Genomic DNA, 57671 nt, shown 5'->3' with positions numbered 1-57671 from the left:
TGGTGTTGGTAAAACAGTTAACATGATGGAACTGATTAACAACATCGCTAAAGCTCACTCTGGTCTATCTGTTTTCGCTGGTGTTGGTGAGCGTACTCGTGAGGGTAACGACTTTTACTACGAGATGGAAGATTCAGGCGTATTAGACAAAGTAGCCATGGTTTATGGTCAGATGAACGAGCCTCCAGGAAACCGTTTACGCGTAGCGTTAACTGGCCTGAGTATCGCTGAAAAGTTCCGTGACGAAGGTCGTGACGTATTGTTGTTCGTGGACAACATTTACCGTTATACCCTAGCCGGTACTGAAGTATCTGCACTATTAGGTCGTATGCCTTCTGCGGTAGGTTATCAGCCAACACTAGCTGAAGAGATGGGTGTTCTTCAAGAACGTATCACTTCAACTAAGTCTGGTTCGATTACTTCTGTACAAGCAGTATACGTACCAGCGGATGACTTAACTGATCCATCACCAGCTACAACTTTCGCTCACTTAGATGCGACTGTTGTATTGTCTCGTCAAATTGCTTCTTTGGGTATTTACCCAGCGGTTGACCCATTGGATTCGACTTCTCGTCAGTTAGATCCACAGGTTGTTGGTCAAGAGCATTATGATGTTGCAAACGGTGTGCAAACTGTATTACAGCGTTATAAAGAGCTGAAAGACATTATTGCTATTTTGGGTATGGATGAATTGTCAGATGATGACAAAACCATGGTATTCAGAGCACGTAAGATTGAGCGTTTCTTGTCTCAGCCTTTCTTCGTAGCAGAAGTCTTTACTGGTTCTCCAGGTAAGTACGTTTCTCTAAAAGACACTATTCGTGGCTTTAAGGGTATCTTGGATGGTGAGTTCGATCACATCCCTGAGCAAGCGTTCTACATGGTTGGCTCAATCGATGAAGCTGTCGAAAAAGCTAACAAAAAGAAATAACTAGGCCGTAAAGCTTAGTTCTTTAAGGAGAACTTGATGGCAGCCAAAACAGTCCAACTTGATATTGTTAGTGCAGAAAATAGCATCTACCACGGCCAAGTTAGCTTTTTAGAAGTTACTGGTGCTGAAGGTGAGTTAGGTATTATGCCTAACCATGTTGCGTTACTAACAAAAATCAAGCCTGGTATGGCGCGCTTTATCAAGCAAGATGGCAGTGAAGAAGTGTTGTATCTATCAGGTGGTTTACTTGAAGTGCAACCTACTGCAATTTCAGTGCTTGCTGATGTAGCATTACGTGCCGATGATATTGATGAAAAAGCTGCTTTAGCAGCCAAAGAACATGCTGAGCAAGCAATTGCTAACGCGGGATCTGACTTCAATTATGAAGCTGCAGTAATCGAGTTAGCCAAGTCTATGGCTCAATTACGTGTTGTTGAATGCATCAAAAAAAATATCACCAGATAATCTGATTATTTGACGCTTAAAAGGCGACTCTTTATGAGTCGCCTTTTTTATTGGTTAAATCCCTCGCTGTGTTTTCCCTTTCGTTCGTATTCCGTTAAAATGTCAGCAAATCTCTATCGGTTCATTAAAGGAATGCTCAATGTCGTTAAATGTTGTGATCTTAGCTGCAGGTAAAGGAACTCGGATGCGCTCAGATCTGCCTAAAGTACTGCATCCCATAGCCCATAAAAGTATGGTTCAGCATGTTATCGACACAGCCAATTCACTTGGTTCGCAAGTTATTCAATTAGTCTATGGCTATGGGGCTGATAAATTACAAGCTGCTTTAGGTGAGCAAGCATTAAATTGGGTATTACAAGCGGAACAACTTGGTACAGGCCATGCGGTTGCCCAAGCAACGCCGAATATTAATGAAGATGATACGGTATTAATTCTTTATGGTGATGTACCGCTTATCCAGCAATCAACCTTAGAGTCATTACTCGCAGTACGCCCAACTAACGGCTTAGCTATTTTGACTGTCAATTTACCAAACCCTACTGGTTACGGCCGTATCATGCGTGAGCATGGTAACGTAGTCGGAATTATTGAACAAAAAGATGCCAATGCTGAACAGTTAAAAATAAATGAAGTGAATACCGGTATTATGGCGGTACCAGGTAAGCAGTTAAAAGCATGGTTAAATCGTTTATCTAACAACAATGCTCAAGGCGAATATTATTTAACTGACATTATCGCGATGGCTAATGCCGATGGTGTTGAAATTACCACCTCACAACCGCAATCAGCTATCGAAGTCGAAGGCGCGAATAACCGCGTACAACTTGCGCAGTTGGAGCGCGCTTACCAAGCCCGAGCAGCTGAAAAAATAATGCTTGAAGGTGCTAATTTGCGTGATCCAGCCCGTATTGATATTCGTGGTAACGTAACGGTTGGTATGGATGTAATGATTGACGTTAACGTTATTTTTCAAGGTAAAGTCACTTTAGGTAATAACGTAACAATAGGTGCAGGTGCTATTTTGATTGATTGCGACATTGCTGATAATGCAGAAATTAAACCTTATACAATTGTAGAAGGCGCTAAGCTTGGACAATCTGCAAGTGCAGGACCATTTGCCCGTTTACGCCCAGGAGCTGAACTTAAAGAAGATGCCCATATTGGCAACTTTGTTGAAATTAAAAAGAGTGTATTAGGTAAAGGATCTAAAGCGGGCCACTTAGCTTATTTAGGCGACGCACATATTGGCGCTGGTGTTAATATTGGAGCCGGTACTATTACCTGTAACTACGATGGTGCCAATAAGTTTATTACCACTATTGAAGATGGTGTATTTGTTGGTAGTGATACCCAACTAGTGGCACCAGTGACAATTGGTAAACATGCTACATTAGGTGCGGGTTCAACCATAACCAAAGATGTTGCTGAAAATGAACTGGTGATAACGCGTGTTAAACAACGCCACATTACAGGTTGGCAACGGCCGATTAAAATCAAAAAGTAGATTTTTATTCTGACTATTCTAAAGCGGCCATTGGTCGCTTTTTTATTGTTTTAAAGATTATAAATATTAAACTTACCAAATAAAATTTCCAATAAGAGATAAATTAAGCTTAGATTCATTTTAGCGTGTTAATTCAATTCATTGTTTTTTATATGATTTTGATCTATATCAAAGTTAGTTGTAAATATTAAAAAAGAGGTTTAAATAGAAACACTTCTCATTTATATTTCTCTCGTTTATTGGAGTAGAGGTTTCATTGAGGAGTGGTAAATGGTATTTAAATATTCAGTTATAGGTTTAGCTGTTGGTTCAGCATTAATGACGATGCCGGTAATGGCTGAAGTATCTAATGATACAAACATAGAACGTATTAATGTTACGGGTCGAACTTTTAACGATTATAAAGTCGGTACAGCATCTGGTGCTATGCGCGGTGATATCGACCTAATGGATACCCCTCAGTCAGTCAATGTTATTCCTGATTTTGTTACCGATGAACAATTGGCAACTAATCTTGCTGAAGTATTAGTGAATGATTCAAGTGTAACGGCAGGGACTACACGCTGGAACCGCCAGGTTTTCAGTATCCGTGGCTTTGAATTAGATTCTGGTAATGGTTATTTAATTAATGGCCACCAGCAATGGTCTCACTACATACAACCTATTGAAACCCTGCAACAAGTTGAAGTGCTGAAAGGTCCTTCTAGTATGTTATATGGCCAATCTGGTCCTGGTGGTTTGGTCAATATGATCACCAAAAAACCAACTTATGATTCTATGCTTAATGTAGGTGTCGACACTGATGGTTACGGTTCGACCCGTGCACAGATTGATGCTGGAGGTAGCTTAAATGATGCCCAAAGTATTCGTTATCGTAGTGTGTTAGTAAAGCAAGACACAACATATTGGCGTGAATATTCAACCACAGAAGAAAACCAAGAGCGTGATCGTTGGTTAGGTTATCTTAATATGGAATTTGATTTAACCGATGATGTATTGCTGTCTGTTAAATACGATCACACTCAAGATAAAGCCGGTATTGATGCGGGTGGTTGGTTAGACTCTCAAGGTAATGTTATAGGCAATAATAAAACTATTTGGGATGCTCCTTGGGCTTTTACCGATAATACGGTTTCAAATTTAGGTGCAGATCTTACTTGGCATATTAGTGACGACTGGAAAATTAAAGCCGGTTATAACGATCAGCAATTCAATCGTCAACGTTTCGACTCTGCGCCACAATATACCACTGCTCCTTTTAGCAACGGTTACAGCATTAAACCATTTGATCGCTATGATGACTGGCAACATAAAACCGCTTATATCGATTTTACTGGCGAGTTTGATTTTGCAGGAGTTCAACACCAGTTATTGATAGGTGCAAACTATCTAGATTATTTCTATCAACAACAGATCCAGCGTGGAACAAGCCAAACCGTTATTCCTGGGCAGTCAGTTATTAAGCCTGATCTTGATTATCATCTAAGTAGCAAAGGTGATCCGAGCGAATACAAATATTATGGTTTCTATTTACAAGATTTAATGACCGTAAACCAACATTGGAAGTTGCTTGCTGGTGTACGTTATGACGAGCAAAAGAAAGACGGCTTAGGTCAGAACAGTTATGCGGTATCGCCTAAGTTTGGGGCTATTTACTCGCCAATAGAAAATGGCAGTATTTACGTTAACTATTCAAAAAGTTTTACTCCACAAGGTGCTGTTAATAATCAATTTGACGTTAACGATGAACTGGATTTAAAACCTGAATATGGTATTCAGTACGAAGTGGGTACCAAATGGGAACTGTTTGACGATAGCTTATTACTCACTGCGGCTGTATTTGATATCACTGTTGAGAATATTACAATATCTGAAGTATTACCGACTCCAATAGATTCCTATACTGATATCACTACCCAAGGTGGTGAGCAGAAACATCGTGGATTTGAAGTGGGCGCTCAAGGTCAGTTAAGTGACAATTGGTTTATGACATCTTCAATGATGTACCTTGATGCTGAATATCACACGGGTGATGAACGTGAAGGTAAAACACCCGTTGATGCGCCGGAATGGTCGGCTAATATCTGGACTCGCTATGAAATGACCGAAGACTTTGCGATAAACTTTGGTGCTATCTATGTTGGTGAGCGTTTTGCCAACACCGATAACAGTATTAGTAAAGACGGTTATATCCGTTTCGATATCGGCGCAGCCTATACTATGGATGTTATGGGGAAAGACGTCAGTGTACGCGCCAATGTCAGAAATCTATTCGATACCGACTATATTGAAGGTGGTCAGTATAATATGGTCACCATTGGCCAAGACCGGAATTTCAGTGTTGCCGCCGAGGTTAAATTTTAATATTAACGAAGGTTTTATATTTTAAAAGCTAACGTGTATTGATTAATCAATTAAAGGCTTCTGCATACGTCAGAGGCTTTTTTGTACTTTTATTTCAATTTTAGAGTGATAATATCTAGATAAAGTTTCATTTGATGCTAAAATATCTTTCGCTTCGAAACTTATGTGAAAGATAGTTAATTTAAATGACCAAACGTAACACCCAACAACGTCGCCATTCGATCATTAAATTGGTTAATGAGCAAGACGAAGTCAGTGTCGATGAGCTGGCGAATCTATTTGCCACTTCAGAAGTCACTATTCGTAAAGATTTAGCCATGCTTGAAACCCATGGTCTATTGTTACGACGTTACGGTGGTGCAGTGTCTGTACCACAAGAAATGACTCAAATTACTAATGATAAACTGTCTTTAAATAAGCAAGCTATTGCCGCTAAAGCCGCTGAGCTGATCCGCGACCATAATCGAATCATCATCGACAGTGGTAGCACGACATCCGGAATTATTCAGCAACTCAATGACAAACGTGGCTTAGTGGTGATGACCAACTCACTACAGTTGGCCAATGCCATTCACGAGCTTGAAAATGAGCCGACATTATTGATGACCGGTGGCACTTGGGACCCTCATTCAGAGTCTTTTCAGGGGCAAGTAGCTGAGCAAGTATTACGTTCATATAATTTCGATCAGCTGTTTATCGGTGCTGACGGCATTGATCTAAACCGAGGTACCACCACGTTTAATGAGCTCACAGGCTTAAGTAAAGTGATGGCAGAAATGTCTCGTGAAGTCGTGGTATTACTCGAGTCGACTAAAATTGGTCGACGGATCCCAAATCTAGAGCTTCCTTGGGGGATTATTGATGTATTAGTTACCGATGACAATATAACTCAAGATGCGGTAGACACCATTTCAGCGCATGGCGTTAGAGTTATCCTCGCGCCGTACGCAAACTAAACTAAATTGAAACAATAAAGGAAAATATCATGTGTGGAATCGTAGGTGCTGTGGCGCAAAGGGATGTTGCAGAAATCTTAGTGGAAGGTTTACGCCGTCTTGAATACCGTGGTTATGATTCAGCCGGTGTTGCTGTTATCCATCAAGGTGAGTTAAGTCGTACTCGCCGTCTTGGTAAAGTACAAGAATTGTCGTCAGCGCTTACAACAACGCCACTCGCTGGTGGAACAGGTATTGCCCATACTCGTTGGGCTACTCACGGTGAGCCAAGCGAACGCAATGCGCATCCCCATTTGTCTGAAGGTGATATTGCTGTTGTACATAATGGCATTATTGAAAACCACAATAAACTGCGTGATATGCTCCAAGGTCAAGGTTATATATTTGCATCAGATACAGACACTGAGGTTATTTGTCATCTTGTACATCATGAATTAAAAACCGCAGCAAGTTTATTGTTGGCGGTTCAAGCCACGGTAAAACAACTTGAAGGTGCTTATGGCACTGTGGTTATCGACCGTCGAGACTGCGATCGTATGGTTGTTGCCCGTAGTGGTAGTCCGTTAGTGATTGGTTATGGCTTGGGTGAAAACTTTGTTGCTTCAGACCAGCTCGCACTATTACCTGTAACGCGTTCATTTGCGTTTTTAGAAGAAGGTGATGTTGCCGAAATTACCCGTCGCGAAGTCAATATTTTTGACGTAAACGGCAATGCTGTTCAGCGTGAAGTAAAAGAGTCTGAAGTAACTCATGATGCTGGTGACAAAGGTGAGTACCGTCACTACATGCTAAAAGAAATTTACGAACAACCAACGGCTATTGCTCATACATTAGAAGGTAGGATTGCTGGTGGTAAAGTGCTTGATTCTGCTTTTGGTGAAAAAGCGGCCGAGCTGTTAAAAGACATTAAACACGTACAAATAATAGCCTGTGGAACCAGTTATCATGCAGGTATGGCAGCGCGTTATTGGTTAGAAGATTGGGCTGGCGTTTCTTGTAACGTTGAAATAGCATCAGAATTCCGTTACCGCAAATCACATTTATTTCCTAACAGCTTATTGGTGACTATTTCACAATCTGGTGAAACAGCAGATACTTTAGCTGCCATGCGTCTTGCAAAAGAGATGGGTTACAAAGCTACTCTAACCATCTGTAACTCTGCGGGGTCATCATTAGTCCGTGAGTCAGACATGGCTTACATGATGAAAGCAGGTGTAGAAATTGGTGTAGCATCAACGAAAGCCTTTACCGTACAACTTGCAGGTTTATTAATGCTAACAACGGCTATTGGTCGTCATAATGGCATGTCTAGCGACATGGAAGCGGCCATCACTCAAAGTCTGCTATCAATGCCTGCAAAAGTTGAACAAGCTCTTGGTCTAGACGATGCTATTGCAGAACTAGCAGAAGACTTTGCCGATAAACAGCATGCATTGTTTTTAGGTCGTGGCGATCAATATCCTATTGCGATGGAAGGTGCATTAAAGTTAAAAGAAATTTCGTATATTCATGCAGAAGCATACGCCTCTGGCGAGCTAAAGCATGGCCCATTGGCTTTGATTGATGCTGATATGCCTGTCATCGTTGTAGCTCCTAATAACGAATTACTCGAAAAACTTAAATCAAACGTAGAAGAAGTTCGTGCCCGTGGTGGGTTAATGTATGTGTTTGCCGATGTTGACGCTGAGTTTGAGTCAGACGACACCATGAAGGTTATTCAAGTACCACATTGCGATGAGTTTATGGCACCATTAATCTACACAATTCCATTACAGCTATTGTCATATCATGTGGCATTAATTAAAGGTACAGACGTAGATCAACCTCGTAACTTAGCTAAATCTGTTACTGTTGAATAAGTTAATTAAAGTATAGAAATGTGATTAACTGAAACGTTAGCAACTAATTTTACGTTGAAAAAGCGACCAACTCATTGAGTGGTCGCTTTTTTTTGCATCAATTTGAGTCACACCTGTTAACGGATGTTATCCATTTTATAACGCAATACTTAGCCTGTTATTTTAAGGTTATTGGTTTGTTGTCCTATTTATAGGTCACTTACAGCTCATATTACACTCTACTAGATGTCCCCATACTGAACTAATATAGATTTTATACTCTAATTGCGAAATTAATTTTGTATCCATTTGAAATTATTTGTTTTTTAGAGATGTTTATATAACTTTATGAGGTATAACTATGTTTTTATTTGAGTCCTTAGAGCCGCACACCATCGCAGCATGGTTCGCGGTACTTGCAGGATTAATCATCCTGAACGAAATATCCAGACGCAGTATGTGGGCAGGTATTGCCTGTTTTATCATACTTCCTTTAGTGCTCACTTTTACCGTATGGCAAGACACTACATCAGCAGAAGGTTCAACCGTTGGTACATGGTTCCACTGGGCTAAAGTCTACTCATGTTTAGCCGGTTGTCTTGGTTTTATGGCTCTTCGTTATATCAAAGGAGCTGTGAACAATAAATATATGCTCTTCTTTCCCGCGTTTATTCTTGGCATCAACATTCTTGAGGCCGTACTACGTGATTTTCAGGTATCCAGTTTCGGTTTACCGAGTCTTCACGATGGCATGATGATCCAAGGTGGATTATGGAACCTCTTTAACGGTGTAGCTGGGATTTTAAACATTGTCACGATATGTGGTTGGGTTGGTATCTTTGTTAGCAGTAAAAAGTCTAAAGATATGCTTTGGCCCGATATGCTTTGGTTTTGGATCATTGCCTACGATTTATGGAATTTTGCCTACGTATACAACTGTGTACCAGACCATTCTTTCTATGCGGGAGCCGCACTACTTATTTCATGTACCATTCCAGCCTTTTTTATTCAAAAGGGAGCTTGGTTACAACATAGAGCGCACACTCTTGCCTTCTGGATGATGTTTGTTATGACATTCCCATCATTTGTCGACTCGTCTCAATTTGCCGTTAAATCGTCTGGAAGTGTAGAAGCATTGTGGATTGTTTCTATGTTGAGCTTTATCGCTAACGTTGCGGTATTTGTTTACCAATTCCGTCGTATCAGAAGTAGAAAACTGAGTGCCATTCGTGACGAAATTTACACAGATTTACCTGCCTACAATGAAGTCGCTGTATTAAAAAAAGGGTATGTCGCTCCAGCAAACGTTGGAATAAACAACCCTACAACAGCTTCATAAACAAAATCCTAATATCACCACTTTTTTAATCTCCACTGGTTGAGGCATCACCAAGCCTCAACTAGTACATGGCTGTAAAAATTTTAAGAAACATTTTACTAATAACGGAGTAAATACTGATGAATAAGTATCTTTTAGCGCTAACGATTACCGCAACATTAACGTCAAATTATGCATTATCGGCAGAGGAAGAAGAGATAGACATGTCTAGCCCGACTGAAGCTTACACGGCTCTTGGTGTTGGCTATGGTAATAAAGGTATTAATTTAAAAGCGATGTATATGCTTTCAGAGGCGGGATCCGATCGTAAAACAGGCCTTATATTAGAAGCAAACGATATTACAGATCAAGAAGGGGGTGACCCTCAGTTTTCGGGAATACAATCCGGTGCCGTCACCATGAATAATGAGACAACTAATACAAACTATCGCCTTCGCTATGGTTCATTAAATACCAAAAATGGCTTGGGATATATGATTGACGCTGTTGTGAAAGATCATCCATTTTTTGGTCAAACTAGCATAATTCAAGCCGGTGCGTTAGCGACTATTCCTGTTGGAGACAATGGTTATATATGGCCCGTCATATTGGTTGGCGGTGTCATCGTTGAAAACAACTTTAGTGATACAACCGCTGCAGCCGTTGGTATTCCTCAGGCGGTAACAAATATGTCGAGTAGTGGTATTGATATTGCTTCTATAGTGTATTCAACTAAGGTTTATGCTCGCTACAAATTCAATGACACTTGGTGGTTATTGGGTGCTTGGAGTTATACCGATGAAATAAGTGGTAAGAGCTGGGATGAGAGTATTGCTAACGGTGGTTTACAAATTAGCCCACAACAAATTGAACTCACTTTAGGTTATCAGATCACTAATACTCAAAACTTACGCCTTAATTATCACTCATATTCAGAAAGTGGCAGCTCTGACAAGTTATGGGTTGAATACAACTACGCATTCTAATAAGACAACACCTTTTAGTTTTTAAATCATTTTTAGTTTTTAAATAAACTGGATGGAAAATAATAATGAAAAAACAATTAATTTTAGCGTCTGCATTTTTAACGCTCATATCATCCACTGGTTGGGCTAAAACAATAGCCGATGTCAATGTACCAGAGACGATTACAACCAACGAACAAGTTATGCTGCTTAATGGTGCAGGTGTTCGTTCTAAATTTTTTATGGATTTATACGTAGGGTCTTTATTTACATTAAAACAAACCCATGAAGCAAAACCCATTGTAGATGGTGATATGCCTGGCGCAATCCGTCTAAACATAACGTCTGGAATGATAACTTCAGAAAAGCTCACTAATGCACTAAACGACGGTTTTAATCTGGCTACCGATGGTGATACCTCTGCTATTAATGCAAGTATTCAAAACTTTGTTTCATTCACGTTTGCTGAAGAGATTAAAAAAGGCGACCAATTTACACTGGTGAGCATTCCCAAAGAAGGTGTTTATAGCTACAAAAATGGTAAGCAACTTTCTTTTACGCAAGACGAAGCGTTTCGTAAAGCTCTGATGTTGATTTGGCTGGGTAACAAACCTACTGACAAACAACTTAAAAAAGATATGCTAAAAGGCTAACTAAAATTAAAGCAGTAGTATGAGTTGGCGATGGGGCTAACAGGCAAAACGTATCTTTTATAACTAATAATATCGATACGGAGTCGTTAATCTATGTCATTTCTATCGCCAACAATACTGTATTCATTTTAGAGATGCCATCTTAATTAACCTTTGGGATAAATAAGGATATTTATCCCTCATCACTTATTTAGGGCTGATTGAACTTTTGCTGTAAATCTTGCAGCAGTATGTGGGAAATGTTGAACTAAGCTGAGTTTATGGCATTAATTATTTTACAGGTGTAAGCGATAATGCTGCAATATGCCAAATGCGCAGCCCCAAATGGGCTGCTAAATATTTTTAAGTGTTTGTTGTATTAAACTAAAATTTTAAGACGGGTAGCTTATAACCCCTTTTTCAACAACCATCTCTCTAAGTAGTTGCACCATTTTTTTACATTTTCGCGATAGGTATGGCTGAGCAGCGTAGACCAAGGTGATTTTTAAATCGGGTAAACGGTGGTGACATAGTAATTGCTGAAATTCCCCTTCTTCAATGCCGTTTTTTAACATCACTGTTGGCAAAATAATAATCCCCTTGCCATCTCTTGCTAAATTTCGCAAAAGATGGAGATCTTCGCTATACACATAGTAGTCGATGTGTCCTGGCAACCACATTTTGCAATATCGATTTCCTAGTAATTTATGGTTGTCCAGATCTTCAATTGTGTCGGGTTTGCCCATTTTTTGAAGGTAGGCAGCGCTCGCGACCATACAGCAAGGGAGTTCAAGAAAATATTGTTGAACATAGTCATCATTAAGTGGTGGGCAATATGCAGGTAATACCTGAATATCTGTGTTGGTGCGGATCAGATCAATCGCTTGTTTTTGGTGCTCAATTTCTATGTGAACACCGGGATATATATTGGTGTACATTTCAATCACATTGGTAAAAAACTCTGTTACCCCTAAAACAGGAGGGATTGCCATTCGCAGCTTACCTTTCGGCTCTCTATTTTGTTCTTCTAGATGCGACATTGCCGTTTCAACGGCATTAAGACGTGAAGCAACTTGCTCATATAACCATTTCCCATGCTCCGTTAGCTCAATATTATGGGTTGTGCGTATAAGTAACTGATACCCTAATCTTTTTTCTAGTTCTTGAAGTCGTCGGCTTACCTTGCTTCTTTGTAAGTTACATTTTGTTGCGGCAGCGCTAATTCCTTTGTATTGCACGGTATAAGCAAATAATTGAAGGTCATCTAAACTAGGCATAGCTTGTTGTCCAATCTATAAATCACTTACTGCTTATACTACCTCCTTTGAGGTATTATTTGGTTAAAACGCCTTAGGGCATATACTCTAATTGTGAGCCCGATCTTCTACTATTGAGTTTAATTCATGTTTAATGGTCATTACGTATGCCCGCGCTAAGAAATACTGGGCCGAAGGGCGAATTTATCTCCATTTAGATCTACTAATACAGGTGTGTATAGGACTAGATTTTTTCTGCTATTTGTTTTTCGTGCTGCTCTAAATAAGCTATCCATTGTTTAGATTCGGTATTGGGTTGCATATTATACGCTTCAAGCGCAGCTCTTTTTGCATTGGTAATATCGGCAAGATGATAATAAGCCTCAACACGAGCTAAAATATATCGTTGTTCTGGCGATGATATGTTTGACAGCACGGTTAATGCTTTCTGGTAATGCTGTTGTTGTAATAATAGCTGCACATATTCTTTTTTATATTGGCTATCTTGTTCACTTGTTACTTTCCAGGCATTTAATGCCAAATTCCATTGCCTTGCCTGCGTCCAGTAGCGAGCTTCTTCGGCCCAGTCCTGTGGCTGCTTATTGAGGATTGATTCATGATAGATTTGTGCTGCGAGTTCAGGTACTTTTTGGTTTGCATACAACCTTGCCATGGTTCTATATTCTGGTTGGGTTAAATTAAAGCCTGCACGCTGATATTGTTTCATATTCGCTAATGCATTCGCATATTGTTTATGCTGAAGAAACAGCCCTGTTTGTTGCTGCCACCATGTTGCCTTGGTTGGTTCTAATTGTTTTAACGATGACACTGTCGTTAATGCAGATGTCCAATCTGAAAGTGATAACTCCGCACCTAAGCGTAAGGTCAACTGAGCAGCAGCTAAGCTAGGTTGATACACTTGATATTGCTTAAGTGAATAGAGTACCCGTTGCCAGTGTTTAGCCTGATAATTGGCTTGTGCGACGCGAAACCACAGTTCTGTCAGTAACAATGTGCTATCAACATTAGTTGTACTATTTTCAACAATATGACTGATTAAATGTTGATAGTGTGAAAGGGCTGGGTCGTATTGACCCGTTACCAATAAAATATCGGCAAGCATGCGGCGTGTTTTTTGTTGTATATCGGTAGGTAATACGTTTGCCGAGACTGCGTTGGTTAAAGAAGTTTGTGCTAACTCTGATTGTTCTGTTTGCCAATATAGGATCCCTAACATCCGTTCAATGTATGCTCGATCATATTTTCGATGCGGAGTTAATGTATTTAATAATGCTATTGCAGCAGGCGCATCTCCCTCTTGTTCTAACCAAAAAGCTTTGTTCATTGATTTATCAATATTTGAGCTTAATTCTGTAGCCGTTATCGAATAGCTAAATATTAAGCATGACGCATAACAAAGTGTTCGTATTAGATTCATCATTTTTGTAATTTAAACTCCAGTCTAACGCTTTGCCCTAACTGCGATACGGGTTCACCATTGATCATTTTTGGCTGATATTTCCAACGTTTCAGCGCTTGTATCGCTTCTCTATCAAATATCTGGTTTGGGTTTGCATCCAAAACCTCAATATTTTGAGGGTTACCTTTTTCATCAATAACAAACGTCAGAGTGACATACCCTTCGATCTTACGTTTTAATGCGCGTGTTGGATAACGTGGCTCGACACGGTGCAGCGGCATAATTTGTTGACTTTGTCCGATGGAGGTTGGCGACGATAATGTTGAGTTCAAATCCGTTTGCTGTGAGGAGATAGGAATATTGAGACTAAGCCCTGTGACCGCAACATCCATACTTATCTCAGGTGCATTGGGCATATCTGTGGATATACTTTTTGATTGTTCAGCACTTGCTTGCGATTGAGGGGTGGGGGCCATAAGTTGTTTTTGTGGTGGTTCTGGTAACTTACGTTGCCGACGCTGGGCTTCATCATCTGCTTCTATCTGTATAACATCAAAACGCAATGCAGACTGTGGCTCAGGCATATTGTCATTACTTGGCTCAACTAACCAAGCAATAAAGCCAAAAATAACCACCGTAAATATCAACGCGGAAGGAATGATAAGCAATATACGACGCATTATTTAGACTCTGTGGCTAATGCAATATTGTTAATTCCAGCCCCTTTCGCGCCATCCATGACACCAACAACCGTGCCATTGTATGCAAATTTATCGGCTTGAATAACTAATGTGGCATCAGGTTGCTCTATCATTAAATGCTCTAGAGTTGCCTGTACGCGTTCAACATCAACTAGGCGTTTATCGATATACACTTCGTTGTTGTTAGTGATCGCGATAAAGATCCCCGCATCTTTTTGGCTGGTGGCATTTGATGCTGTAGGGCGGTTAACTTCTACTCCAGATTCGCGTACAAATGAACTGGTCACGATAAAAAATATCAACATGATAAATACAATATCCAACATGGATGTCATATCTATTTGTGCTTCTTCTTGATTGCGCTTTCGTTGCCCTAATCTCATCATCTTTTTTTTCTGTATTTGTGTTTATATTTATTCGTGAATGGTCTATTTGATATTGAAGATGTATTTCGTTTACGAATAACTAAGTTCTCATCAAACGTTCAAGGTGAACCAACCGTTTTTCACTAATACTGTTAAGCCGTGAATATACAAACATGCCGGTAAGTGCTGCAACCATCCCGGCCATTGTCGGTAACGTCGCCATCGATATGCCCGATGCCATCAACCTAGGTTCTGCGCTTCCTTGCAGTGAAATCACATCAAATACGGAGATCATGCCAGTTACTGTTCCAAGCAGGCCTAACATAGGAAACAGCATCACAATTAGCTTAATCAAAGGTAAATTGCTGTTAAGTTTTTGTTCTGCTTCATCTAACCAGCGAGTGCGCTGTGCTCGTGCATACCAAGACACTTTGTCTGTACGTTGCTGCCAATACATCGCCCAGCCATGTTGCTCCCGAGGAAAAATCACCGCAAAATACCAGATACGCTCTAATGCTAAAACCCAGAACAGCGCAACTAATCCCGCAAGCCACCAAAGAATTGGGCCACCGCGATACATAAAGGCATTAATTGCCGCAATCGGACCAAAATCAGAGAATGTTAAGGCTAAATTGGCAAGGACTTCCATTACATTGCCTCATTCGTTACATTCTGTTTTTGCGACTGCTCAGCGCGCTCTGCAACCAAACCAACACCTTGCTTTTCAATAATGTTTCTTATCGATTCAACTTGTGTATTCAATACGTTGCTGACAAGTAGTAATGGCATTGCCGCAATCAGCCCTAGGACTGTAGTGACCAACGCCATAGAAATCCCGCCAGCCATCACTCGTGGATCAGCATTACCAAATTGGGTAATGGTTTGGAATGTCTCAATCATACCGGTTACGGTACCAAGTAAACCTAGCATGGGGGCTAATGCGGCAAACAACTTAATCAGTGATAAACCACGCTCTAAACTTTGTTGCTCATCCATTACAGCCTCAAGAATCCTTAGTTCGAGCGCCTCTGTATTAGGGGTGTTATCTGCTTTATAAATGGAAAGAATTCGTCCCAGAGGGTTTTTATCACAAGGCTGTTCAACCTGTTTTAACTGTCGGCTCACTTGGCGTTTCATATTAAAAAGTCGAAGCCCTTGAACGAGGCCAATCAATAAACCAATAATCAATAAACCAAGAATAACGCGGCCAACAATACCGCCACTTTCAAGTCGTTGTGACAGTGTTGGTGCTTGCGCTAATTGATTAAGTAAATCACCACGGGTGACATCGAGATCCAATAGCGCATTATCGAGAATTATGTCGTTATTTGGCCTTAGTTCTGGTTGAACACCGTAAGCCATAGCGCTTGAGCGTGTGCCATCCCATGACAAGTATCCCGTCTCATCAGCTAAGCTTATTGCACCTATTCGAAGTACTTTTTTAATCAGGGTTTCACCGCTTCTTTTTGTCACCGGAACGGTTATAAATTGTTGTTGGCCGCTTGCTGTTATCTGTTGTTTAAACGCTTGCCATAAACCATAAAGTTGATGTTTTGAAGGCAAGGTTTTGGCAGCAACAATGGTATCTACAACCTTAATGTCATCCTTTGCGCTAATGGCTGATACCGAGACATTTTGTTCAAGCAATAACGCTTTTGCTGACAGTCTTACAACACCAAATAACTCTCCCAAACTACCCGTTGCAAGATGAAGCGCTTTCTCTTTATTCGCTAAACGTTCTTCATTAAACTGAAAGGTTTCGGCTAACACCTCTGTTTCATGTTTTAGTCCTGCAACACGTTTCCTTAACATGGTTAAGTCTGATGTTAAACGAGCTTCCGTTTGTTCAAATTGATTTAAACGGTCCTGGTTATGCTGTTGTTCTTGCTGTTGTGCACTACGGGTAATTGACAGTAATTGTGCCGGTGATGCGACTTCTTCTTGTTGAGCTATAGCTGCATTGATATTAAAAAAAAGCCCAAATATCAGCGCTAATGGGGTAACAAAAGTAGATTGAATTGTCATAATAGATCTGCGCATTATTCAGCTGCCTCTGTAACAGAGAGCGACACGGGTAAAGTGAGTAAACGGGGAGCGGTTTGTTTGTTAGCCACATCGAAGGCTTTATCTATATATAATCCCACATTTATATCTAGTGGTTGCCAATGTCTATTGGTATTACTCCAAGACCAGTAATGTTGGCGATCAACACTACGTGCAACCAATGCAGTACGACCTAAGTACAATTGTTCAGTTTGCCGTTTTTGTTCGTCAAGTGTCATGACGGCATTGTAACTGCCGAGTTTGTAGCCGTATTCAAGCTCAATTTGGTAAGTCTCTAGGATCCGACGAAACTTTTCTGCATCGCTAATATCTGCTCTTGGCATCATTGCGGTAAGCTTGTTGATGCGTTCATGTCTGGCATTAATACGAATAGGTTTATCTGTCGCGATGTGTTGCTCTAACCATTCCAACATGGAATACATTAGCGGCACTACGCCTTTTTTGGTTTCAACGATTTCTTCAAGTTGAACATCAAAACTTTCGAGTTCTTCGGATTGGCTTTGGATCATTGAATTTAGGTGAGCTTTATACACTTCAAGTTCTTTAAGCTCAGCTTGTAATGAGGTGATTTCAGTTTCTAATTGCACAGCGTTAAGATGACTTGTCGCAACGGCTTGCTGAGTGTCAGCAGCGTGTTGGGTAATGGTCTTTTCGAGGCGATTTGACTGTTCTAATGCTACCGGGTTAGCCATTGCCGTTGAAGAGATTATTAATGCTACTACTGCTATGGCAATTTTAAATATCGACCCGTAGCTGTCAGTTGTTTTTGTACCACTGTAATGGTGTGAAGTCATCCTTATCATCTCTATTTTGTCTTTCAAAGTGTAAACAAATGTCAAATGTATAACGTATACAAAAAGCCAAAGTATGATAATCTAGAAAATAAACTATAGCAATAGTAATCATTATCATTGCTGTTTGCTGGAGGGGAGATCGCAAATGAGTGATAAAGCAAAGAAATTATTACCCTAAAACTCATTGAGCTATTTTTATCCATCAAACCTGTTATCGAGTAATACGAGTACTAATATTATTTATAATTTTAGAATATTATTTTGTATCAATACGTTATGAGTTAATCGACATGAATTTGCATCAAATAGATCTAAACCTGTTAATTACGCTAAAACATTTATTAGAAGAGAAGCATGTTTCAAATACTGCTCTGCAACTCAGCATTAGCCAGCCCACGGTGAGTCGATCGTTAAACCGACTGCGTAAACTGTTTAATGATCTTCTTTTGGTTAAAACAGCGAATGGTTATGAATTAACACCGAAGGCACAATCTATTAAGTTAGAACTCAATACGGTATTAACAGGTTTAGAAGGCCTTTTAAAAGGCAAAGACTTTGACCCAGCAACCAGTAATAAAATGGTTCGTTTATTTGGTCTGTCACCACAGATGGAGTTTATTGCGCCACAGTTACTCAAATATGTGCGGGAGCATGCACCAAACCTTGTTGTAGAAATTGATACTATTCCACAACCCCACTTTTCGGCGTTACATGCGGGTGACTGTCATTTTGCATTAACGTGTCATATTCCTCATGTTATCGATCAGAATCTTTACTGCATGCCCCTGTTACGGCGAGATTTTTGTTTAGTGATGAGTAGTCGTCATCCTTTGGCCCAGAAACCACTTAAAGTAGACAACTTACGCCATTGTCAGTTTGGTCAGATATCACTACAAGGAGATAAACAGTTATCCATAGGCTCTGGGTTTCAAGTAGAAGATGACAGTACTTTCCGCGTATCTACACCGGTACGACTGACTAATTTTTCGTGTGCTGCTGGCATAGCTGAAGCAACCGATATTATTTTCCATTTGCCAACGCGTTATGCTGAATCAATTTGCAAGCAAAGAGATCTTGTTATGCGTGAAGTGCCAGACTCATTAACTACCCAACATAAGGAACTTAAGCTCTATTGGCATAAACGTTTTCATAATGATCCTATGTGCATCTGGATACGCACAGTGCTTAAAAATATCGCAAAAAATACCCCCCAGTAATCTATGTGTTATTCATTAATTAAATAATAAAAATTCAACATTCGAATACTAAATAAAGATTAATTTATTTCACATTGTGATTTAATGCGAATCATTATCAATAACGATTGCATTTCTTTTATGTAACAAGGAAGCCGTATGCTAACTAAACCTTTTTTCACTCCTAACCCTTTAGCTGTGCTGATCTGCGCTGCTTGCACCTTACCTATGGTTGCGACCGCAGCAGAGCAGGTTGCTAGCCAAACTGAGCTCGTACAGGTGTGGGGAACGGCAATTAATTCTTCTTCATTACTGACAGAGGATATTGAGCTTAAGCAGGCTGACCATTTAAGCGATTTGTTGCGTGATCAACCTGGAGTGGATATTGGCGGTACTCACTCTATGAATCAGGGCATCAACATTCGTGGTGTTAGTGAGTTAGATTTGAATATCACTATTGATGGTGCCAGCCAGAGTAATAACGTGTTTCACCATGTCGGCAACCTGCTGATTAACCCGGACATTTTACAAGCTGTAGATCTCCAAGTGGGAAATAATTCAGTGTTAAACAGTGGTCTAGGTGGTGGGGCAGCCTTTGAGACTAAAGATGCTAAAGATCTGCTTAAACAAAACCAAAAAGTGGGCGCTCGTGTATTTAGTGGCTTTGCGTCTAACGATTACTATAACTATTCCGGCACAGTATATTCTCAATTAAATGATGAAGTTGATGCTTTAGCTTACTATAGCGCCATTGATCGTGATAACTCGAAAGATGGCGATGGCTTGAAGAAAGTTGGAGAAGAAGGCAAGACCGAAAACTACCTGATGAAATTTGGTTGGGATGCTACCAAAGCTAATCGCTTTGAGCTTAGCTATGATTTTTACAAAGATGCGGGTGACTACACCATGAAATCTAATCTGGGCCCAGCATTTGACCACTCAAAATACATCACTCCAATTGAATACACGCGTGAAACGGCTGCATTAAATCATGAGTTTTCTCTGGATAATACGTATGTACGCACTTCATTGTATCGCAATGAGATGAATTATCAGACTACCAGTAACGATACCGGTGATGTAAGCGAAGGCAACACGGTTGTTTATGGCTTGAAAACGGTTGCAGAAACGTCAGTTGAATTAGCGAACATGTACCATACGGCCCGTTATGGTGTTGAAGGCAAAATGGAAGAATCTGAAAAGATCAGAAATGGCGAGACAGTTAAAAATTCACAAGGGGCTGACAGTACGGAAACAATTGATTCTTATGCTATTTATGCTGAAGATGAAATTGAATTATTGAGTGGTTTATTTGTCACTCCAGGGATGCGTTACAACCATCACAAAGTTGATATGCAAGCGTCAAACGATACATTTACTGACACCATCTTTGCGTTTCAGGCTAAGTATGAGTTTTCTGAGCAGTGGACCATTCGCGCCAGTGCGACAGAGCTATTTAAAGGTCCGGCATTAACCGGTTCTTACCTAGCTTCAGAGTCGGAAGTTAACTCAGATTTGAAACCCGAAACAGGTGTGAACTATGAGGCTGCAATAGCTTATCAAGCACAACAGGTGATGGGCTTGGACTTGCTTGGTTTCTCGTTTACTGGGTTTGAAACCCATATCGATAATTACATCGATGATGTTATGACGGGTAAAGCTGGTATGAAAGATGATCTTTCTTACCGTAATTATGGTGATATTGAAATCGTTGGTTTCGAGTCTGTATTAAATATGCGCCGTGGTGGTGTGAATGCTCGTTTGAGTTATGCTCATTCAGATTCAGAATTTACACGGGTTGATAGCGACAGTAGCTTTGTTGTTGGTCAAGCGGTCGATGATGAAGTTGGTGATAGCCTCGCATTCAACGTCGGTTACGAAATGCCTAACTTAGGCCTAAATGTAAGCTGGACCAGCCAAATTATATTTGATCTGGACAAAGATGTTGAAGAAGATAAAGCCAAAGATGGTTATAACGTTCATCATGTTAGCTTAAATTGGAACCCGAAAAGTATTGAAGATTTGAGCATTACAGCGTCAGTGGAAAACTTGTTTGATGAGCATTACGCTTCTCATGCATCGCATGATCTTGGTGTTACTGACTATGAGCCAGGTCGAAACTATAAACTCACTGCATCATATAAATTCTAAACTTGGCGAATACTAGCTCTTCTTCGGTAGAGCTAGTATTTACCTTCTACTCGGCTTAAGCGATGAGATTAGTATTAGAATGGGTATAAGGAAGGCAAACTAACAACATTTGACGTATTTCCTATTCAATTTTATCAGCTAGTTTTGTTAGCAAGATATCAAATATGACTTCACTCTCATTTTCTATATCAATAATGTGCCTAAACTTAAAAATTTGATTTATACCAATTCTATTACTTTGCTAGCAGGCGCAGAATGACCTGACATTATTGGAACGGGATAGTTGGTATTAAAGCATCGGTTTACGGACCTTATTTTATATTGGCCAGATGACGTTAACATAATCAGATTTTTAAATTGATTGTGATCAAATTATTCACATTAGAGAACGGTTAAATACCTTTGACGTTGAATTTTTTTCGCTCGGCGATTGGATTTTTGTGTAAAAAGCATTATAGTTTGTATTCAAACTATTTGAATTCGAGCTAATTATGCATGATCATCGCGCCATGTTTGGCATTCGCTTTTCAACCTTATCGCGGCAATGGCGACGCTATCTAGATCAACATCTTTCACGGTATGGCATCAATGATGTGACTTGGGTTCCATTGATTCACTTGGATGATTTAGGTGATGGTGTAAATCAAAAACAGTTAGCTAAATCTGTTGGTATTGAGGGCCCAGCACAGGTGCGTTTACTTGATACCTTAGAGAAACGTGGGCACATTGTGCGCAAAATTTGCGACACCGACAGGCGCAGTAAATTAGTTTACTTAACTGCAGCAGGCTCTGAGCAGGTGAAAGAAGTTCGTTCACACCTGATTAAAATTGAAACAGATATTTTGTCTCGAATAAGTGATGATCAATTGGCCAATTTCCATCAAGTTTTAGACATATTAGAAGCGAACATAGCGGAATAAATAGGCAATATATGACTAGGGTGAGTATTTTTTTGTCATGGTTACAACGGATCCAGCACTGGGGAGAGTTCGATAAAGATCTATTCACATATGCATTTAGAACCGCAATCGCGTCTGGGTTTGCGTTAGTCTGTGGTTGGTTGCTAGGGCTTGAGCATCCACAATGGGCTGCGATGAGTGTTTGGGCTGCATCGCAACCAGGAAAAGGCATGTTATTGGAAAAATGCCTTTTTCGGTTAGTAGGTACTCTAATTGGTACTATTGTAGGTGTGATTATTATCTACACCTCCCAAGGTGATATTCTCTATATTGCACTCGGTCTTACTATTTGGATTACGCTTTGCACTGGAGCGGGTAATCTTATCAATGGCTTATTTTCTTATCTTACATTGCTGAGTGGTTATACCGCATCATTAGTTGCCTTACTTGATATTACCCAAGGTTCGAATATTTATGCATTGGGTCTAGATCGCATGTTAACCGTTTCACTTGGTGTGGTAACGGCGATGGCTGTTGGTTTAATGTTTATTAAAGCCTCCAATGAAGAGGTCATGAGCGTTCGTATTAAACAGCTTACACATGCTGTTTTTACATTGCTCACCCAAGCCGTTCATTCATCCATTCCGTCAGATAACATTGCGTCATTAGTGAAAGAAGCCGCGATGATTGATGGCTTATTAGAACCTCATAGTGCAGGCTCTTTACGTTCTCGTCGTTCGGTTCGTTCAATACGAGCAATTATTTACTCCAACGTTTCATTATTGACTCGCCTAAATTCTAGTGCCGTTATGACACAGCTGACCTTGATAGAATCCTCTTTACAACAGCTAACCTATGTCATTGAAAACGATTTGGGCATTGCTGCAGAGTTAAAGTGTATCGACAGTATCTGTAACACATTGGGTAACGATGATTTAGGTTTAATCTTTAATGATCTTCAAACTGCATTAATAGAGCGACTTCGTTATAAAAAGCAGGGCAAAATAGAACGCACCAAACTGCATCATATGTTGGTTTTGCATCGCGATTGGGTGGCGGCTAAACAAGCAATGCTACGCACTTTTATTGTTCTGGGAACCATAGGATTACTTTGGAATTGGAACCCGTCGCCTATTGGAGCGTTTGTCATGCTTGGCACTTCTGTCATGGTGACATTGTTTTCTACTTTTGAAGCTCCAGCGAGCATGATGGGGCGAATGTTTCTCTGGCAAATAGTGGGGTTAAGTGCCAGCTTATTATTAAAAGGTTATTTTTGGGTGGGAGCAAGCAACGAAGCCGAATGTGTTTTCTGGATGGCACTTTTGATTCTACCAGTTATTATTCCTTTATCATCGCCTCGGTTTTTTCTTGGTTCAATGGATTATGTGATGATGTTTCTGCTTTTGTCGAATATACAGTATCCAGCCAATTTTCAATTATCTGTCGATTTACCGATAGGGCTTGCTGCCGTTGGAGGTACTTTGGTGGCTTATATTGCTTTTTTACTGATTTTTCCAACTAATGGCGCTAAGCGAAGCTCAAGAATTGAAGCTGCTATTTTGCATGATTTACAGCGAATTTATACCGTTGATTGGAATGATCAAAAAATGGCATTTATTCACTCTCGAGCCCAACATCGATTGCTCAAATTAATCCAAACTAAATCTCAACTTTCAACAGATCAGCTAATGGTTGCTGTAAATATTGTGTCAATGATCCAACTTATTGGTCGCACCAGAAAAATGTTAGCAATGGACTCTTTTGCTGCGGCACAAAAAGAAACCGCAATAGCACTATTAGCGCAACTGGTGGAGCCTATGTTATCTGGTAAATACTGTGACACGCGTTTTGAAAAACTGTTTAATCACAAGTCACACCTTTCTGATGATCTTATTTATTTGCTGGCTGGAGTAAACACATAAAATGTTTTGATGTGCGACTGCATGGTATATTTTTACCTTAAGAAATAAGATATCTCTTCTATTCATGGCGGTCGAGTGCAGGATATAGAGTAACGTAGGAGTCGTTGACGAGAGCAACTATCCCACAATTTTATTACTTCCTAGAAGGCGCAAAACGCCCGCTAAATGACCAGATAATTATTGGTATTATAGCCCTGACATTATATGGCTTTATCATTTTATTGATGTTTGAATAATGAGGCCATTAAGCCTCTCATTGATTACCGCTATTTTTGTATACCAGACTTACACTTCTATATAACCGTATCGTAGCTGCATAAAGCTGCCTGTAATATGATCTAGGTTTACAAATAGAGTTGTAATAAAACCGTTAATTAATTATTCTTAATTTTCATTACGTTAATTTGCTGTTTTAAATGTTATATCAAAAATGACTGAGCATTTTAAAGCGTCTATTTTGAACGAAAATAAGAGATGATATTTTGACAAACTTTCAATTTCGCAGTTTGAAATTTGGATTGCTTACCTTTGTGGCAGTTTCATTATTTGGATGCAGTAGTACTAAAACCCCTGTTGTTAAATATACACCGAACAACTCATTGTCTTTTTTACCTGCACATGCAGATAAACAAGCCCCTTTATTGGCAACACAGTTAGCTTACCTTGATCGTGGTTTAACCCTAGATAGGCAAGGCCGATTAATGCCAGCTAATGCAGCTGACTGTGGAGTAGATATCTATTTGGACATCCGTGGTATTACGACAATAGAACAACTTACAGTATTATATTCTCCACTATATTCTGGGTTGTCATTTAATGTTTTGATGAATAATGGCCAACTCTATATTGACGCTTCAAAACCGTATTCAGGAGTTCTCGCAAAACAACTTTTAACATGGACTGAGTTTAGTTTTGCGTTAAATAAAGCAGACGCTTACGTTATCGATTTATCTGCCAACCAACAATTGGATGATGTGTTACAGGCAAAAATATTTCTAGAAAAAAACTTAAAAGCGCGAGCGATTATCTTTAAAGTATTACCCCACCATGTGAACAAAATACCGGTTAATATTACCGATAATCAACAAGCTATAGCCGTGGTAACTGCTGAGGCTGGTTTAAATCAGCCTTATGCAAAAGTGTTGGAAAATGTTGTCGATAATATCTCTGTTATTCATTATTCTGCCGAAAGTTATTCAAATGATTATAGTGAAAAAGCGACAGGAGTAGAGGTTAATGACAATTTGTTATTAAGCTGTCGTCGATTTGCCCATTTCATTAGCGATCCCATTTCCAGTAAAGGCAAGTTTAATCAAAGTGACTCGACAGAGGATCTAATCGGTTTATTGCCACAAGATGCTGATTTTGTTGATTTATCACAACAGCGCCAGCAATTAAAACAAGGCCGCTATATCACTCTAAATGGTGATAGAAAGCTATTGTCTCAGGCAAAAAAATCAACCAAAAGCACTTTTAGCCGCTGTGATGGAATTGATGTTAATCATGAAGATTATCAACTGTGCCGTAAATCTGAGTATAAAGAAATGGAACACAAATCACGAACAGTGGTGATTGGTGGAAAGGGATAATTGGTAATGAAGTCGTTATTTTTTAATATAAAACTGTTATTTATTTTTCTATTTTTTATTGTATACATTGGCTTAGAGGTTAATTTAAACATTGTTTTAGTTGAGCTATATTCTCATTCTTTATCGGATGTTTTTGGTCACTATAAAGGCTTAGCCAACGACATAGAGTTATTTGGTAGGGTCATTACAGGTTTTGGTTTAGCGCTGACATTAGTGACGTTTATTCCTAAACCTTGGTTTGAGTTGCAACCACAATCTACGGCTAAAGAATACGTTTTAAAACCGGTGACATTATGGTTAGTACGGCCGTTAATATTAGTCCTTATTTGGGTTTTATTGATCCCATCGTTACGGATGGTGGTTGATACGGTCGTGTATCAATCATCGAACGGCGATAAATTGAGTGCTATTCGAGCAGTTGTTTTTAAAGAAGCGTTAAACCTCGATATGATTGAGTTTGAAGGCTCTAAAGAACTCAGTGATATTGCTAAAAATGCTGAGCAAAGACGCTTATTAGTGGCTCTTATCCCTTCTCTGGCTTATTTTTCTCCAACCGTTAAATTATTCATTCAGGATAAAACAGAAGACCTTGTCGTTAACTTCATGGAAAAAGAGCAAGAACTGGCTTTTGTTACCAGCGCAAGACCACTGCTCAAAAAGTTAAAACAAGTGCATCAATCTGAGTGGGCTTTGTATCAAAAGTCGAAAAAAGAAGCTGAAAAGGCTTCCACAACAGTTAATACATTTGCCAAGTTAAAAAGGGTTACAGAACAAAAGCAAGCGTCCGTTGTTGATGATATTCACGGCCATTGGTTATTTTTTCAAAAGCAAATGACTGATGCCGAAAAATACGTAGAGCCTTTAGCTGATTTATATTTCGAAGATTTTAAAAAACAGCGAGATAAGTATCTATCGTCTAAATGTAATGCAAGTTGCCGATCTCAAGTGAACAAACAATGGACACAAACCATTCTCGGTACAGGCTTTGAAGGCAGTGATGAAAAAGTTAAGTTAGCCTTTGCTGATGATATGAAGTGGTTTGCTAGGTTTATGATTGGTGGAAAGAAAAACATTTTCCGTTTGAAACTTCGTGAAGGTCGCGAAAAATACTTTATGGATGCTTATGGTGTCAATAAAGACGTTGAATACAATGATTTTATTCATAATCCCCAATTACTTCGTATTGCAATTAACAATCTTAAATCTGAAAACATTATTGTTGCGAATGATTGGGTTGTTGAAGATGTACTGTCACTCAAACAGGCAATTGAAACTAAATATAAAAATCTAGAGTCAACGGTTTGGAGTCAGTATAAAAAACAATCTGTTTATAAAATAAACAATCGAAACTTAGATAAAATTTCTTTTGCTAAACAAAGTATCGTGACCCGCTATCAAAAAAATGCTTTAGGACGCTTTTATTATCCGTCTTTTAAGGTTTTTCATTCTGAACAGCAAGTATATGATGCTTGGCAAAAAGGCTTGGATAATTTGAGTTTCATAAAAATGCTTACTGGTGCAGCAGCAGAAACCGCTTTTGCTCCTGGGGGGACATTTTATAAATTAGGTATCGAAGCGGTTAAGTTTTCGGTTATTCCCCCTATTTCTATCGTACTTAGTTTTTTAGCCATTTTTGCGTTAATGGTTAAATTTACTTACTACCTATGGCAAAAAGAAGCAAAAATCCATGCTGCTTTATTTGGTTCACTGGTGTTATTCGTGGTACTGGGTAGTGTCACCAATACCATTATTAAACCTCATTCTTACACCCAAATGATGACTTCTTTTGCTGATAATACCGATGAGATCAAGCAAGGAGAAAAGATATTCACGAGTCTATTTGGCGCGGTGATGGATGTTGAAAGCTTGATATATGGAAACCGAGCAACATTGACTGGGTTTTCTTCTATTGAAGGCTTTACCTATGCCGTCGAGGAAGAAACGGAAACGGGTATTAATACGACTTATGTCGGCTATTCTGAAAATAGTCCGGTTCGCTTATATGATGATTGGTTTAATCACACCTTTGAATTTATTCCTGAGGTTATCGGTGTTGGCAAATTAACTAAGCCATATGATTTCAACTTAACGGTATACAAACGAGACCAAAAAGTGGGTATGTATATGGGGTTACATCAAGACAATGGCATTATAACGAAAGTGACGATCCCAAATATATTAGCGAACAATGATATTGGTTTTTTACTTAATCAGAAAATGTTTTATAAGCCTAATTATCAAAACTTATTGTTGGATTTTGTTCAAAACGTAGAGGATCCAGAGTATTGGTTTACCTTTGCAACGGGAGAGTTTGGTAAGCAGACATTTTTAAATGTAATTGAAAACAATACATTAGAGTTATTAAGTGATAAAAAATCTAATTACGCTAACCTCATTAAACAAAGCGTGCAAAAAGGCTATAAAAACTTGTTGCTGGTGCAGCAATCCAAGGGGCGTAAGTACGATTGTTACGAGTTACCTGAGCTTGATATTGCCAATTTAGTGAATAGCCTTACGGGCGAACAATTACCTAATGCAAACAAGTTTGAATGTAAGGGAGAATTCTTATGATGAGCCATATTGGTGGTTGGATTAAAGAGCTAATTGAAAAGTGGCTCATTTTACTCTTGGTTCTTATATGTCTGGTCATCATATCTGACATGTTACAGCAAGATTTTCACAGTGGTTTTAGTGAGTTAGGTGAGTCAATTCAGCGTGTAAAATTAAAAATTTCATTAGCATTAGGGTAATAGTAATGGCAAACGAACAAGCAAAAATACCAGAGCAGCATGCAACAAAGTGGCTGCAATTTAATTTAAAAGTTGATTTGTCCACTTTATTATTAGCGGGAATTGCCATTTATTTTATGTTTAATGCTCATGCAAAAAACATGGAAAATATTACAAAAGTGGAAGTTGTAATTACAAAATATGAGGCCCAAATCGATAAAATGATCACCGAAGACAAGAAGAGTTTGCAACATTATAAACGTAACTTGAAGGATGCGATGTCTTCACTTAGCAAAGATGAGCGTAAGTTACTTGAGCATGTTTTTACATTGTCAGAAAAAAAGACTCAGTCATAAGTACTATGTGATGAGTAAAAAAGCCCGCAGACTTAACTTTTAGCGGGCTTTTTAATAGCAGATTTAAACCCTTGCTCGGGTTATACCAATCTCATTAAATATCTGGTCAGTTCAGCGTCTCTCAGGTTTTTCAATTCAAGGCACATTGATGTAGAAATGGTTGTTGCCTTTTAAATCAATGTAACACAGAAGTGGCATACCTGAGAGACAACATTCTGGCGGGTTTCAAAGTCCTTTATGCTTCGTTAGATGCTTTCAAAATACGACTGCATGGTCTATTTTTTTCCATAAAAAATAAGACATTTCCACCCTCCATGGCGGTCAGATGCTGGAGGTAGGGTAACGCAGGAGCAGTTACCGAGAACGACTATGTCTTCAAAAGGCTGCCTCGAATACCTCACTGATAATTTTCGCTAAAAGAGCAAATTCTAATGCGGATTGGTATTATCTATTTCAATTATTAGCCCAATCAAAAGTTATTTATTGTTGGGTTACCATACTCTAGCGACGAGACCTTTAAGGTAATAACCTTCTGGAAATGCACTGCTAATTGGATGATCGCTGGCCTGATGCATTCGCTCTATAAATTGAACCTCGCGTTTGGCATCAAGAGCTGCATCGGCAACAACTTTTTGAAATAAATCCGATTTCATCAAACCAGAGCATGAAAATGTCAGTAATACTCCACCAGGATTAAGCAGTTGCATGGCAATCATATTGATATCTTTATAACCGCGACAAGCACCATCGAGTTGGGCTTTGTTATCAGCAAACTTTGGTGGATCGAGCACAATGACGTCAAAGGTTTTTCCTTCATCACGATATTGGCGTAATAACTTAAATACGTCTGCTTCATTGTAGTTAACGTGGTCATCGTTAAAGTGATTAATGGCCATATTATCGCGGGCAGTTTGTAATGCTAAGGATGACACATCGACGTTTTCAATACTCGCCGCACCCGCTTTAGCGGCATATAAACCAAACGTGCCTGTATAACAGAAACAGTTAAGTACCGATTTTCCTTTGACAAAACGAGCGGCCATGGCGCGGTTTTCACGCTGATCCAGATAAAATCCAGTTTTGTGGCCTTTGACGACATCGACGGCGATTTTAATGCCGTTTTCTTCGATGATAACGGGCATTGGTGGTAATTCACCGTGTAATAGCCCCATTACTGGTGCTAAGCCTTCTTTCTTTCTGGAGTCGACATCTGAACGCTCATAGATCGCGCAATTAGGATACTGAATAACTAATTGCTCTACGATGATGTCACGCCATTTCTCTGCTCCGGTACTTAGCAGCTGGCATACAAGCACATTGGCATAACGGTCTATGGTTATGCCTGGTAAGCCATCCGATTCTGCAGCGATTAAGCGATAACCGGTAAGGCCTTGTTCGCGAATAAGTTCATCACGTCCTGCTTGGGCTCTTTTAATTCGTCGAGCGAAAAAATCGGCATCGATGGTTTCTTCTTTGTCAAAGGTCCATATTCTTACTTGAATTTGAGACTCCGGCGACCAGGCTCCACGACCTAACCAGCGGCCATCGTGTGCGACCACATCTACGGTGTCTCCGGCTTGTGGTTTTCCGCCATTAACATTGTGAATTCCGTTGGAAAATATCCAAGGGTGGCGTCGCTCTAATGAACGTTCGCGGCTAGGTTTAAGTTTGATTCTGATAGCCATGGTAATGCCTAATATAAAGTGTAATAAAATGATGACGCACCCAATAGCAATTGCGTATCAGCCTAATCGCTGTTCGCTAGGGTTATAATTTGTGATAACCAAGGTGCGACGAGTGGGGATCATAGCCTGTTTTGAGTTTAAAAACCTGACAAATAGTAAAATGGTTAGCTTTGTGTGGCATGGCTAACGTTGATCCTGTGCATGCCATAATGTATTAATGTGGTTGTGTTGCACTATGGTGAGTGACAGTGATATCAAAAAAGCCAAGGCTGTGATAGTAGTGGTGATATTTGTAGATTGACCAGTTAACTGCATTATATGATTTTTACTCAAGAGCGCTTTGTTGGGCAACTTGCTCATCACGTGAAAAAACAAGAATATAACCTTTAAACGGCAGTGATAGATAATCAGTATGGATGGGTTTGATATGATGACCAATAAAGCCGAATTCTGCTAACTTTACACTGAGTTTATTTTTTCGCCCACGACCAGGGTCGACAATAATGACATCACACTTTTTACTTGCATGATTTTTTATAAAATAAGCTAATAACTGTACATGCTCATCTTCGTACAGTAAGTCGCTGCCGATAATGACATCAAAAAGTCCCAGTTTACTGGTATCATTAGCCCAGTCTACTTGTTCAAAAGCTATGCTTTTGCCATTATTTAAACGTGTATTTCTATTTAGAAATAACTCTACCTCTGGGTGATAATCGGTTGCGGTAATATCGGCATTTTTTTCGTTGAGTAATAAACTTGAAAGTGCCATTCCACACCCTATTTCTAGAATTCTTTTTCCTTCGGTTTTGTAATCCAACATATAGTTCGCCAGCACTAAACTTGATGGCCAAACGATGCCAAAAATCGGCCAGCTAGCTGATGATATGCCAAGTTTTTCGGCTATACCTTTCGGGTCATAGAATTCTTGATTATTACGTAAGGTGCACAGGTGAACATCAATTTCACCAAATTCAACAGTTTGGTAGCATAAGCGAAGATTTGTCATTGGGCCGTCTCAACAATTGAGCGCTCGGCCAGGTATCGAGGACAAATAAATGACAAAACGAAGAAGTTTTAGTTAGGTTATAGAACTTCGTTAGAAAGGCAATGTATTTAATTGAAGGGAGGATTGAATTAGTTAGCTAAATTAATAAATAGTATTTATTTATCAATATTTTGGAGTGTTATTTGACGCTATTTAAGAACGTTATATTTCCTAATATCTATCATTAAAATTGATTTTGCTTATGTATTAATGTTTTAAGTAATTGGATATGGCTGGGGTTAATTGTGCGAGCCTTGCATTGGTAACGAATGATATTGGATTAGTTAAGTATTTGGTATTGATGCCTTAGTGTTATTGCTGGTATCTCTGAGCGGTTTTTGGATTTAATTAAAACAAAAACCGTCGAGAATAATCACTTAATGGACATGTTTAGTATTCAAATTGGTCGACGGTTTCGGTTAGCTTATCTGCTAAGTTGCTAAGCTTGTTACCCGCTTCACCTATTTGGTGATTTCCTACCGATACCGTTTCACCTAACAGTGTAAAGTCTTGTACTTTAAGCTTAACGGTATGAGCTTGCTGTTGTGAGGCTTGTGCTAGCATGGCCGATTCTTGACTGACCGTGGCAAGCGATAAAATAAGTTGACGACTCTGCTCTAGGGTTAAGACCAGTTGTTGTGCTAATAAAACAGATTCTTGTGCTTTTTGTTGATTCGATGCCATGTTGTCTACCGCAGATTGAATTGAATCAACAATACTGGCAAGCATTGAATTGATTTCTACCGTTGATTGATGTGTTCGAACTGCTAATGTTCTTACTTCATCGGCGACTACCGCAAAACCTCGACCTGTTTCACCTGCTCTGGCGGCTTCAATGGCTGCATTCAATGACAATAAATTGGTTTGTGAGGCTATGTCTGCGATGGTTTTTACCACCGTAGCCACTTGTTTGCCTGAATTTTGTAGTGTAAGTAACATACTTGCCGTGGTTTCAATATCTTGAGCTAGAACGCTAATACTGTCTGCTGTTTGTTTAACTTCTATTTGACCTTCAGCCATGCTTTGCGCGCCTTGTTGAGCTGAATCAGAGGCACTTTGAGAGTGCTCTACACTTTGCTCCATTTGCTGCTCAAGCTGCGACATAACATCCACTAAACTGACAATCGTGTGTTGAAGCTCATCGACAGAGGCTGATGATTTGCCTGTTGTATGGCTAAGCTGGGCCACAGTTTGGCTAATGCTGGCAATCGCTGCATGAACATCATTCATTCCTAAACGGAACACGTTAATTAAGCCATTAACGCTGGTGGCGACATTGCCTATCTCTACAATACATTCATCTGAGAGCTTGGCTGTTAAATTACGCTTTTGCGCAATGCGCGTGAGATCGTTAGACAGTTGTTGGATAGGACTCGCAATTTGTTTTTGCGCAGCTAAGTAAGCTCCTATTGCAACTAATACCATTAACCCCACCAATACGTAGATCAGTAAAGTGTTGTTACCTAGCTCTTTTTGAATGTTCATGGCGTTGAGGTTGGCTTGGCCTGAGATGTCTTGTGCTAGGGTATCTAAACGATTTTTTAACTCATTAGCACTGTTGTTTAAACTGCTTAGCTGATCGCGAGCATTATCCCAATCAACCGACGATTGACTCATGGTGGTTTCGAGCCCAGACAGCGTGGCATAAAGTGCATCAATTTGTGGCATTAGCTGTGTAGAGGTAACCGAACTCAGCTGTTGGTATTGTTGATTAAGGCTTTTTGTTAGGATGTTTTTTTGTTTACTAAACTCATCGACGTTAATGGTGGTGCCATAGAGTGAGTATCCTATTAATACTAATTCTTTAGCATTATTTTGCACTTTAGAGATACTCGTTAATGCGGGTAAGGTGCCATCTACAAATCCGGCTACTTCATGTTTAACGGTTTGGTTACTACTACTGAGCAACCCCGCCGCCACTAAGGTCATGATAACCGTTGCTGCGTAGCCTAATAGAATACGGGCTTTGATGGTGTTAAAAGCATTAAGCATAAAAGGATACCTTTGTTTTTTGTCAGAATAATACCAATTCCATTTAGGTTTCTGCACTTTCTATGCTGCTCATATCATCATGTTGACGTCCTACTGCACGGTCTATTTTGTTCCCTAAAATTAGACAATTCCGCCATCCATGACGGTCGGTGCAGGAGGTAAATCAATGCAGGATAAATTGTTGAGAACAACTACGCCTACAATTTTATGGCTTGCCTAGAAGGTACGAAATCTCCGCTGAATGACCAGTTTCTTTATCGAATTGATATAGACCTGACAAACATCGTTTTCTGTTCAATTTTATTATATTAGCTTACTTGAACTTAAATTGTCTTATTCACTTTCCAATTAATTGCCGAAAATAAAAACGAGCATCTTTTGGATGCCCGTTTTGTTATATACAATGCTATGAATTAAGTCAGCTCGATATCATTGCTTGACGCCAGTTGGATTGAATTGCCAAACACAAATCGGTTTGCTAGTAATGCAAATGACACACAGGCAGCTAATGTCACCGGCATTAAGTGGATATAGTGCCAGCTAGAATAGAATGGAGAAAACTCAAACGTGAGTGAAGCGTAGAGTAATACCCCAAAAATAACCGCACCAATACCTGCTCTTGCATCAATATTCTTAAACACCAAGCCCACTATAAATATCGACAGAATAGGCATGCTCAGTAAACCATTAAGTTGTTGCAGTAAGTTAATGATACTTTCGGCTTGTTGATATATTGGGACGAGTACTAGGGTGAGAATACTGAGTAATAATGTAACCCAACCACTTAAGCGCACTACGTTAGGATCTTTTTTAATATAAGCCTCGTGAATGTCACACACATATAATGCTGTAGCAGAGTTAAGTAAACTGTTATAAGTAGACAGCACTGCCGCTGCCATTGCTGCAGCAAATACACCTGTTAACCAGGTGGGCATTAAGTCCCCTACAATACGACCGTAGGCAGCATCACCAATATCACCATACAATTTGTACGACACAATACCAGGAATAACCACAATCGCTGGCACAATTAAAATGCGAATACCCGCGGCGGCAAATACCCCTTTTTGCGCTTCTTTAAGGGTTGGTGCTGCCATGGCGCGTTGGGTAATGGTTTGGTTTGTTCCCCAGTAAAACATCTGGATGAAGATCATTCCAGTAAGCAGAGTATGCCAAGGTAGCGGGGAGTCGTTATTTCCAATAAAGGTTAAGCGCTCAGCTGGAATATCTGAAAAGTCATAGTTAATGGCATTTAAGGCTAAAAACACGACAAAAATCGCCATGCTTAGCAGTAACACTCCTGAGTATGTATCTGATACCGCAACAGCACGCAGCCCACCGAAGAAGGCATATACAGCACCTAATGCAGCAAAAGCCGCTGCTATATAGATTAATGGAATATCGACATTAAACATGGTTTGCATAAATAATGAGCCAGAGTATATTACTGCCGGCATATAAATAAAGGCGTTACCTAAAAAGAATATGGTCCCGATAACTGCGCGTATGTGTTTGTTATTGTATCGTTTTTCTAATAGTTCAGTTGTCGTTGTGCAGTTATACTTGTAATAAACGGGTAAAAACAATTTAGCCAAAATAATCAGACCAATAACGGCAGAAAACTCCCACCAAGCTAACAGAGCCATTTGGTTGCCGTTCATCCCCACAAGCTGATCGGTACTTAAGTTTGTTAACGTGATAGAACCCGCAACAAATATCCAGCTTAGGCCACCACCAGCTAAGAAGTATTCTTTGTTTTGTGTGCTTTGCTGGCGGTTGGTTCCGCGACATTTTAAATAGGTGAGTAAGCCAATAATCGCCGTGACAAAAGCAAATACTGACAATTGAATCATGTTTTCAGACATTGTTTCTTCCTTTCCCAATTGTGCTTTGGGTATTGTTATATTGCCGTTGTATTTTTACTGACTTCTAATTTTATGCTTTTTATTGGCGTTAACGTTTGCACTTGGTTGTGCTTTTTTATTAAAGCGTTAAGTTGAAATAGAGACATAAGCATTGCTTGTAATGGCGCTAAGTAACCTTGTTGATGCAGTTCAAATAATGCCTCTTTGCTGAGCGATTGCAGTTTGTCTTCATCAATGGTGTATAACCCAGATAAGCTAGATGTGCTGTCATTTTGATGCTGAATAAGAATATTGATTGGCTTCATCAATCCGAGCTGGACAATATACTGATTAAATTCTTGGGTGCGAATATCGTTCTTAATATCGGCTTCCAATAAGGTTTTTACTTTAGATAAATGCAATGAAGCCTTGGCGTTGGATTCAAAAATTGCCTGACCAGTGGTTGTTGAAAACACCGGATGTGCTTGGTCAATACCGATTGTGTATTGCTGCGTATTTTCCGGAGACTTCATTAAGAAAAAAGGAAAGGTCTGCATATTGGCCGGAGTATATAGTGCGGTCCATTTTCCTTGCTCAATAAACAGGTTTTGACCTTGTTCAAAGCTGGTAAATCCTGTTAATACCCAATGACCATTCTGACTGTTACGCACATAAAAAATAGGCATACAACACGCGGCTTGACTGGCTTCAGTTATCCGCAAATTCATGATGTTTTGTTGCTGAGCAAACTGAATAGCGCTGTCATCTGCAATTCGTAGGTTTTGGTGCTGTTGTGGGGTTAATTCTGTCAGTGTTTTCATATTATTATTCTACTATTGAGAGTGAGTTAACCATTGTTCAATAAAGTCACGATGAGGCGGCAGGGTATTGATCATCTGCTGTGTGAGCTGAACATTGCGGGTTAAAATTTGTGATGCTTGAGTATGCTGTTGATACAAATGTGCATGTTGAGAGTAGTCAGGACTAAACTCCATGCCATAAAGCACATATTGATAACTGGCCGCCGGAAATAACTCATTAGGACCATTAAAATCTTTGCTGGTGGGACCTCTAAACGCCCACATGCTTAAGTCATCTTGTAAGCTTTGGGGAATACTGTTGGGGTTGCAATGTGCCTGCCAATAAGGTTCTGGACGTTTGGTTAGCATGTAATGTAGCTTTAAAAAATCTACGATTCGCCCCCAGCGATAATCCATTTGTTGGTTAAAGCGTTTGGCCGTTAATGCCATCATGGTGTCGTTAACAGGAAGGTTATCGGCAATATAACGGGCAGATATTTCAATCAGCATAATAGCAGTGGCTTCGAGTGGTTCAACAAAACCAGCTGACATACCTACAGCAACACAATTATTTTGCCAAAAACGCTCACGATGGCCACTTTGATAGCGGATATGCCTAGCATTTAACCCATCAGCTTGTGGGCCAATATAGCGGCGCAAGTTTGCTTCGGCTTGTTCGTCACTCATAAATTGGCTTGAATATACATGGCCAACACCACGACGATGGGTTAAGCCGATATCCCAAATCCAACCCGAGTCTTGGGCCGTTGCAATGGTATGCGAGGCAATAGGGCTGTCTGGTGTGTCGTAAGGAACTTGCATGGCAATTGCTCGGTCATTAAACAGCACATGATCGAGCTTTTTAAACGGTACGTTGAGGGTTTTTCCAAGTAATAATGAGGCAAATCCTGTGCAGTCGATAAATAAATCCCCTTCAAGAGGATCTTGACCGGCAAGGGTGACATGGCTGATATTACCTTGACTGTCGACACTGGCGTTTTCGACAGTACCAATGATGTGGGTAACATTTAGCTTATCTTTGCAATGCTGCTTGAGTAAGTCTGCAAATGCGCCGGCATCTAAGTGGTAAGCGTAATTACAAGTGCCTTGGTATTCGCCTTCTGCCATGCTGCGTGGGGCAAGGCCTGATTCGCAAATTGCATGTTGGAAATTAGTTTGTTGTGCGTAATCTTTAATATCATCAATGTAAGGAGCCAAATCGAGGCGACCGTAGCCTAACGGTACGGTAAAAGGATGATAATAAAAGTCGCCTCTGCCATGTACCCAGTTTACAAACTTGCCACCTTGTTTAAATGTGGCATGACAGGTTTTAAAAACCTCGTTTTCGTTTAACCCTATCTGTTGTAGGGTGTTTTTCATGGTCGGCCAAGTGCCTTCACCTACTCCCACTGTTGGTATGTCTGAAGATTCTACGAGACTAATTTCAAGCGTGTGACCAGCTTGAATGTTATGGTGTGATGCTATAATCGCTGCGGTTAACCACCCCGCTGTTCCTCCGCCCACAATGATTATTTTTTTTACTGCTTTTGCCATTGGGTTAACATCCTGTTTGCAATTGAGTGTTTAAACACTATCACAAGGTTGGGCTTTATCGTTATAAACAAAAAGACAGGTGCCAAGCACCTGCCTTTTTACTGTTTATAGATTAAAACTTACCTCTTAATCCAACTGCGTAGCGAGAGCCGTTGTCTTCAACCGAGTAAATCTGGTTGGCGAAACGACCTGTTTGCACGAGTTCTTCTTCTGTGACGTTAATGCCTTCAACAAAAATAGATACGTTTTCGTTAATGTCATAGCTTGCACTAATATCCCATTGGCCGAAAGTTTCGGTATTAACAGGTTCACCGTTGTAACCGTTATCTAACTGACGCAGAAAGCCTTCGCGGTTGTTAAATGCAACACGTGCTTGCCAGTTGTCTTGCTCGTAGAACACAATTAAGTTTTGCGAATCGCCTAAGCCTTCAAGCGCAAAACTTTGGCTTGAGTTAGCATCAACTTTAACATTGCTATCAACAACGGTGGCATTAGCTGTTACACCAAAACCATTGTCGAATACGTGAGTTAATGCTATTTCGTAACCTGTAATGCGTGCAGATTCTCCGTTACGCGGACGCGATACGGTATACACTTCAGATTGACCATTTAGCTCTTCTGTACTTTCAACTACATCACCACTACATAAATCCGAGTTAGTTAGGCTACAGTTGAAATCAGGGCCGGTACGGTCAGTCATTTGATAAGTTTCATCGCCGGTTAACGTTACGATAAAGTCATCAACTTCTTTGCTGAAAAATGCAAAGCTGAATAGACTCGCGTCGTCGTAATACCATTCATATGACACATCCCAGTTTTCTGAACGGAATGGCTCTAGTGATGGGTTACCACCGCTTGCGGCTAAGTTTTGACGACGTGGCTCACCGAAGTTTGTCGCAGGTGAAAGTTGTGACATCGTTGGACGAGTGAGTGAGTCATACATGGCAAAACGCAACACCATGTCATCTTGAAGGTCTAATTTGATGTTTAAACTGGGTAATAAATTAGAGTAAGACGTGCCTTGGGTTATGCTTGCTGCGGGGCCATACACATTCGCAAATAAGGTTGCATCACTCGTTGGTACTACGTCAGAGATGTAACTTTGAATGGCACTTACTTCTACATCAGTGTTTGAGTAGCGTGCACCAAAGTCGACGGTTAATGGCATATCACCTACGTCATACACAAAGGTAAAGTTCATGTATATGCTACTAATATCTTCGTTAATGGTATAACGGTTATTTTGTAGCGTTGTGGTAATGGGGTAGCCTTCATCAGAGAGGTAATCGATCATAGCATCACCATCATAGGTGTAGAATGTATCAATTAAGCCTGAGAAGTAATTGTTTGCAGTGTAAGGTCTGAAATTAATTTCATCGACAGGTGCAACAGTGCCATAACCACAGAATTGACATTGGTTACCATAAATTTGAAAGCTTGATTTCTCACGTTCTTGACGATAAACACCAAACTTGGCTTTAGTGAACACTAAAGAGTCTGGTGTGTATTCAAAATCAGCTTTAAATTCGGTGATTTCATCTTCATCACTGAATTGATTACCTTTTTCGTTGTAATGCATACGAGCGAGGCTTGCATCAGGTAGGCTACCGTTTTCAAAACCACCATGTACAACGGTAGGTACTCCACCCGTTCCGTCAAATGCATAGCTGTTGATCATCCCTACAACGTTAAAACGGTCACGACCAGCGCGATCGTTTTCAGCCGTTGAATTGGATATGTCAAAATTAGCTTTTAAATGTTCGGTAACGTCCCACTTTACATTTAAGCCTACACCGCTGTTTGTTACATCGCGCGAGTTACGAGTGTGCGACACAAAGTCTGTTGCTGGGTTACCGCTGCCTTGGTGTAAGCCAATATCTTGGGTGAACGTTAATAGCGTGCCAGTTTCAGGATCAATGGTTGCACTGCCTACACGATCGGATTCAAACCAAGAGGCTAAATCTGTGACTTGTGAGTCAACTTCAAACTTAGAGATGAAACCGTCTAACGTAATGCTAACATCATCAGATGGAGCATATTGAAAGACTAAGCTAGCGTTGGTACGAGTACGTTCTTGTTCATCTACAATTTGGTCCCAGTTTTGCGGGATATAAGCATTAGTAAAGAGTACGCCATCACGTGCGTTTGAAATGGTTTGGCCGCCGCGCCAACCAGCCGTGTTAATTTGGTTAATTTGAACACTACGTTCTTGGTGGCTAACCGCCAGTAATACACCCATAGTGTCGTCATTAAAGGTGTTACTGATTAATCCTGAAATGGCAGGTGAAACGTCTTCTGAAAGACTTTCATACATACCTTTAACTGAACCAACAACTTGCAGTCCACTGTAATCAAATGGACGTGCGGTTGTTAGATCGATTGTGCCGCCGATGCCACCTTCTTGCATACTCGCATTGGTTGTTTTGTATACATTAGCACCAGTAATTTGCTCTGCAGCCAAAATATCAAAATTGAATTCGCGACCAGCACTGTCGGTTGCCATTTGGCGTCCATTAACCAGTACGGTGTTAAATTGTGGACCAAAGCCACGTACAGTAACCGCTTGGCCTTCGCCACCACTTCGGTCAATCGAAACACCTGTTATACGTTGTAATGACTCTGCTACGTTTAAGTCTGGAAATTTACCCAGATCTTCTGCCGAAATACCATCTGAAACCACAGAAGCGGATTTCTTGTCGGCCATTGAGTTTTTTAGACTGCTGCGGATCCCTTTAACTGCGATGACCTCAATTGCTTGATCATTAGCTTGAGTGCCAGCTTCTGCTGCCGTTACACCGTGAACACTGCCAATTGCCCCAGCAATAGCAAGTGCTAACGTTGTCCTTTTACCAAAAGTCGCGATTCCTTTTGTAGACATTTTCCTTCCCCCAGTTGATGTTGTTGCTTTTTTATAAAGCCTTACTTTTTAAATAAAGCTTATTTATCTTATAAATATAGTAATTGAGGTTAAATATCAACCTTTTCTTAACAATGTGACATCAATTTACTTAGCTGCTTTTCTATTTTTAATCGCAGAAATTAGGTTTTAAACGTTTAATATTGGGTGTGCAGTGACGTGAGGTTGTTGTTAGTGATTGTTATTTATTGTTTATTATGTTTTTTGTCCTCTTTGTATTGTTAATGGCTAAACTCCCAAAAGTGTTACTGAGTTGTTGTTTTATATTTTTCTGGGCATGGGGAACACAAACAGCTCAAGTTGAGCCGTTTGTTTTCAGAATGGTAATTTTTTTGTAGTAAAAGCCTAAGATTTGGGCTTTTTCATACTCCATGACATGCCCGTTGCGTAGCGATGGGCGAAGCCTTTCCATGCAGGTGTCGGGTTACCTTGAGCATCTTGTTCATTTGACTGGGCATTAAGTTGCAGATATGAACATTTATCTTGTTGATTTTTAACATGACAATCCATCATGGCTAAAGCAAAGTGTTTGTTGATGGTGTTGAGTTGAGTATTACTCCATGCCGGTTCAAAGTAATGGCCGAGATCGATTTCATTTTGGTAAGCGACTCGTGGGGCTGGGTGAGGTGCAATGTTGTGGCGAGCATTATGGTAGGTCAGCATATAAGTGTTATCGCCACCCGTTTGTTGATATAAAGAAGTAATGGCTTGATAACCCGAAACATCATCTAGGTCGCCGGCTACATACAATGTTGGTGTGGTGATTTTGGTTAATGATACAGGGTCAAATAATTGGTAATTACTCCCCCATGGTGCCATTGCTATCATGGCTTTCCATTTAGGGTCTACTTTGGCTGGTGCCACTTGTCCGCCCGCACAAGTATTTAATAATGTTATTGCACCATTGATGACATTGGGTTCTTTGCTACCGGTGAAAGTAGATGCGGTCTGTTGGTTAAACTGAAAACAGCCTCCTATAGTGTTTACTGCGCCATAGCCTCCCATTGAGTAACCTATTAATCCTGCACGTGTTCTGTCGATAATGCTGCTGGCAAAATTATCTGAACCGGTAAAATAATCAAGGGTGAATTGTTGATCGCGAGAGCGGTTTAATAAGGTACTAAAAAAGCCGCTAAAAGGCGCGTTAACCATATCTACTTCGGCATTGGTTGAGTCGGTATGATCTACAGCAACGACAACATAACCGTGAGATGCTAAGTGCTCCGCTAAGTAAAACATAATGGTGCGATAGCCTGTGTAACCGTGTGATAACACCACCAGTGGAAAGGACTGGTCTGTTAAGCTGCTTACCTTTGCGTCACGGGTGGCATTACCTTTTAAGGTAAAAGGTAATCCTAAACGGGTAACATTGTTGTATACCGCATTAGGGTGAGTATTGGAGATTTTGTTGATGGTTGGATACCAAACTTCGACGGTGAGCTTTCTATCTTCCAGTGTTTGGGTGCTAGGATTAAATTGCTTTTTATTAACAATATTGATTGTTTTAACCCCTACTTGGTGCTGACCGATTTGTGCCAGTTCAGGCATGGCTTCTTTGGGGAGTATGGTTGGGTAAAGTTGTTCTGGTTGGATTGTTGCATCAATAGTGGGAGATTTTGCGCTGGCCGTTGTTGTGGCGCCTATCCAAAATATTACTGCACAGGTGAGTGTTTTTTTTAACATATAAATGCTGTCCTTATCGGTTGTTCATGTGCTTAAACATGTAGGGATAGTGATGCCATCTTATTATTTATGAGCGCCAACTGACGCTCAGTGAGTGGCTCTGGCTAACGATACTTGGCTAGGCATGTTGTATTGTTAGCCCGTTACCGGCGGTGCATACATAAATGTCGGCTTGCAAATTAAATTGTGCAAAATAGTTCTGTTCAACAGCTTGTTTAATGGCTGAAACATCCTCGTTGCGACATAAGCATACAATCGCACCGCCAAATCCGCCACCGGTCATCCGTACAGCACCTCTATCACCTAGTGCTTGCTGACAAATCTGCACTAATCCGTCGGTTGCTGGTACCGTGACTTCAAAGTCATGCTTTAGCGATTGATGCGATGCCATCATTAATATTCGTAGTTGTTCTATGTCGTTATTCGCTAATGCTTGAGTAGCTGCGATAACGCGAGCGTTTTCAGTGATGACATGGTGGGCACGAGCAAATTCGTTAGCACTCATTTGCGCTTTGGTTTTCATTAACAAATCTAAATTGGCATCACGTAAAGTGGTGAGGCCCATTTTACTGGCGGCTTGCTCACAATCTATACGGCGTTGGTTGTATTCGCTGTCTACCAGCTTTCTTGGGTAGTTTGAGTTAACAATGACAATCGATAAATCGCTAGGGATCGTAACCGATTTAGTTTGTAAGTTTTGGCAATCAATCAATAGTGCTTGATCTTGTTGGCCTTTGGCTGAGATTAACTGATCCATAATGCCACACTGACAATCCATAAAGTCGTTTTCGGCTTCTTGGCCGAATAGGGCTATTTGTTCTTTGGTTAAATTAAGACCACAAATATGATTAAACATACCCGCAATTGCGACTTCTAATGCCGCTGATGATGACAATCCGCTGCCTTGAGGTACATTGCTTTCTATTAGTAAATCAACCCCTTTTAGCTGGTGGCCTGCGCGATTAAGGACAAACGCTACCGCACGAATATAATTACCCCATTGAGATTCACCAGTGTAGATTGACTGGTTTACGTTAAAACTTTCTTGTTCGTTAGGGTACATGGTCGACAGAACATTGACTGTACTGTCATCACGTAAGCGATAAAACACTTGGGTACGGAATGTTAATGCACAAGGTAATACATAACCTTGGTTGTAATCGGTAAATTCGCCGATCAAGTTTACTCGCCCAGGGGCACTAGCAACACCTTGATAATTTGCCCCAAATTGCTGTTTAAACAATGCCTGTAGTGCGTCGTTAGTCATGTTGTTTTCCTTCGGTATAATGTACGTCGCTGGCATTTTGTAAAATTTTTGCAGCAGTTTCTGGGCTCAAATCGCGTTGGCTTTCTGCTAACATTTCATAACCGACCATATGCTTTTTCACGGTAGCTGAGCGTAACAGCGGCGGATAGAAGTGAGCATGCATTCGCCAATGACTGTCATCGTCTAAATTGCTGGGGGCGCAATGCCACCCCATAGAGTATGGAAAGCTGCAATTAAATATGTTGTCGTAACGGGTGGTGAGCACCTTAATGGCATCAGCCAATGAAGTTGACTGTACATCGGTGAGTTGGCCGAAATGACGCACGTCATCCTTGCTCACCAATAAGGTTTCAAATGGCCATGCTGCCCAGAAGGGCACGACGACTAACCAATGATTATTTTGATATACCACACGTTCGCCATTTGCCATTTCGTGCTTAACATAGTCGGCTAATAAATTACTGCCTTTAGTTTGCTGATACTGGCGTTGGTTGGTTTCTTCCTGTTGAATTTCTGTTGATAAATGATGATGGGCCCAAACTTGACCATGGGGGTGAGGTTGCGAACAACCCATCACTGCACCTTTGTTTTCAAAAATATGTACGCAAGTATAGTGAGTGGACAATTCAACATAGTGTTGTTTCCAAGTCTCTATCACGTCTTTTATTTCATCAACAGGTAATTCTGGCAAGGTCTTATTGTGTTTAGGTGAGAAACAGATAACTCGGCATTCTCCTGTCGCTTGCTCGAGTTCAAACAGCGGGTTACTCTCAAGTAATAATGCTTGGTTTGTTGTTTGTGGTGTGAGTGCGCCAAAGTCATTTGTGAACACAAAGGTTTTGTCATAAATTGGATTTTGAGTGTCATTTGCTCGTTGATTACCAGGGCATAATGGGCAAGTCTCATCGTGTTCAGGTAGGTTTGAAGGAGTACTTTTTTCCGTCGCACCTAACCATGGTCGGTTATTTCTGTGAGGCGAGACGAGTACCCAATTACCCGTTAACGGGTTTTTTCGTCTGTGGGTAAATTCAAACTGGCTCATGGTAATCCTTTTATCTATGTTTATTGAGTTGCTTTACCGTTAAGTTGTAGCAACGTTACACGATGATAAATTATACAAAGTTAATTTATATGATAAATAGTACTATTAAGCATTTTATTTAACAAGATGTAATCAATTTCGACAAGATCTTTCTAATTCTGCTTGTCAATCTAACGTGAGTCACTCTATGATGTGGCTAATATATAGTATTTATCGTACTTATTGTGTGGATGGGTAAATCAATGGAAGCCGATGTAGAAGTAGTTGATGTTGTCGTGATTGGTGGCGGCATTAATGGGGTCGGAATTGCGGCCGATGCAGTAGGGCGTGGGCTTAGCGTTTTGCTGTGTGAACAAAATGATTTAGCCTCTGCTACATCATCAAATAGCAGTAAGTTAATTCATGGTGGATTACGGTATTTAGAACATTATGAGTTTCGCTTAGTTAAAGAAGCGCTAGCTGAGCGTGAAGTGTTACTGAAAAAGGCGCCACATTTAATTACCCCATTAACGTTTAGATTGCCGCACCAAGCTCATTTACGTCCAGCTTGGATGATCCGTGTTGGGTTATTTTTATATGACAACTTAGCATCAAGAGTCACGTTAAGCGGCTCTAAGAAAATAAATTTTTCTATAGACAGCCCATTAAAGCCAGTGATTACAACAGGTTTTGAGTATTCAGATGCTTGGGTTGATGACGCGCGTTTAGTGGTATTAAATGCGTTGGCCGCAAAAGAACTTGGGGCGCAAATTTGCACTCAAACTCGCTGTATTAATGCAGAGCGTCGAGGTGATTTATGGCAACTCACCTTGCAAAATCAAGCCGACCAGTCTATTCGTGATATTTTAGCTAAAACCGTCGTTAATGCCTCAGGTCCTTGGGTGTCTAGATTATTTACTGATGTGATAAAGCAGTCATCACCGCAAAAAATCCGCTTAGTTAAGGGGAGTCATATTGTGGTACCGAAAATCCATGATCAACCTCAAGCTTATATTTTACAAAATGAAGATCAGCGAATTGTGTTTGTGATTCCATTTGAGGATGATTATTCATTGATTGGCACAACAGATGTCGACTTTGTGGGTGACCCAAAAGATGTGAAGATTGATCTGCAAGAAATGGATTACTTGATCAACATCACTAACCATTATTTTAAAACTACTATTAGTGAACAAGATATTGTGCATACGTTTTCGGGGGTTAGACCATTAATGGATGACGAGTCAGAATCGGCTCAGTCTGTTACCCGTGATTACACCTTTATTGTTGATGCACCTAAAGGCAAAGCTGCATTATTATCGGTATTTGGCGGCAAGATCACGACTTATCGCAAGCTGGCCGAAGCTGCTGTAAATCGATTAAAACCGTTTCACCCTAATATGGGTAAGCCCTGGACGGCGGATAAGGTCCTGCCAGGTGGTGAGTTTAGCAATTTGGCTGAGTTAAGCCGTATTTATCAGCAGCAATACCCTTGGTTAGATCAAAAAATGCTTAGCCGACTATTGCGCACTTACGGTGCCAGAACTCAATACATATTAAATGACGCGACGTCCACCGATGCATTAGGTCGTAATTTTGGCCATAGCCTTTATCAATCTGAAGTCGATTATGTGATGGAAAATGAATGGGCTTGCAATAGCAATGATGTATTGTGGCGTCGTACTAAGTTGGGCTTACGTTTTTCATCTGCGCAGCAACAAAGTTTAACCGGCTACATGATGCTCAAATTAGGGCTTATCGATACACAGCAAAAAGCGGTGTAAACGTTAATACTTAAGCCTTTTTGGGGGTTGAGATATTTGACATGGGGTTTCGACTAAGCCTGTTACTTGATGTAACTGATAAATAAATACATTCCCCGACAGAGGGTAATCAGCTAATTGTTGTGGCGACAAATCGATGCGTGAGGTGGTCACAATTAACCAGTCTAAATTAGGCCCCCCAATGGCGACGCTTGAGGGTTGTACGGCAGGCAATATTAGCTTTTCAACAATTTCACCGTAAGGGTTGTAGCGCACTACACTATGGTCGCCCCATTGAGCATTCCATATAAACCCTTCAGTATCGACCGTTGAACCGTCGGGAAAAACATGTGGTTTAGTGGTAGCAAACACCGTTTTATTGGTTAAGGCTTTGCTTTGTTGACAATAACTGTACTGATAAATGCAATGGCGTTCAGAGTCTGCGTGATACATGATATTGCCATCTGGGCTCCAGCATAAGCCGTTAGAAATTAGAATATCTTCAACAAGTTTGTGGCATTCTCCTTGATTATCTATTCGATACAAACTGCCTTTTTGATGCGGGTTATGGCGTGTTTCTACCATAGTGCCAGCCCAAAAATCACCACAGCGATCGGTGCGACCATCATTAAAACGATTACCGAGCAGTGCCACTTCAGGCTTGCTAAGCCAAGTAAGCGCGTGGGTCTCTAAATGATATAAGGCAAGGCCTTGTTCAAAGGCGATAATCAACTGGTACTGTTGCTCGACTAAAAAAGCAAAACTACCAATACGATACGGTAAGTTATAGTGATGGTATTGTTGGGTGTCGACATTGTATTGGTGAATTTGCCCTGCGGTAATATCTATCCAATATATAGCACGATGTTCAGGATGCCATAAGGCATTTTCGCCTAACTGATTTTGCGAGGGGATCACCTTAATAAGTCGACCAATACAAGATGAAGTCTTAATCATGGATTAACTTAATACCTTGTTGGTACACCACATTAAATCCGGCTAGTGTCGCGTCGGTGACATTCCACTGTGTTGTGTTGATTTTGCAAAAATTCAAGGCTTTGGCAAAACATAAGCTTAAATGAGTCGGGCCAATAATAGCGACTGAGCTAAGTTGGTTTAGTTGCCATTCTGTAGCATTTTTTGCAGCTCGAACATCGCATCCAATTAATATTCCAGACAGATAAGCGTGAGCTTGTTTAGTGGTAAAGCCTTCAAAGAGTTGTTTACTGCGGACACTGAATAATCCATGAGCAAAGCTGTCTGTGGCAGATGATAAACTAAAGTCTGCACCTTGGATAAAGGCGTTAAAATCGAATTCAAGATCAGAGACTTTTTCTTGTATCAACACGCTATTTGACGACAGTAAGTCATATAGCTCACCCGTTAGCGCCGTTTTAAATAATATGACTTTGCCATCTTCTATTAATACCCATTTAGTGTGCGTGCCTGGTAAACACACTAAATGCCTGCCTAAAAGGTGTTGTGGTGCCATCGCGAGCCAGCCGAGTAAATGAAACTCTTCGCCGCGCATTGAGTCATGTAAATTATTGTGGAGTTGACTGCGGAGACCAGGAAATATAGTGACTTGGTGGCCTTGGCAATCAAAACGCGTACCGGCAGAAATGACCTCTGTGGGTGAAATTGGGCAATGCAGATATTGAGTTTCTTTCCAGCCAATGCTTGAGCCTATTTGGCCGATCATGAGTATAGGCAATCTTCCATAGCGTGTAGTCCAAGGAGCAATACTGTCCATCAGTGTGGTTTGAAAGTCTGTGAGGATTTTCTTTACGCCCACATTATTAACTTGCTCAAGTACCGTAAGTGGTTTATTCGTTTCGCCTAAACACAGATAAGCGCGTAAATGACTCGTGCCCCAATCGACAGCGATAAAATGTTGGTGTTGAGTAAACAAGCTAAGCTCTCCCACCGTCGATATTAATACATTGCCCGGTGATGAGTTCGCTATTATCAGACGCTAAAAATAATGCCAATTGAGCTACGTCTTTTGGGGTTATACGGCGTTTTAATGCCATTGCATCGGTCCACTTTTGCTCTTCTTTTTCTGTTAACCAACTCGCTAGCTGTTTTTCGGTCGCTACCCAGCCGGGTAAAATGGCATTTACCCGAATACCTGCCTCACCAAACTCCCGTGATAATGACCGCGTCATGCCTATTAAGCCCGCTTTTGCTGTCACGTAGCCGGTCATTTGTTGTGATCCTAATAATGCGGTGATAGAACTGAAATTAATAATACTGCCCGAATGCTGAAGTTTCATTTGCATGTAGGCTGCTTGGGAGGCAAAAAAAGCCGGATCTAAATTGATTTGCATGCATTTGTGCCAGTCGTGTGCCGAAATGGTTTCGACATCTTGGCGTGCATCATTGGCGACATTGTTGATGAGTACATCGAAACGACCAAAATGTTCTGCAACGTCCCTAATCGCTAATTGTAATGACTCTGAGTCGGTGGCGTCTACAGCTCGGAACCAAATTGGCGGCTGATCATATTCAGACAATTTTTGCTTAAGCGCTTTGGCCGCTTGATGGTCTATATCAATAAAAGCTACTTTAGCTTGTTGGCGCGCAAAGGCTTCTACCATTGAAGCTCCAATGCCACTTGCTCCGCCGGTAATAAAGATGACTTTGTTTTTCAAGTCTTGATATTGAGTTGAATGACTCACAGATAACGCTCCAAACCTATTATTTTTTGATTATGGTTAACTAGCGGTATTTTGGGATTAACGGTTTAATCCAATAAATATTGTTAATGTTGCTGGTTATTTTTAACATTAACAACGATGAAAACAAAGTTATATCGGTATTGCATTTAAATATGATATAACAGATTTATGTACTGAAAATTGGACAGTAAAAAGCATGAACACTTCTCCGCGTCAAAATTTAACTCATCAACTCACCCACGATTTAGGCATTGCCATTGTAAAAGGGGTTTATCCTATTGGTGAAGGTTTGCCGTCTGAAGCTGATTTATGTATCGAATACGATGTTAGCCGCAGCTCAACCCGCGAAGCTGTCAAAATGTTGTCTGCAAAAGGGTTGATATCATCACGCCCTAAGCAAGGTATTCGCGTGTTGCCAGAAAGCAATTGGAATATGTTTGATACAGACGTATTAAAATGGATTTTAAGCAGTAAGCCATCATTAGCATTATTAAAAGAGTTTACTCAGGTTAGAGTTGCACTAGAACCACAAGCTGCAGCACTTGCAGCAATGAATGCATCTGACGAGCAGATGGCTTCAATTGAAAAAGCGCTCGAGCGTATGGTTGAAGCAGAACAAGGTTTAGATGATCCACTAGAAGCTGATATTGCCTTTCACACCAGTATTTTAGTGGCAAGCGGTAATCGGTTTTTTGTGCAGTTAACCGAGTTTATTAGTACCGCATTGCGCGTGAGTATTCGTTATACCAATAAAATTAAAGGTGTTCCGGGCGCAGACGTTAAAAAGCATGCTGAGATTTTTAATGCCATTAAAGCACGTAATCCGCAGCAAACACGCGCAGCTGTGTCGATGATTTTAGAAGAAGCATTAGAACTGATTGAATCTAAACTTTAATCCTGTTCAAAACGCCAATAAGAAAGAGCACCTAATGGGTGCTCTTTGCTTATGTGAATACATAGAGTTTGTATTAAGGGGTTACTTCACTTCATTTAATTCAAAAATTAATGATGTTTGCGGGAACGTAATGGGTAATTGCATACCAAAGGTCATTAATACTTCGCCACTAAAGGTTTGGTCTTCAATGACACTGAGCACTGATGGTGAGTAAAATGAAAAAGCTGTAGGCCACACTAATGATAATTTATAATCTTTATCTGAATCTAATCCTGCAAAGTAGTACTTAGGAGGATTGGTGCGCTGAGTTTCTTTTACGCTGTTATAAGCAAATAAAGCTTGGCTTTGGTTGGCGTTAACTATACCAAAGTTTATTGAATCGCCATCGGTATCTAAGCGCACCAATTTACCACTGTGGATAAGCTGGCGATGTTGTTTGTGCAGTGTAATGATGTGTTGTAATTGCTGGCGTTCATCATCGGTCAATTCACGCGGATCCATTTCAATTCCCATATGACCAAAAAACGCCACCGCAGCACGCATTGCGATGTTGATATTGCGGCCGGTAATATGACAGTCGCGCGGGCCAACGTGGGCCCCCATGACTTCGGCAGGGAAGAAGAACGAACAACCACGTTGAATACCGAGACGATCAAGCGCGTCATTTGAATCTGAAGTCCACACGCGATCGGTATAACGTAGTACGCCATAATCAACTCTTGCTCCACCGGAAGAGCAGCTTTCTATTTCAACATGAGCATGTGCTTGTTTTAGGCGTTCAATTAACGCATAAGCCGCTAATGTTTGCTGATGTACAGCAGGTTTACCGGCAAGGTTACCAGCATGGTTAAGGTCACGGTTCATGTCCCACTTTATATAAACAATTTTTGGGTATTCAACCAAAATATCGTTTATGGCATTAAACAGATAATCCGTTACCGCAGGGTTAGTCATATCTAACACCAACTGTTTTCTAAAGTTAAGTTGTTCGTTGCCTTGTGTTTGCAGCGCCCATTCTGGGTGGCTTCGATACAAATCGCTGTCAGGGTTAACCATTTCAGGCTCAAACCACAATCCAAACTCCATGTCTACGTTATTAACGTGATCGATTAATGGTTGCAAACCGTCAGGGTAGATTTCACGGTCAACAGTCCAGTCTCCTAAACCCGCAAAGTCACCACGGCGACCTTTGAACCAACCGTCATCGAGTACAAAACGCTCTGCACCAATATCGGCAGCTTGGGTTGCTAGCGACTGTAATACGGCGACATCATGATCAAAGTAAATACCTTCCCACGTGTTGTAATGCACTGGGCGTGGCTTTTGACGGACGTTATCAGTGATCAATGATTGACGTACATACTGGTGGAAGTGGTGCGATAAACCACTAAAACCTTGATTAGAGTATGCGGTATACAAGGTTGGGGTGATATAAGATTCATTAGGCGCTAAGGCTAACTCACCAGGCATCAATAGCTCACCAAGTTGAGCATAACTTCGGCCTTCGGCCAGTAATTCGGCTCGCATTTTGTGGTTGCCGCTCCAACCCAAATGAAACCCATAACATTCACCGCCTTGTTCATGGGTGAGCTTGTTGTGCATTACCATGCCAGGGAAGTTATCGTGCGATGTTTTGCCTTTGCGGTTTTCTCGTACAAAACTGCCTAAGAACATATCAAAGGATTTTCGTTGAAACTCGTTAGACCAGCGACCTTCGAATGACATAATTTGGTCAATATGCAGTGGCATCGGAATCGTTGGTGCAGCACACCAACTAACGTTAACAGAGCCATTGCCTAAATTAGTTAATTCGGTACTGGCAGTTAACACATCAGATAGCGGCTCGAGCCTTAAATAATGTTTAACACTAAGGTTACGCAAGCTGTCTATTGATTCAAATACAACTTCATTAGCATTCGGTTGGGTGACGGACGTGAGTTTTCCGCCAATAGACCATGCAATATTGTTGTCAAATACTTCAATACCTGGGGCACCGGTAAAGCCTTCACCCATTAACGGTGACAGTGATATTGGTGCTTCAACTACGACCGAACACTTCGCTTCTTGGCGAGTACTGAGTTGTTTCATCATGTCGTAAGTGGTCTTAGATGATAATTTTTTGCCAAAGTACAAAATGGCTGGCGTTTTATTGCTGCAGTCAACGATTAAGCTGGTGTGTTGGCCATTAAGTAAAACGAACTGTGGGGGATACGACATGATTTAACATTCCTTGATTGAGTGTTTCGCTTCATAAACACTGCCGCATAAATACTTTCATCGTGGTGGATTGAGCCACTCACATCGGCGACAGGGTCATAACGATATGTAATCAGTTTATTTAAAATACTATATATCATACAAATACTGAGTTAGTATATTCTCTGTCATTAAAAATTCGTCAAATAACCCTGTAGTTTTACTTGTAACAGTAGGATATAACCTTAATTATACCCTAGTTCGAGCCAGAGGTTTTACGCACTATTTATTGGAGATAAACATGTTAGGAGTTTGCTATTACCCTGAGCATTGGCCTGAATCTATGTGGCAGCAAGACGCAAAAGAAATGCGACAGCTTGGATTACAGTATGTGCGTATTGGTGAGTTTGCGTGGTCTAGAATTGAGGCTCGTGATGGTGAGTATTCATTTGAATGGCTGGATCGTGCCATCGAGACGCTTACTAATGAAGGGCTGCAAGTCATTATGTGCACCCCAACAGCCACGCCTCCTAAATGGTTAATCGACAAATACCCAGATATATTACCCGTCGACATTAAAACGGGTACGACTCGTGGTTTTGGTTCGCGTCGTCATTATGACTTTTCCAGTGAAAATTACTTCCGTGAAGCGATGCGTATTTCTCAGGTTATTGCTGCTCGTTATGGTAAGCATCCTGGTATCTGTGGTTGGCAAACGGATAACGAGATAGCGTGTCACGATACGACTCACAGTGGCTCATTAGTGGCTAAATTCGCATTTCAGCAGTGGTGTAAAACCTATTATCACAACGATATCGACAAGTTAAATACCGCTTGGGGTAATGTCTTTTGGTCGATGGAATATCAAAAATTTGAACAAATAGAGTTACCTATTTTAGCAGTAACTGAGACTAACCCTGCACATCAGTTGGCTTACCGTCGTTTCAGCTCTGACCAAGTGGTGAAGTTTCATGATGCAATGGTTGATATTATTCGTGCTCATGCGCCAAATCGTTTTGTGACCCACAACTTTATTCCGTTGGTCGATACCCAAACCGATAACTTTGCATTAGCCAAAAAACTCGATTTTGTGAGTTACGACAATTATCCGCTAGGCCGTTCTGATATGTTTTTTAAACATATGCCAGCAGAACAATTTAAACCTTACATGCGCACCGGGCACCCAGACTTCTCAAGCTATTCCTTTGATCAAAGTCGTGGTGTAAGTAATAACAATTTTTGGGTTATGGAGCAACAACCAGGGCCTGTAAACTGGGCACATCACAATCCTCGCCCCGAAAAAGGCATGGTAAGACTCTGGTCATGGCAGGCGTTTGCCCACGGTGCAGATTGCGTGTGTTATTTCCGTTGGCGCCAAGTGCCATTTGCGCAAGAGCAAATGCACGCAGGTATTAAACGTAACGATAATTCGAAAGCTGCTGCTTGGGCTGAAGTTGAGCAAATGCGTGACGAGTTGACCTGCGTCGACTTTACCATTAGCGATCCTGTGCAAGCAAAAGTAGCAATAGTAACCGGTGCAAACAGTCAATGGGTGACCGAAATTGAACGTCAAGGCGACAGTTATAATCATCAGCGAGTTGAGTTTGCTTATTATTCGGCATTACGTCAGTTAGGGTTAGCAGTAGACTTTATTTCTGTAGACCATGATTTGACCCAGTATGCTTTGGTTGTTGCACCGTGTTTACCGATCGTGCCGCAAATCTTTGTTGATAAATGCCAGCAAGCCAACGTACATTTGGTTATTGGTCCTCGCTCTGGTAGTAAAACGGATGAATTGTCATTAGTGCCTACGTTAGCACCGGGAGTATTCCAAGCATTAGTTCCTGTACGGGTGTTATCAACTGAAACCATTCGTCCAGACTGTAGTGAAGTATTACATTTTAATGAGGCTGAGTTTGAAAGTCAGTGTTGGCGAGAAGAGCTAGAACTTGTTGATGGTGTTGATGTGGTCGCGACGTACCATGATGGTAGTCCAGCTGTGGTTCGACATCAAAACAGCAGTTATGTGGCAACATTGACCTGTGATGGATTTTTGCTTGAGTACTTTAAAACTCTCGCAGTAGAGTTAGGGCTATCTATATTAGTACTACCTAAAGATATGCGTGTGGTGAGGCGTGGTCAGTTTGCTTACTTGTTTAACTATGCTGGTTATTCGCAAACTGTGCCTAGTGAATTACAGGGCCAATACGTATTAGGCTGTGCAAGTCTTGCTGCTTACGATGTTGCCATAGTGAAACTGGCTTAGTAACTTTATCACCATTTGTTGTAAGATCATGGTAATTAATGTAACCATGATCTTAACTAGCAAGTTGTATCGACTCTGTTGAAATCTTTGCTTGTTGTAACTGTTTTGACTCAATATTTTTCCATACTTTGTCATGGAAATAAAACACAACTGTATTGACAGCTGGTTCTAACAGGGCGATTGTGCCGCCGATAATAATACTTCCTGTTAATAGGTAAGTAATCGTAAATGCGACACTGAAGTGTAAAATAGCAAAGCTAATAGTCTTTTTCATGGAGAACCCCCGTTTGATTTAATTAAATGATAACAGTTCTCATTATCATGTAAAGAGGGTTAATTCGATTATTACAAATTAAATTATCGATTACGATTGATTTTTTAATCTTTAAAACAATAAAAGCCCTTTGAAAGGACTTTTATTATTTGTGAGTATCATGCAGCCATTCTGGTCATCACTTTATTCTAGATCTAGTAATGCCAGGGAAAGCGTGAAAAATCTTGATCACGCTTCTCTAAAAAAGCATCGCGTCCTTCTTGAGCCTCCTCGCTTGCATAGGCTAAGCGGGTTGCTTCACCGGCAAACAATTGTTGACCCACTAAACCATCGTCTGCCATATTAAAACCGTATTTAAGCATACGCATTGCCGTGGGTGATTTAGAGTTAATTTCTTTTGCCCACATTAAAGCTTCGGTTTCTAGTTTGGCATGTGGAACTGCACGGTTGACCATACCCATATTAAAGGCTTCTTCAGCAGAGTAATTAAATCCAAGGAAAAAGATTTCACGGGCACGTTTTTGGCCAATCATCTTGGCTAAGTATGCACTACCATATCCAGAGTCAAAACTTCCCACATCAGGATCCGTTTGCTTGAAAACGGCGTGTTCTTTAGATGCTAATGTTAAATCACAAACCACATGCAAACTATGGCCGCCACCCACAGCCCAACCAGGTACTACAGCAATAACAACTTTTGGCATAAAGCGGATCATTCGCTGTACTTCCAATATATGTAATCGCCCCATACGAGCAACATCAGGTTTGCCTTCTTCTGCACCTTCATATTTATAGCCGTCTTTACCACGAATCCGTTGATCGCCACCGGCGCAAAATGAGTATTGTCCTTTTGCAGATGGTCCATTGCCCGTTATTAGTACGCAGCCCACATCTGACCATTGTCTAGCATGATCTAAAGCGGTGTAGAGTTCATCAACAGTCTTAGGGCGGAATGAATTAAGGCAATCAGGCCTGTTAATGGCGATACGCACGGTGCCTTGTGTCTTAGCACGGTGATATGTGATGTCTTCAAAATTGAATCCTTCGACAAGATCCCATGAATTAGGGTCAAAAATATCAGATACTGATTCTGTTTGTGGTTGTGTCATAAAAAAACTAGCCCCTATTGTAGATATTCCATAAAGGCTAGGCTTATTTGATACTTAGGTCAATTCATGACGATAAAATCGTTAGCTAACTCAGATCTTATCGCAAATAAACTGTAAGTTATCTTTAGAAAAAACAGGGTGATGCGCACTACTCTGGCAGTAATGGCCTTCAAATTCGGTAATCGCTTCGTTACTGGAAAATATCCCATCCAACTCGCGGATTTCTATCGTTGATAATCGGTCATAAATTTCGGCTTTCAATTGCGACAAGTGCTTGTCGGCTCTGATGATTTTTGTACCAGTCATTGACTCAAGCTTTTTCTCTGCTTTAGTGTAAATTCCACGAATTTCGTCTATTGGTTTATCAAGCTTGTTTGTTTCGGTTGCAAAATAATAAACAACCCCTGCTATTATTGCTAAAGTTACCCAGCCTCTCATTTTTTCATCCAATAATGTGTTATTACCTATATAATAAGCTAGTTATCGTTCAATATAAAAGCAGTAAGGCTGTAAAATGACGACAGAATTTAACCCCAAGGACGTTTCCAAGCAACAACGCATTAAAATTCATCAACCGGATGCCAGTAAAGCAGACCGCTTCAATCCGCGCAACCGTATTTACGTTCGTGCCATCGATGGCTTATGGACAAAAGTGCGTCGTCAGATGGGTTGGATAGCAATGCTGTTCTTTTTATTACTACCTTGGCTACCGTGGGGAGACAGACAAGCTGTTTGGTTCAATCTTGGCGAACAAAAATTCCATGTTTTCGGTTTAACCATTTGGCCGCAAGATCTCACCTTGCTAGCCGCACTTTTTACTATTGCCGCATTTGGACTGTTTTTTGTCACCACTTACCTTGGTCGAGTATGGTGTGGTTATACCTGCCCGCAAACGGTTTGGACCTTTATCTTCATTTGGTTTGAAGAAAAATTTGAAGGTGCGCGTAATAAACGAATCAAGCTAGATCAAATGCCATGGAGTATAAACAAGTTATGGCGTAAAACTGCCAAGCATACATCATGGATACTTATTTCATTACTTACAGCCACGACATTTGTATCTTATTTTGTCCCTAGCCGAGAATTATATGTTGATGTATTTACCTTCAATGCTAGCGGCGGAATCTATTTCTGGATTGTCTTCTTTACTATAGCCACTTATGGCAATGCAGGTTGGATGCGTGAAATTATGTGTATTCACATGTGTCCATATGCTCGTTTTCAAGCTGCAATGTTCGATAAAAATACCTACATAGTTGGTTACGATGCTAAACGAGGAGAAACTCGGGGACCTCGTACTCGCAAGCAAGATCCTAAAGATATGGGCTTGGGTGACTGTATTGACTGTGATTTATGCGTCCAAGTCTGCCCAACAGGGATTGATATTCGTAATGGTTTACAATACGAATGCATTAACTGTGGTGCCTGTATTGATGCATGTGATAACACCATGGAACGCATGGGATATGACAAAGGCTTAATTAGTTACACAACCGAGAATAAACTTGATGGCGTTAAAGAAAAGGTTCTAAGACCTAAGCTTGTTGGCTACGGTGTTGCACTTACGGTAATGATATTAGTCTTCATCTATGCCAGTGCAACCATAGCCCCTGTACGTATGGATGTTATCCGTGATCGAAACGCACTATTCCGTGAGAACAATCAGGGTAATACAGAGAATACCTTTACAATTAAGATACTCAATAAAACCGAACAACCACAAGAATACGACTTAAGTGTAGAAGGATTACCAAACGCACAATGGATTGGCCCTCAACATGTTGCTATTGAAGCGGGCGAAGTGCTAACACTACCTATTAGTATTGCCGTTGACCCTATCGAGCTAAAAAGAACCATAACTAAAATTGATATTAAGATTGATGCCACCATTGACGGTAGCCCAATAGAAATCAAACAAGAAACTCGATTCTTTGGCGGCTAGAATCGAGCAATATAGACAAAAAAGGGGCAGTTAGTCCCTTTTTTGCTCACTTCGATTGAAAAAACACCTCTCAGTCATGTTTTTGCAAGATATATGCATTTTACGCTTGCACAAAATATTTAGCTCCCTATAATGCGCAACCACTGACACGGCATATGTCGCTGACAGGTTGTGAGATTCAAATTTAGCTTACAACAGCGAAAAGAAAGTTTGAAAAAACACTTGACGCCAACCCGGGAAAGCGTAAAATACGCCTCCCAAGCCAACGACCTAGCGTCTAACGGCGATGCACGAAATACGGCATCAACGCTCTTTAACA

Annotated in this window: 45 protein-coding genes (1 of these 45 running past the window's edge); 21 read left to right on the top strand and 24 right to left on the bottom strand. The window is 40.5% G+C overall.

Annotation, left to right across the window (positions count from 1 at the left end; all coding sequences use genetic code 11):
- The 9 genes from atpD to ACWXWT_RS01675 form a co-directional block, all read left to right on the top strand.
- A protein-coding gene (gene atpD / locus ACWXWT_RS01715) for a F0F1 ATP synthase subunit beta (protein WP_137224144.1) crosses the window boundary here: on the top strand, positions 1–931 show its 3' portion. The gene continues 461 nt to the left of window position 1, outside the view; only the last 931 of its 1392 coding nucleotides appear in the window; its start codon lies beyond the left edge, outside the window; it ends in the stop codon at positions 929–931.
- 36 nt (positions 932–967) lie between these two features.
- On the top strand, positions 968–1396 hold the full coding sequence (locus tag ACWXWT_RS01710) for a F0F1 ATP synthase subunit epsilon (protein WP_137224146.1): 429 nt from the start codon (positions 968–970) through the stop codon (positions 1394–1396).
- 139 nt (positions 1397–1535) lie between these two features.
- On the top strand, positions 1536–2900 hold the full coding sequence (gene glmU / locus ACWXWT_RS01705) for a bifunctional UDP-N-acetylglucosamine diphosphorylase/glucosamine-1-phosphate N-acetyltransferase GlmU (protein ID WP_456039897.1): 1365 nt from the start codon (positions 1536–1538) through the stop codon (positions 2898–2900).
- A 270-nt stretch (positions 2901–3170) separates the two neighbouring features.
- Positions 3171–5264, top strand: a complete 2094-nt coding sequence (locus tag ACWXWT_RS01700; RefSeq protein ID WP_456039896.1) for a TonB-dependent receptor — start codon at positions 3171–3173, stop codon at positions 5262–5264.
- A 185-nt stretch (positions 5265–5449) separates the two neighbouring features.
- On the top strand, positions 5450–6220 hold the full coding sequence (locus ACWXWT_RS01695; RefSeq protein ID WP_456039895.1) for a DeoR/GlpR family DNA-binding transcription regulator: 771 nt from the start codon (positions 5450–5452) through the stop codon (positions 6218–6220).
- Between the two features lie 29 nt (positions 6221–6249).
- The gene (gene glmS, locus ACWXWT_RS01690; protein WP_456039894.1) at positions 6250–8079 is read left to right on the top strand and encodes a glutamine--fructose-6-phosphate transaminase (isomerizing); all 1830 of its coding nucleotides are present in this window, start codon (positions 6250–6252) and stop codon (positions 8077–8079) included.
- Between the two features lie 340 nt (positions 8080–8419).
- The gene (locus ACWXWT_RS01685) at positions 8420–9397 is read left to right on the top strand and encodes a DUF5692 family protein (RefSeq protein ID WP_456039893.1); all 978 of its coding nucleotides are present in this window, start codon (positions 8420–8422) and stop codon (positions 9395–9397) included.
- A gap of 119 nt (positions 9398–9516) precedes the next feature.
- Positions 9517–10362, top strand: a complete 846-nt coding sequence (locus tag ACWXWT_RS01680) for a hypothetical protein (RefSeq protein WP_456039892.1) — start codon at positions 9517–9519, stop codon at positions 10360–10362.
- 65 nt (positions 10363–10427) lie between these two features.
- The gene (locus tag ACWXWT_RS01675) at positions 10428–10994 is read left to right on the top strand and encodes a chalcone isomerase family protein (protein ID WP_456039891.1); all 567 of its coding nucleotides are present in this window, start codon (positions 10428–10430) and stop codon (positions 10992–10994) included.
- Between the two features lie 371 nt (positions 10995–11365).
- Here ACWXWT_RS01675 and ACWXWT_RS01670 read toward each other — a convergent pair whose 3' ends face one another.
- The 7 genes from ACWXWT_RS01670 to ACWXWT_RS01640 all read right to left on the bottom strand — a co-directional run bounded on the left by ACWXWT_RS01670 (position 11366) and on the right by ACWXWT_RS01640 (position 17573).
- Positions 11366–12250: a LysR family transcriptional regulator gene (locus tag ACWXWT_RS01670; RefSeq protein WP_456039890.1), complete on the bottom strand. Its 885-nt coding sequence runs from the start codon at positions 12248–12250 to the stop codon at positions 11366–11368.
- Positions 12251–12473: 223 nt separating this feature from the next.
- A complete protein-coding gene (locus tag ACWXWT_RS01665) occupies positions 12474–13574 on the bottom strand; it encodes a tetratricopeptide repeat protein (RefSeq protein ID WP_456039889.1) in 1101 nt (366 codons plus the stop codon).
- Between the two features lie 92 nt (positions 13575–13666).
- Positions 13667–14329, bottom strand: a complete 663-nt coding sequence (locus ACWXWT_RS01660) for a TonB family protein (protein WP_456039888.1) — start codon at positions 14327–14329, stop codon at positions 13667–13669.
- Entirely contained in the window at positions 14329–14733 is a 405-nt protein-coding gene (locus tag ACWXWT_RS01655) for an ExbD/TolR family protein (protein WP_456039920.1), read from the bottom strand. Before ACWXWT_RS01655 ends, ACWXWT_RS01660 begins: the two co-directional genes overlap by 1 nt.
- 82 nt (positions 14734–14815) lie before the next feature.
- A complete protein-coding gene (locus ACWXWT_RS01650) occupies positions 14816–15364 on the bottom strand; it encodes a MotA/TolQ/ExbB proton channel family protein (RefSeq protein WP_456039887.1) in 549 nt (182 codons plus the stop codon).
- Positions 15364–16755, bottom strand: a complete 1392-nt coding sequence (locus ACWXWT_RS01645; protein WP_456039886.1) for a MotA/TolQ/ExbB proton channel family protein — start codon at positions 16753–16755, stop codon at positions 15364–15366. Before ACWXWT_RS01645 ends, ACWXWT_RS01650 begins: the two co-directional genes overlap by 1 nt.
- A complete protein-coding gene (locus ACWXWT_RS01640; protein ID WP_456039885.1) occupies positions 16755–17573 on the bottom strand; it encodes a DUF3450 domain-containing protein in 819 nt (272 codons plus the stop codon). The genes ACWXWT_RS01645 and ACWXWT_RS01640 overlap by 1 nt, the downstream gene beginning before the upstream one ends.
- Before the next feature lie 290 nt (positions 17574–17863).
- Between ACWXWT_RS01640 and ACWXWT_RS01635 the strand changes: the two genes are divergently transcribed.
- The 8 genes from ACWXWT_RS01635 to ACWXWT_RS01600 all read left to right on the top strand — a co-directional run bounded on the left by ACWXWT_RS01635 (position 17864) and on the right by ACWXWT_RS01600 (position 28415).
- Positions 17864–18790, top strand: coding sequence for a LysR substrate-binding domain-containing protein (locus ACWXWT_RS01635; protein WP_456039884.1), 927 nt, complete (start codon positions 17864–17866; stop codon positions 18788–18790).
- 138 nt (positions 18791–18928) lie between these two features.
- Positions 18929–20920 (top strand): TonB-dependent receptor domain-containing protein, encoded by a 1992-nt coding sequence (locus tag ACWXWT_RS01630; RefSeq protein ID WP_456039883.1) that lies wholly within the window; start codon positions 18929–18931, stop codon positions 20918–20920.
- Positions 20921–21411: 491 nt separating this feature from the next.
- On the top strand, positions 21412–21840 hold the full coding sequence (locus ACWXWT_RS01625; RefSeq protein WP_456039882.1) for a MarR family winged helix-turn-helix transcriptional regulator: 429 nt from the start codon (positions 21412–21414) through the stop codon (positions 21838–21840).
- An 11-nt stretch (positions 21841–21851) separates the two neighbouring features.
- A complete protein-coding gene (locus ACWXWT_RS01620; RefSeq protein WP_456039881.1) occupies positions 21852–23741 on the top strand; it encodes an FUSC family protein in 1890 nt (629 codons plus the stop codon).
- Positions 23742–24271: 530 nt separating this feature from the next.
- Positions 24272–25330, top strand: coding sequence for a hypothetical protein (locus ACWXWT_RS01615; RefSeq protein WP_456039880.1), 1059 nt, complete (start codon positions 24272–24274; stop codon positions 25328–25330).
- Positions 25331–25336: 6 nt separating this feature from the next.
- Positions 25337–27901 carry a hypothetical protein gene (locus tag ACWXWT_RS01610; RefSeq protein ID WP_456039879.1) on the top strand — a complete coding sequence of 855 codons (2565 nt, stop codon included), beginning with the start codon at positions 25337–25339 and terminating at the stop codon, positions 27899–27901.
- The gene (locus tag ACWXWT_RS01605; RefSeq protein ID WP_456039878.1) at positions 27898–28080 is read left to right on the top strand and encodes a hypothetical protein; all 183 of its coding nucleotides are present in this window, start codon (positions 27898–27900) and stop codon (positions 28078–28080) included. The genes ACWXWT_RS01610 and ACWXWT_RS01605 overlap by 4 nt, the downstream gene beginning before the upstream one ends.
- A 5-nt stretch (positions 28081–28085) precedes the next feature.
- Positions 28086–28415 (top strand): hypothetical protein, encoded by a 330-nt coding sequence (locus ACWXWT_RS01600; protein ID WP_456039877.1) that lies wholly within the window; start codon positions 28086–28088, stop codon positions 28413–28415.
- Positions 28416–28906: 491 nt separating this feature from the next.
- On the opposite strand, the gene ACWXWT_RS01595 is transcribed toward ACWXWT_RS01600, so the two are convergent.
- The 10 genes from ACWXWT_RS01595 to ACWXWT_RS01550 all read right to left on the bottom strand — a co-directional run bounded on the left by ACWXWT_RS01595 (position 28907) and on the right by ACWXWT_RS01550 (position 44247).
- On the bottom strand, positions 28907–30100 hold the full coding sequence (locus ACWXWT_RS01595; RefSeq protein WP_456039876.1) for a class I SAM-dependent rRNA methyltransferase: 1194 nt from the start codon (positions 30098–30100) through the stop codon (positions 28907–28909).
- 325 nt (positions 30101–30425) lie between these two features.
- Positions 30426–31109, bottom strand: coding sequence for a class I SAM-dependent methyltransferase (locus ACWXWT_RS01590; protein ID WP_456039875.1), 684 nt, complete (start codon positions 31107–31109; stop codon positions 30426–30428).
- Positions 31110–31538: 429 nt separating this feature from the next.
- On the bottom strand, positions 31539–33140 hold the full coding sequence (locus ACWXWT_RS01585; protein WP_456039874.1) for a methyl-accepting chemotaxis protein: 1602 nt from the start codon (positions 33138–33140) through the stop codon (positions 31539–31541).
- A gap of 413 nt (positions 33141–33553) precedes the next feature.
- Entirely contained in the window at positions 33554–35005 is a 1452-nt protein-coding gene (locus tag ACWXWT_RS01580; RefSeq protein WP_456039873.1) for an SLC5 family protein, read from the bottom strand.
- A gap of 35 nt (positions 35006–35040) precedes the next feature.
- Positions 35041–35805 (bottom strand): SapC family protein, encoded by a 765-nt coding sequence (locus tag ACWXWT_RS01575; protein WP_456039872.1) that lies wholly within the window; start codon positions 35803–35805, stop codon positions 35041–35043.
- 12 nt (positions 35806–35817) lie between these two features.
- Positions 35818–37338, bottom strand: coding sequence for a tryptophan halogenase family protein (locus ACWXWT_RS01570; RefSeq protein ID WP_456039871.1), 1521 nt, complete (start codon positions 37336–37338; stop codon positions 35818–35820).
- Between the two features lie 112 nt (positions 37339–37450).
- Positions 37451–40216, bottom strand: coding sequence for a TonB-dependent receptor (locus ACWXWT_RS01565; RefSeq protein ID WP_456039870.1), 2766 nt, complete (start codon positions 40214–40216; stop codon positions 37451–37453).
- 384 nt (positions 40217–40600) lie between these two features.
- Positions 40601–41938, bottom strand: coding sequence for an alpha/beta hydrolase family protein (locus tag ACWXWT_RS01560; RefSeq protein WP_456039869.1), 1338 nt, complete (start codon positions 41936–41938; stop codon positions 40601–40603).
- A gap of 118 nt (positions 41939–42056) precedes the next feature.
- On the bottom strand, positions 42057–43205 hold the full coding sequence (galK, locus tag ACWXWT_RS01555) for a galactokinase (protein ID WP_456039868.1): 1149 nt from the start codon (positions 43203–43205) through the stop codon (positions 42057–42059).
- Positions 43198–44247, bottom strand: coding sequence for a UDP-glucose--hexose-1-phosphate uridylyltransferase (locus ACWXWT_RS01550; protein WP_456039867.1), 1050 nt, complete (start codon positions 44245–44247; stop codon positions 43198–43200). The genes galK and ACWXWT_RS01550 overlap by 8 nt, the downstream gene beginning before the upstream one ends.
- Before the next feature lie 242 nt (positions 44248–44489).
- Here ACWXWT_RS01550 and glpD point away from each other — a divergent pair, with 242 nt between their 5' ends.
- Positions 44490–46010 carry a glycerol-3-phosphate dehydrogenase gene (gene glpD / locus ACWXWT_RS01545; protein ID WP_456039866.1) on the top strand — a complete coding sequence of 507 codons (1521 nt, stop codon included), beginning with the start codon at positions 44490–44492 and terminating at the stop codon, positions 46008–46010.
- A 3-nt stretch (positions 46011–46013) separates the two neighbouring features.
- Here the strand turns inward: glpD and ACWXWT_RS01540 are convergent, their stop codons facing one another.
- Genes ACWXWT_RS01540 through ACWXWT_RS01530 form a run of 3 tightly spaced genes read right to left on the bottom strand, consistent with a single transcriptional unit; the run spans position 46014 to position 48670 of the window.
- Positions 46014–46946 carry an SMP-30/gluconolactonase/LRE family protein gene (locus ACWXWT_RS01540; RefSeq protein ID WP_456039865.1) on the bottom strand — a complete coding sequence of 311 codons (933 nt, stop codon included), beginning with the start codon at positions 46944–46946 and terminating at the stop codon, positions 46014–46016.
- Positions 46939–47901, bottom strand: a complete 963-nt coding sequence (locus ACWXWT_RS01535; RefSeq protein ID WP_456039864.1) for a 2-dehydro-3-deoxygalactonokinase — start codon at positions 47899–47901, stop codon at positions 46939–46941. Before ACWXWT_RS01535 ends, ACWXWT_RS01540 begins: the two co-directional genes overlap by 8 nt.
- Before the next feature lies 1 nt (position 47902).
- On the bottom strand, positions 47903–48670 hold the full coding sequence (locus ACWXWT_RS01530) for an SDR family NAD(P)-dependent oxidoreductase (protein ID WP_456039863.1): 768 nt from the start codon (positions 48668–48670) through the stop codon (positions 47903–47905).
- 196 nt (positions 48671–48866) lie between these two features.
- Here ACWXWT_RS01530 and ACWXWT_RS01525 point away from each other — a divergent pair, with 196 nt between their 5' ends.
- Positions 48867–49565, top strand: coding sequence for a FadR/GntR family transcriptional regulator (locus tag ACWXWT_RS01525; protein WP_456039862.1), 699 nt, complete (start codon positions 48867–48869; stop codon positions 49563–49565).
- An 81-nt stretch (positions 49566–49646) separates the two neighbouring features.
- Here ACWXWT_RS01525 and ACWXWT_RS01520 read toward each other — a convergent pair whose 3' ends face one another.
- Positions 49647–51782, bottom strand: coding sequence for an alpha-galactosidase (locus ACWXWT_RS01520; protein ID WP_456039861.1), 2136 nt, complete (start codon positions 51780–51782; stop codon positions 49647–49649).
- Between the two features lie 280 nt (positions 51783–52062).
- Here ACWXWT_RS01520 and ACWXWT_RS01515 point away from each other — a divergent pair, with 280 nt between their 5' ends.
- Complete coding sequence (locus tag ACWXWT_RS01515) at positions 52063–54027, top strand: beta-galactosidase (protein ID WP_456039860.1); 1965 nt, start codon at positions 52063–52065, stop codon at positions 54025–54027.
- A 52-nt stretch (positions 54028–54079) separates the two neighbouring features.
- Here the strand turns inward: ACWXWT_RS01515 and ACWXWT_RS01510 are convergent, their stop codons facing one another.
- From ACWXWT_RS01510 to ACWXWT_RS01500, 3 genes are all read right to left on the bottom strand, one after another.
- Positions 54080–54301, bottom strand: coding sequence for a DUF2061 domain-containing protein (locus ACWXWT_RS01510; protein WP_456039859.1), 222 nt, complete (start codon positions 54299–54301; stop codon positions 54080–54082).
- Between the two features lie 194 nt (positions 54302–54495).
- Entirely contained in the window at positions 54496–55410 is a 915-nt protein-coding gene (locus ACWXWT_RS01505; protein WP_456039858.1) for a 1,4-dihydroxy-2-naphthoyl-CoA synthase, read from the bottom strand.
- Positions 55411–55500: 90 nt separating this feature from the next.
- Complete coding sequence (locus ACWXWT_RS01500; protein ID WP_456039857.1) at positions 55501–55848, bottom strand: hypothetical protein; 348 nt, start codon at positions 55846–55848, stop codon at positions 55501–55503.
- A 76-nt stretch (positions 55849–55924) separates the two neighbouring features.
- On the opposite strand from ACWXWT_RS01500, the gene ccoG reads away from it, so the two are divergent.
- Positions 55925–57352 (top strand): cytochrome c oxidase accessory protein CcoG, encoded by a 1428-nt coding sequence (gene ccoG / locus ACWXWT_RS01495; protein ID WP_456039856.1) that lies wholly within the window; start codon positions 55925–55927, stop codon positions 57350–57352.
- Positions 57353–57671: the final 319 nt, after the last annotated feature.

The organism is Shewanella sp. A22 (assembly GCF_053850585.1).
The sequence above is the reverse complement of the archived record's forward strand: the minus strand, read 5'-3'. Positions and strand labels throughout refer to the sequence as shown.

What these genes read in the sequence shown, in the direction of transcription:
- ACWXWT_RS01505 (WP_456039858.1), bottom strand. Translation starts at nt 55,410, where the DNA reads ATGACACAACCACAAACAGAATCAGTATCTGATATTTTTGACCCTAAT.
- ACWXWT_RS01595 (WP_456039876.1), bottom strand. Translation starts at nt 30,100, where the DNA reads ATGGCTATCAGAATCAAACTTAAACCTAGCCGCGAACGTTCATTAGAG.
- ACWXWT_RS01520 (WP_456039861.1), bottom strand. Translation starts at nt 51,782, where the DNA reads ATGTCGTATCCCCCACAGTTCGTTTTACTTAATGGCCAACACACCAGC.
- glmS (WP_456039894.1), top strand. Translation starts at nt 6,250, where the DNA reads ATGTGTGGAATCGTAGGTGCTGTGGCGCAAAGGGATGTTGCAGAAATC.
- ACWXWT_RS01550 (WP_456039867.1), bottom strand. Translation starts at nt 44,247, where the DNA reads ATGAGCCAGTTTGAATTTACCCACAGACGAAAAAACCCGTTAACGGGT.
- ACWXWT_RS01625 (WP_456039882.1), top strand. Translation starts at nt 21,412, where the DNA reads ATGCATGATCATCGCGCCATGTTTGGCATTCGCTTTTCAACCTTATCG.
- ACWXWT_RS01575 (WP_456039872.1), bottom strand. Translation starts at nt 35,805, where the DNA reads ATGAAAACACTGACAGAATTAACCCCACAACAGCACCAAAACCTACGA.
- ACWXWT_RS01710 (WP_137224146.1), top strand. Translation starts at nt 968, where the DNA reads ATGGCAGCCAAAACAGTCCAACTTGATATTGTTAGTGCAGAAAATAGC.
- ACWXWT_RS01650 (WP_456039887.1), bottom strand. Translation starts at nt 15,364, where the DNA reads ATGGAAGTCCTTGCCAATTTAGCCTTAACATTCTCTGATTTTGGTCCG.
- ACWXWT_RS01655 (WP_456039920.1), bottom strand. Translation starts at nt 14,733, where the DNA reads ATGAGATTAGGGCAACGAAAGCGCAATCAAGAAGAAGCACAAATAGAT.
- ACWXWT_RS01500 (WP_456039857.1), bottom strand. Translation starts at nt 55,848, where the DNA reads ATGAGAGGCTGGGTAACTTTAGCAATAATAGCAGGGGTTGTTTATTAT.
- ACWXWT_RS01560 (WP_456039869.1), bottom strand. Translation starts at nt 41,938, where the DNA reads ATGTTAAAAAAAACACTCACCTGTGCAGTAATATTTTGGATAGGCGCC.
- ACWXWT_RS01620 (WP_456039881.1), top strand. Translation starts at nt 21,852, where the DNA reads ATGACTAGGGTGAGTATTTTTTTGTCATGGTTACAACGGATCCAGCAC.
- ccoG (WP_456039856.1), top strand. Translation starts at nt 55,925, where the DNA reads ATGACGACAGAATTTAACCCCAAGGACGTTTCCAAGCAACAACGCATT.
- ACWXWT_RS01510 (WP_456039859.1), bottom strand. Translation starts at nt 54,301, where the DNA reads ATGAAAAAGACTATTAGCTTTGCTATTTTACACTTCAGTGTCGCATTT.
- ACWXWT_RS01700 (WP_456039896.1), top strand. Translation starts at nt 3,171, where the DNA reads ATGGTATTTAAATATTCAGTTATAGGTTTAGCTGTTGGTTCAGCATTA.
- glmU (WP_456039897.1), top strand. Translation starts at nt 1,536, where the DNA reads ATGTCGTTAAATGTTGTGATCTTAGCTGCAGGTAAAGGAACTCGGATG.
- ACWXWT_RS01600 (WP_456039877.1), top strand. Translation starts at nt 28,086, where the DNA reads ATGGCAAACGAACAAGCAAAAATACCAGAGCAGCATGCAACAAAGTGG.
- ACWXWT_RS01635 (WP_456039884.1), top strand. Translation starts at nt 17,864, where the DNA reads ATGAATTTGCATCAAATAGATCTAAACCTGTTAATTACGCTAAAACAT.
- ACWXWT_RS01665 (WP_456039889.1), bottom strand. Translation starts at nt 13,574, where the DNA reads ATGAACAAAGCTTTTTGGTTAGAACAAGAGGGAGATGCGCCTGCTGCA.
- ACWXWT_RS01580 (WP_456039873.1), bottom strand. Translation starts at nt 35,005, where the DNA reads ATGTCTGAAAACATGATTCAATTGTCAGTATTTGCTTTTGTCACGGCG.
- ACWXWT_RS01525 (WP_456039862.1), top strand. Translation starts at nt 48,867, where the DNA reads ATGAACACTTCTCCGCGTCAAAATTTAACTCATCAACTCACCCACGAT.
- ACWXWT_RS01695 (WP_456039895.1), top strand. Translation starts at nt 5,450, where the DNA reads ATGACCAAACGTAACACCCAACAACGTCGCCATTCGATCATTAAATTG.
- ACWXWT_RS01605 (WP_456039878.1), top strand. Translation starts at nt 27,898, where the DNA reads ATGATGAGCCATATTGGTGGTTGGATTAAAGAGCTAATTGAAAAGTGG.
- galK (WP_456039868.1), bottom strand. Translation starts at nt 43,205, where the DNA reads ATGACTAACGACGCACTACAGGCATTGTTTAAACAGCAATTTGGGGCA.
- ACWXWT_RS01515 (WP_456039860.1), top strand. Translation starts at nt 52,063, where the DNA reads ATGTTAGGAGTTTGCTATTACCCTGAGCATTGGCCTGAATCTATGTGG.
- ACWXWT_RS01630 (WP_456039883.1), top strand. Translation starts at nt 18,929, where the DNA reads ATGCTAACTAAACCTTTTTTCACTCCTAACCCTTTAGCTGTGCTGATC.
- ACWXWT_RS01640 (WP_456039885.1), bottom strand. Translation starts at nt 17,573, where the DNA reads ATGACTTCACACCATTACAGTGGTACAAAAACAACTGACAGCTACGGG.
- ACWXWT_RS01645 (WP_456039886.1), bottom strand. Translation starts at nt 16,755, where the DNA reads ATGCGCAGATCTATTATGACAATTCAATCTACTTTTGTTACCCCATTA.
- ACWXWT_RS01585 (WP_456039874.1), bottom strand. Translation starts at nt 33,140, where the DNA reads ATGCTTAATGCTTTTAACACCATCAAAGCCCGTATTCTATTAGGCTAC.
- ACWXWT_RS01610 (WP_456039879.1), top strand. Translation starts at nt 25,337, where the DNA reads ATGAAGTCGTTATTTTTTAATATAAAACTGTTATTTATTTTTCTATTT.
- ACWXWT_RS01590 (WP_456039875.1), bottom strand. Translation starts at nt 31,109, where the DNA reads ATGACAAATCTTCGCTTATGCTACCAAACTGTTGAATTTGGTGAAATT.
- ACWXWT_RS01565 (WP_456039870.1), bottom strand. Translation starts at nt 40,216, where the DNA reads ATGTCTACAAAAGGAATCGCGACTTTTGGTAAAAGGACAACGTTAGCA.
- glpD (WP_456039866.1), top strand. Translation starts at nt 44,490, where the DNA reads ATGGAAGCCGATGTAGAAGTAGTTGATGTTGTCGTGATTGGTGGCGGC.
- ACWXWT_RS01685 (WP_456039893.1), top strand. Translation starts at nt 8,420, where the DNA reads ATGTTTTTATTTGAGTCCTTAGAGCCGCACACCATCGCAGCATGGTTC.
- ACWXWT_RS01675 (WP_456039891.1), top strand. Translation starts at nt 10,428, where the DNA reads ATGAAAAAACAATTAATTTTAGCGTCTGCATTTTTAACGCTCATATCA.
- ACWXWT_RS01540 (WP_456039865.1), bottom strand. Translation starts at nt 46,946, where the DNA reads ATGATTAAGACTTCATCTTGTATTGGTCGACTTATTAAGGTGATCCCC.
- ACWXWT_RS01660 (WP_456039888.1), bottom strand. Translation starts at nt 14,329, where the DNA reads ATGCGTCGTATATTGCTTATCATTCCTTCCGCGTTGATATTTACGGTG.
- ACWXWT_RS01670 (WP_456039890.1), bottom strand. Translation starts at nt 12,250, where the DNA reads ATGCCTAGTTTAGATGACCTTCAATTATTTGCTTATACCGTGCAATAC.
- ACWXWT_RS01680 (WP_456039892.1), top strand. Translation starts at nt 9,517, where the DNA reads ATGAATAAGTATCTTTTAGCGCTAACGATTACCGCAACATTAACGTCA.
- ACWXWT_RS01570 (WP_456039871.1), bottom strand. Translation starts at nt 37,338, where the DNA reads ATGGCAAAAGCAGTAAAAAAAATAATCATTGTGGGCGGAGGAACAGCG.